General features: G+C 34.7%; 62 protein-coding genes (1 of these 62 cut by a window edge). 13 read left to right on the forward strand and 49 right to left on the reverse strand.

The window, feature by feature from the left end:
* Positions 1-482 carry the 3' portion of a VOC family protein gene (locus ACFSRZ_RS07780; RefSeq protein ID WP_379665976.1) on the forward strand. Its footprint begins 235 nt before the window's first position, so the window shows 482 of its 717 coding nt (coding positions 236-717); its start codon lies off the left edge, out of view; the stop codon is at positions 480-482.
* A 33-nt stretch (positions 483-515) separates the two neighbouring features.
* On the opposite strand, the gene ACFSRZ_RS07785 is transcribed toward ACFSRZ_RS07780, so the two are convergent.
* Positions 516-1745, reverse strand: coding sequence for a M28 family peptidase (locus ACFSRZ_RS07785; RefSeq protein WP_379665977.1), 1230 nt, complete (start codon positions 1743-1745; stop codon positions 516-518).
* 60 nt (positions 1746-1805) lie between these two features.
* On the opposite strand from ACFSRZ_RS07785, the gene ACFSRZ_RS07790 reads away from it, so the two are divergent.
* Entirely contained in the window at positions 1806-2909 is a 1104-nt protein-coding gene (locus tag ACFSRZ_RS07790) for a TolB family protein (protein WP_379665978.1), read from the forward strand.
* A gap of 112 nt (positions 2910-3021) precedes the next feature.
* On the opposite strand, the gene ACFSRZ_RS07795 is transcribed toward ACFSRZ_RS07790, so the two are convergent.
* Both ACFSRZ_RS07795 and ACFSRZ_RS07800 read right to left on the reverse strand, forming a co-directional pair.
* Positions 3022-3270, reverse strand: a complete 249-nt coding sequence (locus ACFSRZ_RS07795) for a hypothetical protein (protein ID WP_379665979.1) — start codon at positions 3268-3270, stop codon at positions 3022-3024.
* A 71-nt stretch (positions 3271-3341) separates the two neighbouring features.
* On the reverse strand, positions 3342-3593 hold the full coding sequence (locus ACFSRZ_RS07800) for a hypothetical protein (RefSeq protein ID WP_379665980.1): 252 nt from the start codon (positions 3591-3593) through the stop codon (positions 3342-3344).
* Positions 3594-3757: 164 nt separating this feature from the next.
* Between ACFSRZ_RS07800 and lepA the strand changes: the two genes are divergently transcribed.
* Positions 3758-5554 carry a translation elongation factor 4 gene (lepA, locus tag ACFSRZ_RS07805; RefSeq protein ID WP_379665981.1) on the forward strand — a complete coding sequence of 599 codons (1797 nt, stop codon included), beginning with the start codon at positions 3758-3760 and terminating at the stop codon, positions 5552-5554.
* Positions 5555-5598: 44 nt separating this feature from the next.
* On the opposite strand, the gene ACFSRZ_RS07810 is transcribed toward lepA, so the two are convergent.
* From ACFSRZ_RS07810 to ACFSRZ_RS07835, 6 genes are all read right to left on the reverse strand, one after another.
* Positions 5599-6096 carry a hypothetical protein gene (locus tag ACFSRZ_RS07810; protein ID WP_379665982.1) on the reverse strand — a complete coding sequence of 166 codons (498 nt, stop codon included), beginning with the start codon at positions 6094-6096 and terminating at the stop codon, positions 5599-5601.
* A gap of 41 nt (positions 6097-6137) precedes the next feature.
* Entirely contained in the window at positions 6138-6596 is a 459-nt protein-coding gene (locus ACFSRZ_RS07815) for a hypothetical protein (protein WP_379665983.1), read from the reverse strand.
* A 61-nt stretch (positions 6597-6657) separates the two neighbouring features.
* Complete coding sequence (locus tag ACFSRZ_RS07820) at positions 6658-7422, reverse strand: LytR/AlgR family response regulator transcription factor (RefSeq protein ID WP_379665984.1); 765 nt, start codon at positions 7420-7422, stop codon at positions 6658-6660.
* A 5-nt stretch (positions 7423-7427) separates the two neighbouring features.
* Positions 7428-8435 (reverse strand): sensor histidine kinase, encoded by a 1008-nt coding sequence (locus tag ACFSRZ_RS07825; RefSeq protein WP_379665985.1) that lies wholly within the window; start codon positions 8433-8435, stop codon positions 7428-7430.
* An 18-nt stretch (positions 8436-8453) separates the two neighbouring features.
* Positions 8454-10829, reverse strand: a complete 2376-nt coding sequence (locus ACFSRZ_RS07830; RefSeq protein WP_379665986.1) for an outer membrane beta-barrel protein — start codon at positions 10827-10829, stop codon at positions 8454-8456.
* A gap of 200 nt (positions 10830-11029) precedes the next feature.
* Positions 11030-11728, reverse strand: a complete 699-nt coding sequence (locus tag ACFSRZ_RS07835; RefSeq protein WP_379665987.1) for a zinc metallopeptidase — start codon at positions 11726-11728, stop codon at positions 11030-11032.
* Between the two features lie 96 nt (positions 11729-11824).
* On the opposite strand from ACFSRZ_RS07835, the gene ACFSRZ_RS07840 reads away from it, so the two are divergent.
* From ACFSRZ_RS07840 to ACFSRZ_RS07865, 6 genes are all read left to right on the forward strand, one after another.
* Positions 11825-12856 (forward strand): asparaginase, encoded by a 1032-nt coding sequence (locus ACFSRZ_RS07840; protein ID WP_379665988.1) that lies wholly within the window; start codon positions 11825-11827, stop codon positions 12854-12856.
* Between the two features lie 221 nt (positions 12857-13077).
* Positions 13078-13794 carry a MotA/TolQ/ExbB proton channel family protein gene (locus ACFSRZ_RS07845; protein ID WP_379665989.1) on the forward strand — a complete coding sequence of 239 codons (717 nt, stop codon included), beginning with the start codon at positions 13078-13080 and terminating at the stop codon, positions 13792-13794.
* 18 nt (positions 13795-13812) lie between these two features.
* A complete protein-coding gene (locus ACFSRZ_RS07850) occupies positions 13813-14283 on the forward strand; it encodes a hypothetical protein (RefSeq protein ID WP_379665990.1) in 471 nt (156 codons plus the stop codon).
* 4 nt (positions 14284-14287) lie between these two features.
* The gene (locus ACFSRZ_RS07855) at positions 14288-14920 is read left to right on the forward strand and encodes an ExbD/TolR family protein (RefSeq protein WP_379665991.1); all 633 of its coding nucleotides are present in this window, start codon (positions 14288-14290) and stop codon (positions 14918-14920) included.
* An 18-nt stretch (positions 14921-14938) separates the two neighbouring features.
* Positions 14939-15400, forward strand: a complete 462-nt coding sequence (locus tag ACFSRZ_RS07860) for an ExbD/TolR family protein (RefSeq protein WP_379665992.1) — start codon at positions 14939-14941, stop codon at positions 15398-15400.
* Positions 15401-15528: 128 nt separating this feature from the next.
* Complete coding sequence (locus ACFSRZ_RS07865; protein WP_379665993.1) at positions 15529-16200, forward strand: porin family protein; 672 nt, start codon at positions 15529-15531, stop codon at positions 16198-16200.
* Between the two features lie 53 nt (positions 16201-16253).
* Here ACFSRZ_RS07865 and ACFSRZ_RS07870 read toward each other — a convergent pair whose 3' ends face one another.
* The 11 genes from ACFSRZ_RS07870 to rplM all read right to left on the reverse strand — a co-directional run bounded on the left by ACFSRZ_RS07870 (position 16254) and on the right by rplM (position 26697).
* Positions 16254-16469 carry a hypothetical protein gene (locus tag ACFSRZ_RS07870; RefSeq protein ID WP_379665994.1) on the reverse strand — a complete coding sequence of 72 codons (216 nt, stop codon included), beginning with the start codon at positions 16467-16469 and terminating at the stop codon, positions 16254-16256.
* Between the two features lie 127 nt (positions 16470-16596).
* Positions 16597-17196, reverse strand: a complete 600-nt coding sequence (locus ACFSRZ_RS07875; RefSeq protein WP_379665995.1) for a hypothetical protein — start codon at positions 17194-17196, stop codon at positions 16597-16599.
* Positions 17196-18653, reverse strand: coding sequence for an RNA polymerase factor sigma-54 (rpoN, locus tag ACFSRZ_RS07880; protein ID WP_379665996.1), 1458 nt, complete (start codon positions 18651-18653; stop codon positions 17196-17198). The genes ACFSRZ_RS07875 and rpoN overlap by 1 nt, the downstream gene beginning before the upstream one ends.
* A gap of 30 nt (positions 18654-18683) precedes the next feature.
* Complete coding sequence (gene asnS / locus ACFSRZ_RS07885) at positions 18684-20117, reverse strand: asparagine--tRNA ligase (protein ID WP_379665997.1); 1434 nt, start codon at positions 20115-20117, stop codon at positions 18684-18686.
* 145 nt (positions 20118-20262) lie between these two features.
* Positions 20263-22632, reverse strand: coding sequence for an efflux RND transporter permease subunit (locus ACFSRZ_RS07890; protein WP_379665998.1), 2370 nt, complete (start codon positions 22630-22632; stop codon positions 20263-20265).
* A gap of 97 nt (positions 22633-22729) precedes the next feature.
* The gene (gene frr, locus ACFSRZ_RS07895) at positions 22730-23284 is read right to left on the reverse strand and encodes a ribosome recycling factor (protein WP_379665999.1); all 555 of its coding nucleotides are present in this window, start codon (positions 23282-23284) and stop codon (positions 22730-22732) included.
* A gap of 14 nt (positions 23285-23298) precedes the next feature.
* Positions 23299-24006 carry a UMP kinase gene (pyrH, locus tag ACFSRZ_RS07900; protein ID WP_379666000.1) on the reverse strand — a complete coding sequence of 236 codons (708 nt, stop codon included), beginning with the start codon at positions 24004-24006 and terminating at the stop codon, positions 23299-23301.
* A gap of 110 nt (positions 24007-24116) precedes the next feature.
* Entirely contained in the window at positions 24117-24941 is an 825-nt protein-coding gene (tsf, locus tag ACFSRZ_RS07905; protein WP_379666001.1) for a translation elongation factor Ts, read from the reverse strand.
* Positions 24942-24972: 31 nt separating this feature from the next.
* On the reverse strand, positions 24973-25743 hold the full coding sequence (gene rpsB, locus ACFSRZ_RS07910; RefSeq protein ID WP_379666002.1) for a 30S ribosomal protein S2: 771 nt from the start codon (positions 25741-25743) through the stop codon (positions 24973-24975).
* A gap of 112 nt (positions 25744-25855) precedes the next feature.
* The gene (gene rpsI, locus ACFSRZ_RS07915; protein ID WP_379666003.1) at positions 25856-26242 is read right to left on the reverse strand and encodes a 30S ribosomal protein S9; all 387 of its coding nucleotides are present in this window, start codon (positions 26240-26242) and stop codon (positions 25856-25858) included.
* Positions 26242-26697 (reverse strand): 50S ribosomal protein L13, encoded by a 456-nt coding sequence (gene rplM, locus ACFSRZ_RS07920; protein WP_379666004.1) that lies wholly within the window; start codon positions 26695-26697, stop codon positions 26242-26244. The genes rpsI and rplM overlap by 1 nt, the downstream gene beginning before the upstream one ends.
* Positions 26698-26915: 218 nt before the next feature.
* Here rplM and ACFSRZ_RS07925 point away from each other — a divergent pair, with 218 nt between their 5' ends.
* A complete protein-coding gene (locus ACFSRZ_RS07925) occupies positions 26916-27338 on the forward strand; it encodes a DUF1348 family protein (protein WP_379666005.1) in 423 nt (140 codons plus the stop codon).
* A 179-nt stretch (positions 27339-27517) separates the two neighbouring features.
* Positions 27518-30142: a DUF5916 domain-containing protein gene (locus ACFSRZ_RS07930; RefSeq protein WP_379666006.1), complete on the forward strand. Its 2625-nt coding sequence runs from the start codon at positions 27518-27520 to the stop codon at positions 30140-30142.
* A gap of 40 nt (positions 30143-30182) precedes the next feature.
* On the opposite strand, the gene ACFSRZ_RS07935 is transcribed toward ACFSRZ_RS07930, so the two are convergent.
* The 6 genes from ACFSRZ_RS07935 to ACFSRZ_RS07960 form a co-directional block, all read right to left on the reverse strand.
* Complete coding sequence (locus ACFSRZ_RS07935; protein ID WP_379666007.1) at positions 30183-30659, reverse strand: hypothetical protein; 477 nt, start codon at positions 30657-30659, stop codon at positions 30183-30185.
* 54 nt (positions 30660-30713) lie between these two features.
* Positions 30714-31457, reverse strand: a complete 744-nt coding sequence (locus tag ACFSRZ_RS07940; protein WP_379666008.1) for a glycosyltransferase family 2 protein — start codon at positions 31455-31457, stop codon at positions 30714-30716.
* A 76-nt stretch (positions 31458-31533) separates the two neighbouring features.
* Positions 31534-32934 carry a TlpA family protein disulfide reductase gene (locus ACFSRZ_RS07945; RefSeq protein ID WP_379666009.1) on the reverse strand — a complete coding sequence of 467 codons (1401 nt, stop codon included), beginning with the start codon at positions 32932-32934 and terminating at the stop codon, positions 31534-31536.
* A gap of 44 nt (positions 32935-32978) precedes the next feature.
* A complete protein-coding gene (locus ACFSRZ_RS07950; protein WP_379666010.1) occupies positions 32979-33755 on the reverse strand; it encodes an enhanced serine sensitivity protein SseB C-terminal domain-containing protein in 777 nt (258 codons plus the stop codon).
* A 219-nt stretch (positions 33756-33974) separates the two neighbouring features.
* Entirely contained in the window at positions 33975-34124 is a 150-nt protein-coding gene (locus ACFSRZ_RS07955; RefSeq protein ID WP_379666011.1) for a PspC domain-containing protein, read from the reverse strand.
* A gap of 68 nt (positions 34125-34192) precedes the next feature.
* A complete protein-coding gene (locus tag ACFSRZ_RS07960) occupies positions 34193-34984 on the reverse strand; it encodes a DUF3050 domain-containing protein (RefSeq protein ID WP_379666012.1) in 792 nt (263 codons plus the stop codon).
* A 138-nt stretch (positions 34985-35122) separates the two neighbouring features.
* On the opposite strand from ACFSRZ_RS07960, the gene ACFSRZ_RS07965 reads away from it, so the two are divergent.
* Positions 35123-35875, forward strand: coding sequence for a DUF5995 family protein (locus ACFSRZ_RS07965; protein ID WP_379666013.1), 753 nt, complete (start codon positions 35123-35125; stop codon positions 35873-35875).
* A gap of 3 nt (positions 35876-35878) precedes the next feature.
* Here ACFSRZ_RS07965 and ACFSRZ_RS07970 read toward each other — a convergent pair whose 3' ends face one another.
* The 13 genes from ACFSRZ_RS07970 to ACFSRZ_RS08030 all read right to left on the reverse strand — a co-directional run bounded on the left by ACFSRZ_RS07970 (position 35879) and on the right by ACFSRZ_RS08030 (position 48522).
* On the reverse strand, positions 35879-36502 hold the full coding sequence (locus ACFSRZ_RS07970) for a DoxX family protein (RefSeq protein WP_379666014.1): 624 nt from the start codon (positions 36500-36502) through the stop codon (positions 35879-35881).
* A gap of 124 nt (positions 36503-36626) precedes the next feature.
* Entirely contained in the window at positions 36627-37826 is a 1200-nt protein-coding gene (locus tag ACFSRZ_RS07975; protein WP_379666015.1) for an alpha/beta hydrolase-fold protein, read from the reverse strand.
* A gap of 24 nt (positions 37827-37850) precedes the next feature.
* Positions 37851-38183, reverse strand: coding sequence for a DUF3291 domain-containing protein (locus ACFSRZ_RS07980; protein ID WP_379666016.1), 333 nt, complete (start codon positions 38181-38183; stop codon positions 37851-37853).
* A 66-nt stretch (positions 38184-38249) separates the two neighbouring features.
* A complete protein-coding gene (locus ACFSRZ_RS07985; RefSeq protein ID WP_379666017.1) occupies positions 38250-38780 on the reverse strand; it encodes a DUF1572 family protein in 531 nt (176 codons plus the stop codon).
* A 70-nt stretch (positions 38781-38850) separates the two neighbouring features.
* Complete coding sequence (locus ACFSRZ_RS07990; RefSeq protein ID WP_379666018.1) at positions 38851-39354, reverse strand: hypothetical protein; 504 nt, start codon at positions 39352-39354, stop codon at positions 38851-38853.
* Positions 39355-39472: 118 nt separating this feature from the next.
* Complete coding sequence (locus tag ACFSRZ_RS07995) at positions 39473-40186, reverse strand: hypothetical protein (protein WP_379666019.1); 714 nt, start codon at positions 40184-40186, stop codon at positions 39473-39475.
* A gap of 7 nt (positions 40187-40193) precedes the next feature.
* The gene (locus ACFSRZ_RS08000; RefSeq protein ID WP_379666020.1) at positions 40194-41057 is read right to left on the reverse strand and encodes an alpha/beta hydrolase; all 864 of its coding nucleotides are present in this window, start codon (positions 41055-41057) and stop codon (positions 40194-40196) included.
* 206 nt (positions 41058-41263) lie between these two features.
* The gene (locus ACFSRZ_RS08005; RefSeq protein WP_379666021.1) at positions 41264-41956 is read right to left on the reverse strand and encodes a LytR/AlgR family response regulator transcription factor; all 693 of its coding nucleotides are present in this window, start codon (positions 41954-41956) and stop codon (positions 41264-41266) included.
* Positions 41953-43683 carry a histidine kinase gene (locus ACFSRZ_RS08010; protein ID WP_379666022.1) on the reverse strand — a complete coding sequence of 577 codons (1731 nt, stop codon included), beginning with the start codon at positions 43681-43683 and terminating at the stop codon, positions 41953-41955. The genes ACFSRZ_RS08005 and ACFSRZ_RS08010 overlap by 4 nt, the downstream gene beginning before the upstream one ends.
* Positions 43684-43746: 63 nt before the next feature.
* Entirely contained in the window at positions 43747-45180 is a 1434-nt protein-coding gene (locus ACFSRZ_RS08015; protein ID WP_379666023.1) for an SBBP repeat-containing protein, read from the reverse strand.
* A 160-nt stretch (positions 45181-45340) separates the two neighbouring features.
* Positions 45341-46789 carry a serine hydrolase gene (locus tag ACFSRZ_RS08020; protein ID WP_379666024.1) on the reverse strand — a complete coding sequence of 483 codons (1449 nt, stop codon included), beginning with the start codon at positions 46787-46789 and terminating at the stop codon, positions 45341-45343.
* 78 nt (positions 46790-46867) lie between these two features.
* Entirely contained in the window at positions 46868-47569 is a 702-nt protein-coding gene (locus tag ACFSRZ_RS08025; protein WP_379666025.1) for a LytR/AlgR family response regulator transcription factor, read from the reverse strand.
* The gene (locus ACFSRZ_RS08030; RefSeq protein WP_379666026.1) at positions 47566-48522 is read right to left on the reverse strand and encodes a sensor histidine kinase; all 957 of its coding nucleotides are present in this window, start codon (positions 48520-48522) and stop codon (positions 47566-47568) included. The genes ACFSRZ_RS08025 and ACFSRZ_RS08030 overlap by 4 nt, the downstream gene beginning before the upstream one ends.
* A 375-nt stretch (positions 48523-48897) precedes the next feature.
* On the opposite strand from ACFSRZ_RS08030, the gene ACFSRZ_RS08035 reads away from it, so the two are divergent.
* Entirely contained in the window at positions 48898-51042 is a 2145-nt protein-coding gene (locus tag ACFSRZ_RS08035; protein ID WP_379666027.1) for a DUF5916 domain-containing protein, read from the forward strand.
* Positions 51043-51069: 27 nt separating this feature from the next.
* Here ACFSRZ_RS08035 and ACFSRZ_RS08040 read toward each other — a convergent pair whose 3' ends face one another.
* The 10 genes from ACFSRZ_RS08040 to ACFSRZ_RS08085 form a co-directional block, all read right to left on the reverse strand.
* The gene (locus tag ACFSRZ_RS08040) at positions 51070-51411 is read right to left on the reverse strand and encodes a hypothetical protein (protein ID WP_379666028.1); all 342 of its coding nucleotides are present in this window, start codon (positions 51409-51411) and stop codon (positions 51070-51072) included.
* A gap of 58 nt (positions 51412-51469) precedes the next feature.
* Positions 51470-52030 (reverse strand): hypothetical protein, encoded by a 561-nt coding sequence (locus ACFSRZ_RS08045; RefSeq protein WP_379666029.1) that lies wholly within the window; start codon positions 52028-52030, stop codon positions 51470-51472.
* Positions 52027-52362: a hypothetical protein gene (locus tag ACFSRZ_RS08050; protein WP_379666030.1), complete on the reverse strand. Its 336-nt coding sequence runs from the start codon at positions 52360-52362 to the stop codon at positions 52027-52029. The genes ACFSRZ_RS08045 and ACFSRZ_RS08050 overlap by 4 nt, the downstream gene beginning before the upstream one ends.
* A 51-nt stretch (positions 52363-52413) precedes the next feature.
* Complete coding sequence (locus ACFSRZ_RS08055; protein ID WP_379666031.1) at positions 52414-52812, reverse strand: VOC family protein; 399 nt, start codon at positions 52810-52812, stop codon at positions 52414-52416.
* A 154-nt stretch (positions 52813-52966) separates the two neighbouring features.
* Entirely contained in the window at positions 52967-53731 is a 765-nt protein-coding gene (locus tag ACFSRZ_RS08060; RefSeq protein WP_379666032.1) for a hypothetical protein, read from the reverse strand.
* Positions 53732-53837: 106 nt separating this feature from the next.
* On the reverse strand, positions 53838-54944 hold the full coding sequence (locus tag ACFSRZ_RS08065) for a serine hydrolase domain-containing protein (protein WP_379666033.1): 1107 nt from the start codon (positions 54942-54944) through the stop codon (positions 53838-53840).
* A gap of 39 nt (positions 54945-54983) precedes the next feature.
* Entirely contained in the window at positions 54984-55520 is a 537-nt protein-coding gene (locus ACFSRZ_RS08070; RefSeq protein WP_379666034.1) for a hypothetical protein, read from the reverse strand.
* A 95-nt stretch (positions 55521-55615) separates the two neighbouring features.
* Positions 55616-55960: a hypothetical protein gene (locus ACFSRZ_RS08075; protein ID WP_379666035.1), complete on the reverse strand. Its 345-nt coding sequence runs from the start codon at positions 55958-55960 to the stop codon at positions 55616-55618.
* Positions 55961-56052: 92 nt separating this feature from the next.
* The gene (locus tag ACFSRZ_RS08080) at positions 56053-56703 is read right to left on the reverse strand and encodes a CPBP family intramembrane glutamic endopeptidase (RefSeq protein ID WP_379666036.1); all 651 of its coding nucleotides are present in this window, start codon (positions 56701-56703) and stop codon (positions 56053-56055) included.
* Positions 56704-56819: 116 nt separating this feature from the next.
* On the reverse strand, positions 56820-57647 hold the full coding sequence (locus ACFSRZ_RS08085; RefSeq protein WP_379666037.1) for a LytR/AlgR family response regulator transcription factor: 828 nt from the start codon (positions 57645-57647) through the stop codon (positions 56820-56822).
* Between the last annotated feature and the right edge of the window lie 24 nt (positions 57648-57671).

A 57671-nucleotide genomic window follows, 5' to 3' on the forward strand; every position in this document is an offset into this window, starting at 1 on the left:
TAGAAAAAGCAAGAGCATTGGGAGGGATTATAGAACTAGTGGATTTAGAAAATCCTATTGGAGGAGTGGCTTTGATTCGCGATACCTTGGGAGCAGGATTTACAGTATATGAAGGAAGTAGTTTGCATTCAAGAACCGTATCAGAGGAAAACACCTTGATTTATAATGAGCTTCAGGTTTCAGATGTTCAAAAAGTAGTAGAGTTCTATCAAGAACTGTTTGATTGGTCTTTTGATTGGCTCGACAATTTTTCTGTAGATGTGTATTGCAATTCTTCTGAAGAAAAAGTAGCAAGCATTCATCAGTTGGACAGTTCTATCCGAGGAAAGTATGAATATTGGGTTTGTACTTTTGGAGTTAAGGACTTACAAAAATCTGTAGACAAGGTTAAGAAAAACAATGGTATCATTGTTTTTAATGAAGGCAATAGAGTCATGTGTTCTGATGGCTCAGAAGCATTTTTCTATATACAGCAAGTATAGTTCTGTTAGGTTTTAGTTGATATTTACAGGGTATTAAAACTGAATTTCAGCATTCACTTTTTTACCCTCTCTGTTTACCACAACTTTTGCTTTGTCACCTTTATCAAATATAGATAAAGCTCTCATATAGCTCATCATATTAGTAATGGTACTATCACCTAACTGAATAACTACATCTCCTTTTTTAAGCCCTGCTTTTTGAGCCGGTTTTCCTTCAGAAACACCGTCTATTCTCATTCCTTTTCCTTCGTATAAGTAATCAGGAATCACACCCAAACCAACTTTAAAACGAGGAGTACTCTCGCTTTCATTCTTAGTTTTTCTAAAAGCTAATTTTCCATTGTCATTCAAATCAGTGATCACATCAAAAATGTAAGAAGAGATCTTTTCCATTCCTTCGTAATTCAATTTATCTGAATCATCACCCGGCTTGTGATAATCGGAATGCTGCCCTGTGAAGAAATGCAATACCGGAATGTCTGCCAAGTAAAAACTTGTATGATCGCTAGGTCCAACTCCTGATTCATTTTCGATCAATTTGAACTTGTTGTTATGTGCTTTCAACACCTGTTTGAACATAGGAGATGTTCCTGTACCGTAAACAGCTAAAGTGCTATCTTGTTTCAAACGACCTACCATGTCCATGTTGATCATATAACTCACAGCTTTGGTATTGATTGTAGGGTTTTTTACAAAATAGTTAGAACCTAATAACCCCATTTCTTCACCGGAAAAAGCCATGAACAAATAATTATTATTTGTGTTTTTGCCTTTTAGCTTTCTGGCAAGATCCAACATTACAGCTGTTCCACTAGCATTATCATCCGCCCCGTTATGAATGGCTTTGATAGAATCTCTGTGAAGAGAACCTTCCCCGCCGTAACCTAAATGATCATAGTGTGCACCAATGATTACCGTATTCTCAGCGTTGTTGTTAATGAATCCGATTACATTTCTACCTGTAATGGTTCCGTCTTGGTTTTTAACAAACTCTACTTCTTTGTGTGGATCAGTTTTCGGTAAAAACGAAAACTCTTGATAAAAACCATGGGTTCCTTTAGGACTTACTCCTATCTCTTCGAATCTTTTTACAATATAGTCGGCTGCTTTTTTCTCACCTTCTGTTCCGGTTTGTCTACCTTCCAAAGCGTCGTCTGCTAAAAAGGAAACGTCATTTTTTATGTTGCTTTGATTTGTAGGTTTATTTTGGCAAGAGAATGATACTGCAGCAATGAAAAAGAATAGGAATGCACGGATTTTCATGAGATTAAATATTATTTTTACTCAAAATTAGGGAATATCAAGCATATTAAAAATTACCATATGAAATTTAGGATCTTATTATTACTTCTCGTTTCAACCATTGCTTTTGGATGTAAAGGAGAAGCGGTTAAAAAAGAGGAAAAGAAAAAAGAATTAGTTGCAGGAAAAGACTCATTGATCTATCCTGAAGAAGTTCACTTTAAAAGCATTCGTCAAATCACTTTCGGAGGAGACAACGCAGAAGCATATTGGAGTTTTGATGATAAGCAACTGATCTTTCAATCGAACAACGCAAAATGGAATGTAGGTTGTGATCAAATGTTTTTGATGAATGTAGATGAAAATTTCAAAGAGAAAATGCCACCTATGATCAGTACAGGAAAAGGACGTACAACATGTGCTTACTTTTTACCGGATAATAAGCATTTTGTATATGGATCAACTCATTTAGGAGGAGATGAATGTCCGCCTGCTCCATTGCGTAAAAATGGAAAATATGTATGGCCTATTTATGAGAGCTACGACATTTTTGTGGCTGACTTGGAAGGAAATATTACAAAGCAATTAACTAATGAACCGGGATATGATGCAGAAGCTACCGTATCGCCAAAAGGAGATAAGATCGTGTTCACCTCTATGAGAAGCGGTGATTTAGAATTGTATACCATGAATATTGATGGGACTGATGTAAAGCAAATTACTAACGAACTTGGATATGATGGAGGGGCTTTCTTTTCGCCAGACGGAACAAAATTGATCTTTAGATCTTCTCGCCCAAAAACAGAAGAAGAGATCAAGAATTACAAAGATTTATTAGCGCAAGGATTGGTAGAACCCACAGAAATGGAATTGTATATCTGTAATGCAGATGGTTCTGATCTACGTCAGTTAACCAATTTAGGAAATGCCAATTGGAGTCCGTTTTTCCATCCATCTGGAGAGAAGATCTTATTCTCTTCCAACTTTGAAGCAGAAAGAGGATTCCCATTCAATTTATATATGATCGATATTGATGGAAAGAACTTAAAGAGAATTACACACGGTGAAACCTTTGATGCATTTCCGGTATTCTCTAATGATGGAAAATGGTTGACTTTTTCTTCCAACAGAAATAATGGTGGAGGTAGAGATACCAATCTGTTTATTGCGGAGTGGCAAGAATAACAGAATGTCACCTCGAGCGTAGTCGAGAGGTCTCCAAAAATTTATAGTTTAGACAACAAAACCAACAGAAATTTTTCTGTTGGTTTTCTATTTTATAGTTAGAATATATTTATCATTTTATAACAATAGCAGGGGCCTTGTCACCTACATCTGGATGATACCATGAAGCAGTATCACAACTTTCACAACACCAGTGATCACTAGCGTTAGCAAGCATTCCTTGTGCTTGAGAGCTTGATAAATTATAAGTTATTTGCCCTGTTTCACCATTATAATAAGCGCAAGTTCCAGTACCACCGTTAATTTTTTGTAGTTCAGCTCTAGATAAAGTTTCCCCAAAGTTTAAGATTTGTTTTTTCATAGAATTATATTTTAAAAGTTTATGTAAGCTTCTTAGAGGTGTGAAATTTTAAAAATAGTGTGAATTACTTTTTAATCTTGTACAGTAACAGTTCCCTGTTCAACATTAGGGTTTGGGCTATACCATGAAGCAGTTTTACAAGTTGTACAGCACCAATGATCGCTAGCATTAGTAAGCATTCCTTGTGCTTGAGAGCTTGATAAATTGTAAGTTATTTTACCAGTTTCCCCATTGTAATAAGCACATGTTCCGGTACCACCGTTAATTTTTTGAAGTTCAGCTCTGGATAAAGTTCTTCCGAAGTTTAAGATTTGTTTTTTCATAAGTATGCAATTTTTAAATGTTAGAAATCTAAAAGTACAAAAAATATGTACTCCTTTTTGTATAGGGCTGATAAAGCTTTGTTAAGCTTTTTAAGTAAAATGATCTTTAGTTTTTATTACGCCTTGAAATAAAGTATCTTTGCTCGCTTGAAGATAGTTAGAGAATGAAGAATATTAGAAACTTTTGCATCATCGCTCATATCGACCATGGTAAAAGTACGTTGGCAGATAGATTGTTAGATTATACAGGATCTGTTACTGAACGTGAGAAACAAGATCAGTTGTTAGATAATATGGATCTTGAGCGTGAAAGAGGAATTACCATTAAGTCGCACGCGATTCAAATGGAATACAAACACGGAGGTGAAGAGTATATCTTAAACTTAATCGATACTCCGGGTCACGTAGATTTCTCTTATGAAGTTTCTCGTTCTATTGCCGCTTGTGAAGGTGCATTGTTGATTGTAGACGCAGCACAAAGTATTCAGGCACAAACCATTTCTAACCTATACTTAGCCTTAGAAAATGATCTAGAGATCATTCCGGTATTAAACAAAGTAGATCTACCTTCTGCAAACCCGGAAGAAGTAACCGATGATATTGTAGATTTATTAGGATGTGATCCGGAAGAAGTAATTCCTGCCAGTGGAAAAACTGGATTTGGAGTAGATAAGATCTTAGAAGCGATCATCGAAAGAATTCCGGCGCCGGAAGGAAATCCTGAAGCACCGTTAAAAGCATTGATCTTTGATTCTGTATACAATTCTTATAGAGGAATTGAAACTTACTTTAGAGTGATTGATGGTTCTATTAAAAAGAATCAGCAGATCAAGTTCATGGCTACAGATAAGCAATATGGAGCCGATGAGGTTGGAACTTTAAAGTTAAATCAGGTGGTAAAGCAAGAGATCAAGACAGGAGATGTAGGATACTTGATTACCGGAATTAAAACAGCCAAAGAAGTAAAAGTAGGAGACACCATTACAGATGCAAAGGATCCTACCACAGATATTATTGAAGGATTTGAAGATGTAAAACCAATGGTATTTGCGGGAATTTACCCTGTAGATACAGAAGATTATGAAGAATTAAGAGCTTCTATGGAGAAGTTGCAATTGAACGATGCATCTTTAGTTTTCCAACCGGAAAGTTCAGCAGCTTTAGGATTTGGTTTCCGATGTGGATTCTTAGGAATGTTACACATGGAGATCATCCAAGAACGTTTGGAGCGTGAGTTTAATATGACAGTGATCACAACGGTTCCTAACGTATCGTATCATGCTTTTACCAAAAAGAATCCGGACGATATCATTATCGTAAATAACCCTTCGGATTTACCGGATCCATCTAAGTTAGATCGAGTAGAAGAGCCATATATCAAAGCCTCTATTATTACCAAAGCCGATTTTGTAGGGCAAGTAATGAGCTTGTGTATCGAAAAACGTGGACAGATCGTAAATCAAACCTATTTAACTCCGCAAAGAGTTGAATTGATCTTTGATATGCCATTGGCAGAGATTGTATTTGATTTTTACGACAGATTAAAAACAGTATCTAAAGGATATGCTTCTTTTGATTACCACCCAATTGGAATGCGTAAATCAAAACTGGTTCGTGTAGATATGTTATTGAATGGGCAACCTGTAGACGCACTTTCAGCATTATTACACGCAGACAATGCATACACTATTGGAAAGCGTATTTGTGAGAAACTAAAAGAACTGATTCCTAGACAACAGTTTGATATTCCTATTCAGGCAGCAATTGGAGCAAAGATTATTGCCAGAGAAACTGTAAAAGCACTACGTAAAGATGTAACAGCAAAATGTTACGGAGGAGATATTTCTCGTAAGCGTAAACTATTGGAAAAGCAGAAAAAAGGTAAGAAACGTATGCGTCAGGTTGGAAATGTTGAGATTCCACAGCAGGCATTTATGGCAGTACTGAAATTAAATGATTAAGAAGCAAAGAGTAAGGAGAAAGGAGTAAAGATCCTTTGCAACTCCTAATACTCTTTCTTTAACAATTTTTTCTCTTTTTTTTCTTCTTTCTTCTGACTTCCCGGAAAGACCAAAGGCGTACTTGAAAAAGTGGTTCCAAACGTTACGTTAGCGCTATATACCTGACTGATGGCATCTTTTACCTGAGCTTCTGTTAACTCTTTTAAAGGATGAATGAAAACAGACCACAACACATCATCAGCAATTGCATATTTAGCATCCAACACACTATGGAAGTTGGCTACTAATGCTGCACTTTTCAACTTTTCATCCAAACGCTTTGCCTCTGTAATAGGAGAAATAATTCGCATTCGGTTGTGATTGGTGTCTGTGATACAGATGAAGACAACATCTTTGATCTTGAACTGCCAACGACCGTTATTTCCTTGAATAGAATCGGCAACACTTTCTATGATGGTACCCATTTTTTCGGCATTCATATTTTGAGAATAACCGGTATACAAACCAAAAGTAATAGCGAGAAGTAGAAAGACTTTTTTCATCTGTTAGGAATTTATAAGTACCTATTTAGACGAAGCGAATTTTAATTCTTTACTCTCTTGATTAAATTGACAATGCTTGGAATTGAAGCTAAAAAAGAAGAGATTCCTAAAATCACACCGTAGTTTATGCTATTATGGTTTATTCTTCGTATTCCATCTTGACATGCAGTACATGAAACAACAAGTCTATTGGCATCCAAAGCTGAGATTGATATGAGTGCTATCGAAAAAATAGATAGATACAAGATGCAGTTCATTGCAATTCTTCCGAGTTTTTGATTGATAATTGCAAATCCTAGAAGCATAATAGAAAAGGTGAAAGACAAAATAAACGTAGGTGAAGGAAAAAGATGAAATCCTTTACCCAAAAATACAATTTTATCATTGGTAGACCATCTGTATAAATCGAAGATCGTTATTCTTAAAAACGAATCTAGTAAAAGCGACAAACCAATGCCGATACTGATAAATAATATTCCGACAAGAAGATACTTTTTCATAACAGATCATTGTCAAATTTTCATATTAACTCATTGAATCATTTTCTCATCAATTCATTGATCATTGTTCTAACCACTTTCTAAATTCAGCAGTAGTAGATGAGCTGGTCATTACTTTTTCTTCGGCACCCCTAATGGTAATCAGTAAACGATTCTTAAAATGACTCTCAATATTTTCGATAAAATCAATATGAATGATCTCACTTCTATTGATCTTAAAGAACTTATTAGGGTTTAATTGTTCGTAGATAGATCCTAAACTTTGAGAAATAGGATGACGTTTCCCGTACATATCTGTAGCCAAGCAAAAATCTCCTGAGGCAGAGATCATGCTAATATCCGTAACATTCAATAGTTGAATTCCCTTAGGCTTTTTTACAACAAACCTCTTTTTGTAATTCGCATGTTCGTCTTGCAAAGCCGATTTTAATTCAGAAAGTGTATTTGTGTTTAAAGGATTGTAATCTCCTTGTTGAAAAAGAGCTTCGTATTTCTTGATTGCCTTAGAAAAATCAGATTGAGAAAACGGTTTTAGTATGTAAGCAATTCCATTGGTGTTAAATGCTTGAAAGAGGTACTCATCATGAGCAGAACAAAAGATAATCGGACAATTGGGATCGCTTTTGTCGAAGAGATCAAAAGAAGCACCGTCTAACAGCTGAATGTCCGATAAGATGAAATCGTAAGTATTCTTGTGCAAAAGATCTTGACCATCCTTTATGGATCGTGCCCAATCATGTGTATATGGGCTGCTGTAATGCTCATTCAATGAAGAGATGAGTTTTTGGTATGCAGGTATTTCGTCTTCCAGAATTAAAATATGCATGTTACTTATTCACTTAATTTTATGATGGGGATAGTCACGATAAACTCTTTTTCTGAATTCTCTACGAGTACTTTCTTGTCTGAAAGTAACTGATAACGAGTTTTCAGGTTTTCTAGTCCGGTTCCAAAAGATTCATTCTTTGCAATAGCTGTAGATCTTGTGTTGCTGATCTTTAACCAACTATCTTCAATGTAGATTTTTGTATTGATGGTTTGCCCTTTTTCAGGTTTGTTGTGCTTTACCACATTTTCCAACAAAGCCTGTACCGCTCCGGTAGGAATAAACTTATCTTGCACAGCGCTCAGAATCTTCAAATCAAAATCATAATCACTGCCAAAGCGAGTTTTGATCAAAAAGATATAATTCTCTGCCAATTGGATTTCCTCTGAAAGTTCCATCACCTCAGAATCTTTGGTTTGTATCAGATAACGGTAGATTAGTGACAGTCGGTTAATGTATTCTTTTGCTTTTTCAGAATCACTGTCAATCAATGAGTCTAATGTATTCAGGTTATTAAATAAGAAATGAGGGTCTATCTGAGAGCGTAGTAGTTTTAGCTCATTTTCTTTTTGCTGTTTTTCTATGGTGATTAGCTCGGTTCTACCTTCATAGAACTTTTTAGTAAGCAAGATTCCCAAAGGAAAAGCAACCAATTCTCCACCAATATCAACAGAAATTAAAAAGAATTTTAACCCTCTTGGAAACTTAGCCCAGTCATTTTCTCCGGTCCAAAAACCACTAGTATAATCAATAGCCCCGGTAATGAATAATGCCAACAATCCGTATATAATAAAGGATACATATCTTTTTTGCTCTACGATGTATTTTGGAATCAACCAAAACGTAAAAAAATAAATGAGGGTTATAGAGAATATGAGGCTAATGGGAATGTCTATCAGGAATTCCAGTAAAACATTCCCAGCTGAATAATAATCATAGATCTCCAAAACAGTTGATACGCCAAAAAAGGCTGCAAGTAGTAAAATATCTGATCTGTTGAGCTTGCTATTCATGATTCGGAGCTAAAGATACTAGTTATTATCATTAATACGATCCTCTTCTTCTCTTGAAGAATTTCTACGACTCTTCTTCTTTTTCCCAAACTGAGAACCAAAGCTGTAGGTTAATCGTAATTGAATGTTTTGTCTTGATCCATTGCTTTCTACACTAGCATTTCCATTTCCGTAATCGATGGTTCCTACAAAACCTCTGTTTAGCATTTTGTTGAATCCTAAGTTTGCTCGTAGCTTATCATCCATAAATTTCTTACCGAAAGAGAAATCTAAATTAGCTAACCAATCTACATCTATTTGTCCTTCCAAAGCACCGGTTCCGTAGCTACCGCTTAATTCAAAATTGATATCCCAAGGCAATTGGTAACTAGCTTGTACAAACCAAACCAGATTCCATTTGTTCAAATCTAAATTGTAAGTGGATGATTGGAAATCTGTATTGGTTACAATAACTCCTGTGTATCCTTCCAATCCTTTGATCAAGTTTAACGGAGCAAATAATCGGAAATTCCAGTTTGTATTGTCTTCAACATTTACCTCTCTCTGACGAATTTGCGCAGTTGCATTGTCTTGTTGAATCAATTGAAAGATCACATTGTTTGTTTTGCTATACCCAACGGTAAAGAAAGGTTGACCATCAAAAGTTAAATTGAATTGATAGTTGTTGGTGAAAGCAGGTCTCAAATTAGGGTTTCCTTGCCCAGCAGAAAATGGATCTAAGAATGTTTCAAATGAGTTTAAACTGTTGTAAGAAGGTCTTTGAATACGGTAGCTATACGATAAGCTAGCACCTAAATTCTCGGTTAGCTTTCTACTGATAGAGGCACTTGGAAATAATTTTTGAATTGGTCTCTTTTGTACTTCTTCAACCAACATGTTGTTGTCCATAAATCTTGAAGTCCCTTCAGTATTACTATCTTCATAACGCAATCCTCCTGAGAAAGACCATTTTCCAAAAGTAGCATTAACCTTAGAGTAGAGAGCAAAGATGGTTTCATCGATTAAGAAACGACTGCTTTGGTCTTCCAAGAAATCAAAACCACCTGAAATATTCTCTACAAAAGATTGTAGATCGTTATCTGTACTTACAGAAGCATATTTACTACCTAAGCTTAACTTAAAGTTTTCCGATATTGTTTTTGAGTAATCTGCTCTATAAGTTCTGATGGTATACTTACCATCTTGGATATAACGTCTGTTATCAAAAGGAACTGTACTTCCAACTACATCAGAAAGTACATTGGTGTTGTCATTTCTAAAGTTGATATAATTAAAGTCGGCAATCAATCTTTCGCTATCCGTGTTGTACTCATAATAAGGATTAATGTTGTAGTCTACACGCTCTCTATCAAAACTGTTTTCAGAAAGCAAAACTTCTCTATTGGTTGCATCAGAAATAAATGTAGTACTGGCAGATGTTCTTTGAGAATTTCTGTTGTTCAACCTTCCTCCAATACCAAAAGAGTGTTTATCATTAATATAGTAGTCTACATTTCCTGAGAAACTGTAGTTGACAGGATCATAAGGTTCACGAGTTACTTGATCATAGGTTTCTGCCCCTACAGTTCTTACTAAGAAAAGATCATCTCTCCAAGTAGGTCGTGAATGGTTGATACTGGTTTGCCAGTTTAATTTGTTCTTATAGCTGGCAATAGAAGCTCCGGTTCCGTACTCGAATCCTTCATCTTCTCCAACCCACGCGTTTACACTTCCGTGAGTTCCCAATCGAACGTTTTTCTTTAAGATAATGTTAATGATAGCTCCAGTACCCGAAGCATCATACTCGGCTCCCGGCTGTTCAACAACTTCGATCTTAGCGATATTATCGGCAGGAAAATCTCTTAACAAAGTCTGAATATCCATGTATTCAGTAGTCTTATTGTTAATCAAGATTCGTACTCCTGAGTTTCCGGCTATGGTAATTCCGTTATTGGTAACCAAAACACCAGGGATTTTTCTCATAACATCTTGCAAATTGGTATTGATCATTTCAGATTTTTCCAGATCAACGATCAATTTTTCAGCAGTTTGTTTGATTACCGGGCGTTTGCTTTTAACAACAACCTCATTCAAAGTTTGACTTTCTTCTTTTAAAACAACATTTAATGTTTTGTTATTGGCAAGCGTAAACTCTTTGATCTTTTCTGTAGCAAAACCTAACATGGAAATTTCTATTCTGTAGGTTCCGGCGGCAATGTTTTCAAAAGAGTACTCTCCTTCATCATTAGAAACAGTTCCCTTAGGATCTGCATCACTACCCACTTTGTACAATATAATATTTGCATAAGGCAGTGCTAGATTTTCTGAGTCGGTGATTTTTCCTTTGATGCTATGCTGTGCAAAAGCAGATAAAAAGGTAAAGAATAAAAGTAAGGTTGTTGTTAAAAGTCTCATAGATTCATTTATTTTGATAGGACAAAAGTGATTTATTGAATGGTGTGGAAAAATCAAAATCTGATCAAATGGGGTAAAATTCCGGTGAATTGATATTGTTTTTCCTCAAAGGATAGACGCAGTTTTTAAGAAATAGTTGTCTGAACAAAAAAAGGACTGCCTTATCAGACAGTCCTTTGTGTTTTCTATGAGTGTTTTTTTTAGTCTCTGCTACCTAGTATTTGCAGTCCCCAATATACCAGTGTTGCTAAAGACCCAATGGCAGCTACCAAATACGTTCTGGCTGCCCATTTTAAAGCATCTTTAGATCCTTCATATTCTTGTTGACTCACCATGTTTTTATTCTTAAGCCATGCCAAAGCTCTGTTGCTGGCATCATATTCTACCGGAAGCGTAATAAAGCTAAAGATGGTTGCCAATGCCATCATTCCTAGACCTATTAAAGCAATGATAAATCCAATTCCATTGTTTCCCGAAGCTGCTCCAAAACCAATTCCAATAATTACCAACCAGAATGAAAAATTAGAAGAAATGCTAACTACAGGAACAAGCTTTGATCTCATGGTTAACCAATCGTAAGCTTGAGCATGCTGTACTGCATGACCAACTTCGTGAGCGGCAACAGCTGCCGCAGCGGCATTACGTTGGTTGTATACCCCCGCACTTAGATTTACAGTTTTGTTCTTTGGATTGTAGTGATCCGTTAACATCCCGGGAGTAGAAATAACCTTTACGTCAGAAATTCCGTGATCTGCCAACATTTTCTCTGCAATTTCGGCACCACTCATCCCATTTCTCAAGTGTACTTTAGAGTATTTTTTGAATTTACTTTTTAATTGATTACTAACAGCTGCACTTACCAATGCAATAGCTCCTAGAAGTATGTAAAAACCTAACATTTGTATTTATATTTTTATAATTGATAATCGATTTTTGTTTGATACTTTTACATCACAAAGTATTCCATTTGAATTTACCATCAAATTAATGACAAAATGGCAAAAAAACGAAATATCTTATTGATCTATACAGGAGGAACGATTGGAATGATAAAAGATTATGGTTCCAATGCGTTAAAAGCGTTCAACTTCTCACAAATCTTAGACAATATCCCCGAATTAAATCAACTGGATTGTAATATAGAATCGATTTCTTTTGATGAGCCCATGGACTCCTCAAATATGAATACAGATTTTTATATTCAGATTGCTGAAACTATTGAAGAGAACTATGAGCAATTTGATGGATTTGTTGTGCTAACCGGATCGGATACCATGTCGTATATTTCTTCGGCCATTAGTTTTATGCTTGAAAATTTACAGAAGCCAGTAATTTTTACCGGTTCTCAGTTGCCTATAGGATATTTAAGAACAGATGCCAAAGAAAATCTGATCACTTCTATAGAGATTGCTAGTGCATACAATAATGATAAGCCTATTATTAGCGAAGTGTGTTTGTATTTTGAATATAAATTATATAGAGCTAACAGAACAACGAAGTTGAGTGCCGAGCAATTTGAAGCTTTTACCTCAATGAATTACCCGCCATTGGCAGAAAGTGGAGTGCATTTGCATTTTAATGAGAATTTGTTGTTAAAATCTAAAGGAGATCAATTGATCGTTCGAAAGAACTTAGTAACAGATATTGCTATCTTAAAATTATTTCCGGGAATATCTGCCAATGTGATTAGTAGTATTTTAAATATTCCCAATTTAAAAGGAGTAGTTTTAGAAACTTATGGAGCTGGAAATGCACCTACAGAAGATTGGTTTATAGAATTGCTTTCAGAGGCAATAGAAAAAGGAATACATATTATTAATGTAACCCAATGCTCAGGAGGATCTGTAATTATGGGGCATTATGAGACAAGTACTCAATTAAAACAAATAGGAGTTATTGGCGGTAAAGATATTACTACAGAATCGGCAGTAGCCAAATTGATGTATCTGTTAGGTATAGGGCTGGAAAAAGAAGAGTTTGCACACTATTTTCAGGAATCTTTACGTGGAGAAATTTCAAATTTATAATGAAATTGTTAAATCTTTTTGTTTTTGATACCTCTGTATATAAATACTTTTTAAATTTTTTTAAGAAACCAACTATTTTTTGTTACTTGCTCTCCGCAATCTAAGAAAATCTCATATTGGCGCGATTTTTGAACGATTTGAACGTCATAAGGGGGGAGACTTTTTGCAAGTAAAATTTATATCTTTAACCCGTTAACTATTAAAAATTAATTATAACAACGATGAAAAAAGTAGTAAATGTCCTAACAATTACAGGATTTATGTTTTTTGGAGCTATTCAGTCAACTTTTGCTCAAGAGGCAGCTGAACAAACTTTTCACCAAATCTTAAAACAACGTTTTATTGAGGGTGGACCTTCCTTCATGGGGATTGTACTAGTTGCTCTAATTTTAGGTTTAGCAATCGCTATTGAAAGAATTATTTATTTGAACATGGCTACAACTAACACTAAGAAATTAGTTGCTAGTGTAGATGATGCATTAAGCTCTGGAGGAGTAGAAGCTGCAAAAGAAGTTTGTAGAAATTCAAAAGGACCAGTTGCATCTATCTTTTACCAAGGTTTAGATAGAGTAGATGAAGGAGTAGAAGCTGCAGAAAAAGCTGTAATCGGATACGGTGGAGTACAAATGGGATTATTAGAGAAAAACGTTTCTTGGTTATCTTTATTTATCGCATTAGCACCGATGTTAGGGTTCATGGGAACTGTAATTGGTATGATTGAGGCATTCGATAAGATCGCTGTAGCAAATGATATCTCTCCTGCAGTAGTAGCAGATGGTATTAAAATTGCATTATTAACAACAGTATTCGGTCTGATTGTTGCGATTATTCTTCAAATTTTCTACAATTACATAGTATCTAAAGTAGACAGCATCGTAAACAGTATGGAAGATGCATCTATCACATTAATCGACTTATTAGTGAAATACAAAAAATAGTTAAAATAGTTAGTAATTATGAATAATAATAAATTATCAAAAGTACTTACTATTGTAGCTGTTATTATAGCGTTAATAGGTGCTTTTTTCTACATCAGAATATTAGGCGCTGGTGATGAGGCTATAGAAACAACTGCCGATCTTCAAAACTCGATTATCTCACCGTTTGTAACGATAACGGTTGTAGTTCTTGGGATCACAATTTTGGCAGCTGTAATTTCATCTATATCCAGCTTAGTTAAAAAGCCGGAGCAATTAAAAAAGACCCTTTTAAGTATTGGAGCTTTAGGTGTTGTTTTGGTGATTTCTTACTTCTTACACGATTCTGCTGAAGTAGTAGATGCTTCAGGGAAAGTATTAGATGGAGGAGCTGCTGGGGAAACTTCTAATGTTTGGTCAAGCACAGGAATTTGGTTTAGTATCATTCTTGGAGCTGTTGGACTAGCATTATTCCTAGTAGATATGGTAAAAAGTTTAGTAAAATCTTAAGATTATGGCAAGAAGAGATATTCCAGAAATTAATGCCGGTTCGATGGCCGATATTGCTTTTCTGTTATTGATTTTCTTCTTAGTAACCACAACAATGAATGTTGATTCAGGAATTTCTAAGAAGTTATCAGAAAAGCCACCACCAGATTATAAGCCACCAATTATCAAAGAAAAGAACATCTTTGAGGTAAACATCAACAGAAACAATGAACTGTTGGTAGAAGGTGACTTGATGGACATTAAAGATCTAAGACAAGCTGCTATCGATTTTATTGATAACGGTGGAGGTATTGGAAAACCAGGAGAAGATGGTACGCCAGGTCAACCATGTGATTATTGCGAGGGAGATAGAAGCGAGTCTTCTTCAGATCACCCGAACAAAGCAATTATTTCGGTGCAAAGTGACCGTGGTACAGAATATGGCACGTATATTGAGGTACAAAATGAGTTGTTAAGAGCTTATACGGTCCTTAGAAACAGATTAGCTCAAAAACGTTATGGTATGTCATACCAAGAGTTGGAAAAAGCTTACAAAGACAGTCAACGTCAAGATGAGGATCTGAAGAAAAAAGTTGAAGATATCAAAACAAGTTATCCTCAAATTATTTCTGATGCCGAACCAACTTCTGCTAATTAATTTAAAAACGTAAACAGTATGTCTAAATTTAAAAAGAAGAAGAAAGGTGTACCAGCAGTAAACACGGCAGCTTTACCGGATATTGTTTTCATGTTGTTATTCTTCTTCATGGTAACAACTACCATGAGAGAGACCAACCTTTTGATTGATAACCCTAGACTTCCTAGTGCAACTGAGATCAAAAAGTTAGAACACAAGAGTTTGGTAAGTACCATTTATGTTGGAAAAGCTAAAGACGCTAAGTATGGAACTGGATATAACGTAATCCAATTGAACGACAAGATCGCTTCACCGGATGATGTTCCAGCATTCATCTTCAGAGAAAGAGAAACTGTTTCTGAAGGAGAAATTCCATTCATGACTACATCGATCAAAGCAGACAGAGAAGCAAGTGTTGGTATTATTACTGACATTAGATTGAAGCTTAGAGATGTAAATGCATTGAAACTAAGTTACTCTACCAATACGGGTGTAGAATAACTAAGAAATAATACATCATGTTATAAAAAAGGGGACTCCATTACGAGTTCCCTTTTTATTTTTTACTAGATTGAACAATATTATACGTCAACACAAAGTTGTACTTTTGAGTGAATTGTTATTTTCAAATGAAGAAAATCCTTTTTTCCCTTTTTCTAGCAATAGCTAGTTTTGGCTTTGCACAAAAAGATTCTTTACAATTGGGCGATCGCTATGCAGAAGATCAGCTCTATTTTCTTATTTCTTACAATCAATTATTCAATCAACCAAGCCAGGTAAAAGGAAGTGGATTCTCTTACGGACTCTCCTCAGGTTTTATTAAGGATATTATCTTGAACAAAGAAGGTAGCATTGCCCTAGGATTAGGAGTTGGATATGATTTTGATTCTTTTAATCATGGATTAAAGGTTTCTCAAGTAAATAATGAAGTAACCTTTGAAATAGACAATACGCTTACCTCTAACAAACTTTCAATTCATAGTTTAGAATTCCCTTTAGAACTTCGTTGGAGGAACTCTAATGCCAACAAATACCGTTTCTGGAGAGTATATGCAGGGATGAAAGTAAGTTATAACCTGTCGAATACTTTTAAGTACAATAACGGAACACAGTCCTTTTCTTTTCGAAATGTTTCCAGATTCAACAAGTGGCAATACGGTCTTACTTTATCTGTGGGATATGATGCTTTTACAGCTCATATGTATTATGGATTAACACCTATATTAAAAGACTCATCAATAGGAACTACAGACATCTCTACAAAGATTATCAGAATAGGACTGATCTTTTACTTACTGTAAATAAAAAACCACCAAAGCAGGCTTTGGTGGATCAATTAATTTATCAATTTAGATTAATGACAATGTGGTCCTTCTGGATCAGGGATTTCATCATAATGACTGTAACATTGATAACAATAGCATGAATGGTGTGGCCCACACTGGGTTCCATCAGAAGCATCAGCACAAACACTTGGGTCAACTCCTCCTTCCCATCCTCCGGAAATAGATTGCAATTGTTGTTTTTGTAAGATAGAAGCACCTTCTATCTTTAGAAATTCTTTTTTCATAATAAAGATTTAAAATAGATTGATAAATCCTTACTTTTTTTAAAATGCTAAGGTGATACATTTATCTTCGCGAGAGATGCTTAAAGGTAAGAGAAAAAAAGAATCTCTCTATTTTTTTAACACTCTTTTACAAAAGAAGAAAAATTGCAAGCTGACTTAAGATTCCAATGGAAAAACCAAAAACAAGCTCTTTAGGAGTATGTGCCTTTAAATAGAGTCTGGAACTAGCCAACAACCCTGAAAGTAAAATGAGGACCATAACAATGGGCATGAGCGATGCATAGTAGAGATTGGAAATAATCAAAAAGAAACTTACCGCATTTCCCATAGAAACTAAATGAAGACTAGATTTTAACTGAAAGGAAAAAAGGAAGTAGATGATTATTAAGCTCAGTGAAGTTCCGTAAAAAAGGAAGCCCAAATCTCTAAGAGTTGGCAATTCTGCCAAAGTATTCCCTAATAAGTAAAATAACACGATCATAAAGATCACGGGAAACCTACGTTCTTTGATGGTCTTTACTTGAAAATCTTCAATAAATCCTAATGATTTTAAAACAATTAGTGCTAGTAATGGAATCACATAGGTAATTCCAAAGACCAGGGCCAATAAGAGAAGCTGTTGCTTTCTGTTGATGGACTGAGAAACAAAAGAGAAATACAATAAAACTCCTAAAGTAGGAACTACAATAGGGTGTAGTAAGGTAGATATGACCTTATGAAACCTCATTAGATCTCTTTTCTTAATCTAGCTACAGGAATGTCTAACTGCTCTCTGTATTTCGCAACAGTTCTTCTGGCAATAGGATACCCTTTTTCTTTAAGAAGTTGAGAAAGTTTTTCATCTGTTAGAGGCTTCTTTTTGTTTTCTTCACCAATAACAGTTTCTAAGATCTTTTTAATCTCTCTGGTAGACACATCTTCTCCCTGATCATTTTTCATTGATTCTGAGAAGAATTCTTTAATCAATTTTGTTCCGTATGGAGTAGAAACATACTTGCTGTTGGCAACTCTAGAAACGGTAGAAACATCCATGTCTATTTGATCTGCAATATCTTTTAAGATCATTGGTTTCAGCTTTCGCTCATCACCTGTCAGGAAATAGTCATACTGATAGTGCATGATGGAATTCATTGTTACCAAAAGTGTTTGTTGTCTTTGCTTAATAGCATCAATAAACCATTTGGCAGCATCTAGTTTTTGCTTGATAAAAAGAATAGCATCCTTTTGAGACTTGCTCTTTTCTGATGATTCTTGATACCCTTTTAGCATATTGTTGTACTCCTTAGAAACATGAAGTTCAGGAGCATTTCTTGCATTCAATGTAAGATCTAACTCACCATCTAAGATGCGAATAGTAAAATCCGGTACAATTTGTTCTGCGATTTTATTATTCCCCGCATACGAACTCCCTGGTTTAGGATTCAGTTTTGAGATCTCTGCTATTACAGCTTTCAACTGCTCTTCAGTAATATCAAACTTCTCCAACAATTTTCTATAATGCTTCTTCACAAAATGATCGAAAGCAGTTTCTAAAATGTCAATAGCAAGATTACGAGATACGTCTTCTTTTTTAACTTTTAACTGAATGATCAAACACTCTTTTAGATCTCTGGCTCCAACACCAATAGGGTCTAAAGTTTGTACCACTTTGGTTAAAAGAGTTTCAACTTTTTCTTCAGTTGTAAAGATGTTTTGAGTGAACGCCAGATCATCTACAAGATCGATAAGGCTTCTTCTGATATAACCGCTATCATCTATGCTTCCCACCAAGAACTCAGCGATCATGCGCTCTTCTTCATTAATTCTGAAGGTGTTCAGTTGATTCTTTAATGATTGATGGAAGGTAGTTCCGGCAGCATAAGGAATATGCTTTTCATCATCATCAGATGAATAGTTGTTGGTTTGAGTCTTGTAATTAGGAATCTCATCATCACTCAAGTACTCATCAATATTGATGTCTTCTGCATCTATTTTTTCAGTTCCTTCATCATCATACTCATTGCTTAATGTATCATCAAAGTTATCAGGTTCTTCTTTACCGGTATCCAACGCGGGATTCTCCTCAATTTCCTGTTTTAGACGTTCTTCAAAAGCCTGAGTTGGCAATTGAATTAATTTCATCAACTGAATTTGTTGAGGAGATAATTTTTGTAAAAGTTTTTGTTGTAAACTTTGTTTAAGCATATGATTAAAGATACAAAAAGAAGACCAAGATTAAAACTCGGCGTTCTGTGGTGTTCTTGGGAATGGAATCACGTCTCTGATATTACCCATTCCGGTTGCAAACTGTACCAGACGTTCAAAACCAAGACCAAATCCTGAGTGAACAGCTGTTCCAAATTTACGTAGGTCTAAGTACCACCAAAGTTCCTTTTCTTCAATTCCCATAGCGTTAATTTTTTCTTTTAAAACATCTAAACGCTCTTCTCTCTGACTTCCTCCAACGATCTCTCCAATACCCGGGAACAAAACATCCATGGCTCTTACCGTTTTTCCATCATCATTCAAACGCATATAAAATGCTTTGATAGATGCCGGGTAATCAAACAAGATCACAGGACATTTAAAATGCTTTTCTACTAAAAATCTTTCGTGCTCAGATTGTAGATCAGCACCCCATTCGTTAATTGGGAATTGGAATTTCTTCTTCTTATTAGGTTTAGAGTTTCTTAAAATATCAATGGCTTCTGTATAGCTAACTCTCTTAAAGTTGTTGTCTACTACAAAACGTAGTTTTTCTAACAATCCCATCTCGCTTCTTTGAGCTTGTGGTTTCTGACTTTCCTCTTTTGCAAATCGTTGATCTAAAAAGGCAAGGTCGTCTTTACAGTTTTCTAAAACATAAGCCAATACAGACTTAATAAAATCTTCAGATAGATCCATATTTCCGTCAAGATCCATAAAAGCTACCTCTGGTTCAATCATCCAAAACTCTGCCAAATGACGAGTAGTGTTAGAGTTTTCTGCTCTAAATGTAGGACCAAACGTATATACCTTTCCTAAAGCCATAGCATAGGTTTCAGCTTCTAACTGACCCGATACGGTTAGGTTGGTTTCTTTTCCAAAGAAATCTTGAGAATAATCTATTTCACCTTCTTCAGTTAATGGAGCTTTGTTAGCTTCAAAAGTGCTTACACGAAACATCTCTCCGGCACCTTCTGCATCAGACCCTGTAATAATAGGTGTATTTACATAGTTAAATCCATTTTCCTGGAAATACTTGTGTACAGCAAAAGAAAGTGCAGAGCGCACTCTCATTACAGCGCTAAATGTGTTTGTTCTTACACGTAAATGTGCATTTTCACGTAAGAACTCCATACTGTGTTTTTTAGGTTGAATAGGATATTCGTCAGGATTTGAATCACCTAAGATCTCAAGTTCAGAAACCTGAATTTCTACAGATTGTCCTTTTCCTTGGCTTTCTACCAAAGTTCCTTTGATACTTACAGCAGCTCCCGTAGTGATTCTTCTTAATAGTTCTTCGTCTGTATTTTCAAAATCGACAACACATTGAATATTATTGATAGTAGATCCGTCATTCAAAGCAATAAAACGATTGCTTCTAAATGTTCTTACCCATCCTTTCACCGCTACTTCCTGTAAAAATAAATCCGATTTCAATAATTCGGCAACGCTACTAACTGTCATTTTTTTATGATTCAAATATTGATGTTGCAATTCCTTTTGATCCTAAACTCAATTCAGGATCTTATACAAAGGCACAAAGATACTTTTTTGACACAAAATGAGCAATGAAAGCAGGAAGTAATAAAGTTAAGATGTTGTTAGAAAACTATTTGTTCTGTTCTTCTTGCGGTATGATCTTAATAGCCGGCTCTTTAAATACTTTCTTATTGGCAATCTTGTCTTCAAAAGTCAATAATAAAGAAGGCAATAATAAAAGATTAGACACCATAGCAAAAAGCAAGGTAATAGAAACCAATCCTCCTAACGCAATGGTTCCTCCAAAACTAGAAACAGTAAAGATCAAGAATCCAAAGAACAATACAATAGACGTATAGAACATACTAACTCCGGTCTCTCTTAAAGCGGCGTATACAGATTTTCTAATAGCCCAGTTGTTGGCAATTAACTCCTGTCTGTATTTTGCTAAGAAGTGAATGGTGTCATCTACAGAAATACCAAAGGCTATACTAAATACCAGAATAGTAGATGGTTTGATAGGAATGTCAAAGAATCCCATTAACCCTGCAGTAATTAAAAGAGGCAACATGTTAGGAATAATAGATATCAAGATCATTCGGAACGAACGGAACATCCATGCCATAAATAAAGAAATTAAGACAATGGCTAATGATAATGAGAAAACCAAATTACTAATCAGGTAGTTTGTTCCCTTTAAGAAAACCAATGCTTTTCCGGTAAGAGAAACGGCATATCTTTTTTCTGGAAACTCTTTATCTATAACTTGCTGTAAACGCTCTTGAATACCATCCATTTTATCGGTTCCAATATCCTTCATAAAAGTTGTAATTCTAGCGTACTGACCTGTAGAATCAACAAAGTTATTTAACATATTGGCATTTCCATCAGAGTTTCTCGTATAAGCAAAGATGTAACTCTGTTCTTGAGACGATGGAAGCTGGTAATATTTTGGATTTCCTTTGTAATAAGCTTGTTTTGAGTATTTGACCAAATTAACAATAGAGATCGGTTTGGAAAGCTCAGGGAAAGACTCAATTTCTTCATTGATCTTTTCCATACGCTTTAAGGTAGAAAGTTTCATTACACCTTTTTCTTTTTTGGTATCGATCAATATCTCTAAAGGCATAATTCCGCCAAACTCTTCTTCAAAGAACTTAATGTCTTTGTAAAAGGCTTTTCCTTTAGGCATATCTTCTATCAAACTTCCGGATACTCTAATTTGGTATAATCCTATAATCCCTAAAATAATTACGGCAACAGTGGTAATGTATACGGCAATTCGTTGCTCACGTACCATTTTTTCCATCCAATTCACTACATTTTCCATCCATCTTCTTTCCAAGTGGTTCAAATGTTTTGGCTTAGGTGGAGCCATAAAGCTATAAACAGTAGGGATGATCAATAATGCCAAAATGAAAATACTAATGATATTCAAAGAGGCTAGAATACCAAACTCACGAAGCAACTGACTTTTTACAAAAACGAAAGTAGCAAAACCTGATGCAGTAGTAATATTGGTCATCAATGTAGCATTTCCAATCTTGGTAATTACTCGTTGCAAAGCTTTGGCTTGTTGACCGTGTTTTTTAATTTCTTGCTGATATTTATTGATCAGGAATACGGCATTAGGCACACCGATAACAATGATTAACGGAGGGATTAATGCTGTTAATACTGTGATCTCATAACCTAGCCAGCCGATGAAACCAAAGGCCCAGGTTACCCCAATAGTTACTACTAAAAGTGTAATGAATGTAGCTCTGAATGAACGGAAAAAGAAGAAGAAGATCAAGGCAGTAATTAACAAAGCGCCTGCCACAAACAAACCAATTTCATCTACGATATTCTGAGAGTTTAAGGTTCTGATGTAAGGCATTCCAGAAACACGAACGTCTAATCCGGTTTCTTCTTCAAACTTCTTTATAGTAGGTTCTAGATATTCAAAAACAAAAGCTTTTCTCACAGGTGTGTTTACAATCTCTTTATTGATGTACACTGCTGTTTGAAGTGTTTCTGTTTCTTTATTATATAGTAGGTTATCGTAAAAAGGTAGTTTTTCGAAGAGTTGTTTTTTTACCTCATTTACCTCCTCTTCGGTCTTAGGCATATCTTCATAAAGAGGCTCAAGAACAAACTGTCTTTTCTTACGATCGGCTTTTAATTTTTTGACATCCGCAATAGATAGAGTAAAATCTACTTCATTTAAAGTGTCTAGAGATTTTGCTAACTGATTCCAAGCGTTAAACTTTTCCGGAGTAAAGACAGTAGAATCTTTTATTCCTAGAATGATTAAGTTTCCTTCTTCGCCAAAGATGTCCAGAAACTGATCGTACTGAACATTAACCTCATGGTTTTCCGGTAATAGATTAGCTTCTGTATATGAGAATCTCATATACTTCATTTGTGTAACTAAGAAAGCTGTAAAGGCAGCTATAAGTATGAGTACCAGATATCTATTTCGTAAAATAAGGCGCGATACTCTAGACCAGAAATCCATTCAAAAATTTTTTGCAAAGGTAGTTATTTGTAGCAAAAGCAAGGCATAAAAAAAGAGTGCATTTTGCACTCTTTTGCTATATTTTCTACAGACTATTTTAAACAGTCATGATCTCTTTTTCTTTTACAGAAAGCATTTCGTCTGCTTTTTTTACATAAGAATCTGTTAGATCTTGAATATCTGTTTCTGTATTTTTCTTCATATCGTCAGAAACATCCAATTTCTTTATCTCATTATTGGCATCTTTTCTGGCATTTCTAACCCCCACTTTAGCATGCTCAGCTTCAGCTTTTGCTTGCTTAGCAAGGTCTCTACGTCTTTCTTCAGTTAAAGGCGGTACGTTAATGATAATGCTTTCTCCGTTGTTCATAGGATTGAAACCAATATTAGCAATCATGATCGCTTTTTCAATTTCTTGAAGCATTTGCTTTTCCCAAGGTTGTACACTAATGGTTCTTGCATCTGGAGTGTTTACATTGGCAACTTGACTCAATGGTGTTTGAGAACCGTAATAATCAACCATAATGTTTGCTAACATTGATGGCGATGCTTTACCAGCTCTAATACTTCTTAACTCTTTTGCCAAATGATCTAATGCATTTTGCATTTGCTCTTTAGCTGAATCGACAATAAATTCTATTTCTTCATTCATGCTTGAAAATCTTTCTATTGATTAACGATTGTACCTATTGGTTCTCCAGAAACTAATTTAAGTAAGTTTCCTTGTTTGTTCATATCAAATACAATAATAGGCAATTTGTTCTCTTCACTCAAAGTAAAAGCGGTCATATCCATTACTTTTAACCCTTTGTTAAGAACATCTTTATAGGTAATTGTATCATATTTGACAGCGTTTTTATCTTTTTCAGGATCAGCATTGTAGATTCCATCTACACGAGTTCCTTTCAAAATTGCATCTGCATTGATCTCAATAGCTCTCAACACTGCCGCAGTATCTGTAGTGAAATACGGGTTTCCTGTTCCTGCTCCAAAAATAACAACTCGTCCTTTTTCTAGATGACGATTTGCTCTTCTTTTGATATAAGGCTCGGCCATTTCTTTGATCTCAATAGCAGTTTGTAAACGTGTATAAATTCCTTCGTCTTCCAAAGCACTTTGAAGTGCCAAACCGTTGATACAGGTTGCTAACATTCCCATGTGATCACCTTGAACACGATCCATACCATTGCTAGCTCCGGCAACTCCTCTAAAGATATTACCACCTCCAATTACAATGGCTAACTCGATTCCCAAGTCAACAACTTCTTTAATTTCTTTCGCGTATTCTTTAAGGCGTTGAGGGTCAATACCGTATTGTCTTTCGCCCATTAAGGCCTCTCCACTTAACTTTAAAAGGATTCGTTTGTACTGCATAGTTTTAAAAAGTTGAGCAAAACTAAGCATTTTTTTTGGTTTTTTAGGAAGGGCTGTAAATATAAAAACCCCGCTATATAGCGAGGTTTTTGTATTGAAAATCGTTTTGCTTATCCTAAAGCAACACGTTTAAATCCAGTTACTTCAACATCGTTTCCAATAGTTTTCACGTATTGAGAAACGCTTTGTTTACTGTCTTTGATGAATGCTTGATTCACTAAAGTATTGTCTTTAAAGAAACGTTTGATCTTTCCTTTAGCAATGTTATCTAACATAGCTTCTGGCTTACCTTCTGCTCTTAATTGATCTTTAGCGATCTCAATTTCTTTTTCGATTACAGATGCATCAACACCGTCTTCGTTTAAAGCAATTGGGTTCATTGCAGCAGCTTGCATAGCAACATCTTTTGCAACTACAGCAGCACCATCAGCATTAGAAGAAAGACCTACAATTGTAGCGATCTTGTTTCCTGCGTGAATGTAAGAACCAACAAACGGAGCTTCAACAACCTCAAATGCATTGATGTCTAATTTTTCTCCGATAACACCTGTTTGCTCAATTAATTTATCAGCAACAGTCATTCCTCCAAAGTCAGCAGCTAAAAACTCTTCTTTTGAAGCGTAGTTTAATGCAACATCAGCTAATTCGTGAGCTAAGCTTACGAAGCTTTCGTTCTTACCAACAAAGTCAGTTTCACATCCTAATACAATAGAAACACCTTTTGTATTGTTTGCGTTTACTTTAGCAATAGCAGCTCCTTCTGTAGATTCTCTATCAGCTCTTTTAGCAGCTACTTTTTGACCTTTCTTACGTAAGATCTCGATTGCTTTATCAAAATCTCCTTCTGCTTCAACCAATGCTTTTTTACAATCCATCATTCCGGCACCGGTTGTTTTTCTTAGTTTATTTACTTCTGCAGCGGTTACTTTAACCATTTTTTGTTTTCTTTAAAAGATTTATAATGAATTATTTTTCTTCTGTAGTTGCCTCAGCTTTTGGCTCTTGTTTAGCAGCCTTTTCTGCTTCAACTTTTGCTTTCTCTTTGTCTGCCTTTCTATCAGCTAAACCTTCAGCGATTGCACCAGTTACATAGCTTAATACTTTGTCGATAGACTTAGAAGCATCGTCATTAGCTGGGATTACAAAATCTACAGGTCTTGGATCTGAATTTGTATCTACCATTGCAAAAATTGGAATGTTCAATTTTTGAGCTTCAGCAACAGCAATGTGCTCTTTCTTGATATCTACAATAAAGATCGCTCCCGGTAAACGAGTCATATCAGCAATAGAACCTAAGTTCTTTTCTAATTTTTCTCTTTGACGGTTGATCTGTAATTTTTCTCTTTTAGACAAAGCGTCAAAAGATCCATCTTGCTTCATTCTATCAATAGAAGCCATTTTCTTTACAGCTTTTCTGATAGTTACAAAGTTTGTTAACATACCACCTGGCCATCTTTCAGTGATGTAAGGCATGTTTACAGCTCCTGCTTTTTCAGCAACGATATCTTTTGCTTGCTTTTTAGTTGCAACAAATAAAATCTTTCTTCCAGAGTTTGCAATTTTTTGCAAAGCTTTAGAAGCGTCTTCAATTTTTGCAGCTGTTTTATACAAATCGATGATGTGAACACCATTACGCTCTGTATAAATGTAAGGAGCCATGTTTGGGTTCCACTTTCTAGTTAAGTGACCAAAGTGTACTCCGTTGTCTAATAATTCTTTAATGTCTACGTTTGCCATTTTAATGTTGTTTACTTTCTGTTACTAGCAATACCTAAGTAGTCTTTCGAGTCTCAGATATTTAGATGCTAAACTGTTATTTAAAAATTGATAACAGCTCCAGAAACGAATATTAACGTTTCGAGAACTGGAATTTCTTACGAGCTTTCTTCTGACCAAATTTCTTACGCTCAACCATTCTTGGGTCACGAGTCAATAATCCTTCTGGTTTTAAGATTGCTTTGTGTTCTTCATTAATAGATACTAAAGCTCTTGTAATTGCCAAACGAATTGCTTCAGCCTGACCAGTTACACCACCACCGTATACATTTACTTTAATATCGTAAGCATTTACGTTATCAGTTAATAATAAAGGTTGTTGAACTTTGTATTGTAAAGTTGGAGTTGTAAAGTAGTTTTCAAACTCTCTTTTATTGATCGTAATGTTTCCTTTTCCTTCAGAAACATAAACACGGGCAACAGCCGTTTTTCTTCTACCTATTTTGTGTACTGTTTCCATTATTTAAGATCGTTTAAGTTAATAGCTTTTGGAGCTTGAGCATCTTGTTTGTGCTCTGCACCAGCATATACATATAAGTTTCTAAATAAAGCGCTACCTAATTTGTTTTTTGGTAACATTCCTTTTACTGCTTTCTCTACTAATCTAGTAGGGTCTTTTTCAAACATTTCTGTTGCAGTTAACGATCTTTGCCCACCTGGATAACCAGTGTGACGGATGTACGATTTATCAGTCCATTTCTTTCCTGATAAGTTAATTTTGTCTGCGTTGATAATAACCACGTTATCTCCACAATCTACGTGAGGAGTATAGTTTGGTTTGTATTTACCTCTAATTAGCTTTGCTACTTTAGAAGCTAGACGACCCAACGTTTGCCCGTCCGCATCAACTAAAACCCACTCCTTGTTTACGGTAGCTTTGTTAGCCGATACTGTTTTGTAACTTAATGTGCTCATAATTACACTTTTAGTTTTTGTTCAGATTAATAATAATTTATTTTCCTTTAAAAAGGAGTGCAAATGTACGACTAATTATTTGATTGACAAACTGTAATGCACTGTTTTTGTGCTTGTTTAAAGTAAGAACGAATAGCTTTTTGATTTTTTCGAAAAACAGGTAGGCTTGAGCAATTTTTTACGACCAATTCACTTCCAAAAAATAGACAAATAAACATATGAATACAAAAGAGATCAAATTACCTGTACCTCCTTTTTCGGAAGAAACGGCAAAACAAAAAATACAAATGGCTGAAGATGCATGGAATAGTCAAGACCCAATAAAAGTATCAAAAGCGTACACAGTAGATAGCGAGTGGAGAAATCGTTCTCAGTTTATTAGTGGGAGAGAAGAGATACAGCAATTTTTAGAAAACAAGTGGCAGAACGAGTTGAATTATCAACTGAAAAAAGAATACTGGGCGCATTCCGAAAATAGAATTGCAGTTCGTTTTGAGTATGAATATCAAACCAAAGAAGGAAACTGGTTTCGTGCTTATGGAAATGAAAACTGGGAGTTTGATGAGAATGGACTAATGAGAAAACGATTTGCCAGTATTAACGATGTAGCTATCGAAGAAAAGGATAGAAAACTGGTGTAAACCACTCTATTTTTATACAGAAAAGAAGAATTAACAATACCTTAAGAAAGATGTGTAGTAGATTTGGGTATTTCAATGAAACGAGAATGAGAAAAACAAGTCCCTAAGAAAGTTTTAAGACTATTTTAATTTTTAGCAAGTAAGAGACTGTTACTTTTGCAATCGTTTTAATTATAACAATGAAATCCAACCAAATCCAACTAATTGTTATTCTTTCTTTTCTGTCTGTTATGACAGGTAAGATATACGGACAAGATCTTGTTGTCCCTAAGAAGATATACACCACAAAACCTATTACAAACCCACCAACGATCGATGGAATTTTAGATGATGAAAGCTGGAATACTGTTGAATGGGGAACTGATTTTGTAGAGAAAGATCCTGATGAGGGAACTCCACCAACCTATCAAACACGCTTTAAAATTACCTACGATGCGAAGTACTTGTACGTTGCTATTAGGGCTTTTGATGACGAACCTGAGTTGATTCAGAAAAGATTGTCTAGAAGAGATGGATTTGCCGGAGATAGGGTAAATGTGATCATTGATAGTTACCACGATAAAAGAACAGCCTTTGTTTTTACAATAACAGCGGCAGGAGTAAAAGGCGATGAAATAGCCACAGATAACGGAAACAATTGGGATGCTAGTTGGAATCCGATCTGGTATACAAAAGCAGCTAGTGATGAAAAAGGATGGACCGCTGAAATGAAGATTCCTTTTAGTCAATTGCGCTTTGGTAAATCTAAGGAACAGATCTGGGGATTGAATGTAAATAGGAATTTTTTCAGAAAGAATGAGCGTTCTCTTTGGCAGAGAATTCCAAATACTTCAGCCGGATTTATTAGTGATATTGGAGAGTTGCACGGGTTGTTAAATCTAGAATCTCAAAAGCAATTGGAAATTCAACCTTTTTTGGTAAATCAAATAGATACCTATCAAAAAGAGCCAAACAATCCTTTCAGAGACGGAAATGATTTTACATTAAATGCAGGTTTGGATGCTAAAATTGGAATTACCAATGACCTTACTTTAGACCTTACAGTAAACCCGGATTTTGGACAAGTAGAAGCAGATCCGGGAGCAATTGCTTTGGATGGTTTTCAGATCTTCTTCAACGAACAAAGGCCCTTTTTTGTTGAGAACAAAAATATTTTTGATTTCCGTTTTGCGAATGGTCAAGACAATGTGTTTTACAGTAGAAGGATAGGGCGAAACCCACATGGAAGACCCAATCTATCAGCAGGAGAATTTGCTGACATTCCTTTGAATACTACGATTTTGGGTGCGGCAAAGTTTTCTGGAAAGACAAAGGACGGGTGGTCTATTGGAATCTTAGAAACTGTTACAGGAAATGAATATGCAGAAATTGATAACAACGGTCAAAGAAGAAAAGAGATCGTAGAGCCATTAACCAATTATTTTGTTACTCGAGCGCAAAAAGACTTTAACGATAGAAACAGTTTTATTGGTGGTATTTTTACAGCTACAAACAGAGATGTAAAAGACAATTTCAATTTTTTACACAAGGCAGCTTATACCGGAGGAATCGATTTTATGCATAATTGGAAAAATCGCGATTACTTTATAAGAGGTAATGTTGTAGCTAGCCATGTAACTGGAGATAAAGAAGCCATCTTAGCAACACAAAACTCTATCACCCACTTATTTCAAAGAGTAGACGCAAGCCATGTAGAAGTAGATCCTAATAGAACATCATTAACCGGAACCGGAGGGCGAATAGAAACCGGAAAAGCAGGAGGTGGAAATTGGCGTTATACCGGAGGTTTGATCTGGCGTTCGCCGGAATTAGAACTAAATGATGTTGGGTTTTTACGACAAGCAGATGAAATCCGACAATACTTAAATGTTAGATACTTATGGCAAGTTCCTACAAAAACATACAGAAGAGTAAGTGTTGGAGTGTCTCAAACTTCTACCTACGATTTTGAAGGAAACTACAACCGTATGCAATACGAGTTTAACGGAGATGTGAATTGGGCTAACAATTGGTGGACTGAAGTTGGAGCAGCACACAAACCAAGAATTTATATCAATACTTTTTTACGAGGTGGTCCAAGATGGAGATATTCCGAAGAGAATTTCTTCTTTGTTTTTTCCGGAACTGATCAAAGTAAGAAGTTTAGTGCAGTAGTAGGATACGTAGATAGCAGGGCCAAACAAAACAACTTCCAGTTTAAGAAATATGAAGTTCGATTCAATTATCAGCCGATCAATGCATTAAGTATGTCTTTGTCTACGGAGTTTGAAAAGAATCCGAACAAAACCCAATATGTTACTCAGAGAGGTTTTGGAAATACAACACGATATATCTTAGGAAATATAGATCAGCAAACTTGGAGCACAACTTTGCGTTTTAATTATAGCATCAATCCTAATTTGTCGATTCAATACTACGGGCAGCCTTTTATTTCTAGAGGGCGTTATACAGACTTCAATTTCGTAAACAATCCTACAGCCAAAGATTTAAGTGAGCGAGTTACCTTGTACAATGCAAATCAAATTGCAATGAACAATGGAGTGTATGATATTGATGAAGATATAGATGGAAATACAGATTATAGTTTTAGAAATCCGGATTTTTCATTTGTACAGTTTCGTTCTAATTTGGTTGCACGTTGGGAGTATATTCCGGGGTCAGAGATCTTTTTAGTATGGTCGCAAGGAATTACCGGATTGGATGATCCAAGAAATAGTCTTTCAGAAGCCTTAGAAAATCAAATCTTGAATCAGAAAAAAGAGAATACCTTTTTGATAAAAGTAACTTATCGATTTGTGAAGTAATGCATAAAAAAAAAGACCATTTAAATGGTCTTTTTTTACTTTAAAATTGATATCTGATACCAAGAGCAATATCAAAATCGAGATCATCCCTAAAATCACCAAACCCTAATTCTGGACGTACGTCTAAAGAAATGAGTAATGGGATTTCAAAATTATATTCTATTCCTAGTGTTCCTGCGGCAAATAAAAAAGTTTCGTCTTCAATTGTATTGTTATCAAAACTATAAGAGCCTAAACCTCCTCCAGCTCCAGCAAACCAATTAAATCTTCCATCGAGTTGCCATATCCATTGGTACAAACCGGTAGCTTTGAAGCCGTCAAAATTATTGCCATTTCTCCATCCAAGGTCAATTTCTAAACGATTTGTGTCACCCAAAGATCTTTGATAAGATATCTCTGCACCTAATCCATCACTGTCACCTAATCTAAGCCCTAAAGCATTTTTAGAAATCTGCTGAGCGTTTGAAGTCATTGCAAAACCAAAGATAGCTACTACTACTAAAACTATTTTTTTCATAAAATTTAAATTTGTATTTACAGTTTTAGACACAAATTTTTTTAAGAGGTCACATCAAACAACTTTAATTAGGTAATTGATCTTTTCATATTTTTCGTTAATATGATCTTTTCCATCTAAGTATTCGGCACCCCATTTATTGTTTTTGTTGATTGTACTCAACCTTTGTGAATACATTTCGTGACGGTTGTATAAGTACTCTTTGTCTAGATATTTGTAATGAAGAAGTTTAAATTCTACCAAAGCATCTAAAACAGGAGCTTCATGAAATTTGGGGTTGCATAAGTGTGAACCCGGACGAAAGTTGATTTCTTTTACCTGCTTGGGATCAAAAATAATATTCTTGTCAAATCGGCGGTCTTTATAACCTACTTGTACTTGCTCTGTGATTAGTTTGCTATGGTCTTCAGGAAAAGAGTCGGCAATCATATTGTATCCTACTACAACAGGGATGGCAACTCCTTTTTCTTTGGCTGTCTTCAATTGATTTACCAAAGAAGGGTGATACAAAAACTCGTCCATGTCACAAACAATCACATAATCTGCAGTACTTTCTTTCCAGCAAGTATTTCGAGTGTCTCGTAATATATCTTCGCGGTGTTCTCCTCCTGTATCAAGTCGTTTGATCTGAATTCTTGAATCAAAATTTCGGATGAGTTCTTTGGATTTGTCCGTACTATCGTTATCAAAGATGGTGATCTTACTGCAAAATTGTGCATAGTAATTCAGCGTATGCAGAATCATTTTTTGTTCATTAAAGCAAAGCAAAAACAATTCAATGTTGAGATCTTTTATCATTTGAGATAGATATTGCTCTCAAATGTAATCAGCTCAATTCAGAAAAACACGGGTAGAATTGCGGGGTTTTTAGAATTTATTGCTTCAATAGTTCATTGATCTTTTCTTTAAAAGTATCACTATTGGGTCCCGGAGCTCTTTCTGTAATCAATTTACCTGAAGCATCAAATATTAAATATCTAGGAAAGCTACTTAATTTTAAATCTTGATAGAATTTAGCAGTTGGGTAATTTGTAGCTAAGAAACTATTTACCAAACCTTCTTTCTTTTCTGCGATTTCCCATTTTTCAGGATCTGTGTCTCCGGAAATGAAAACAAAAGCAATCTCTTTATCCTTATAAGTTTCTTTTATTTTCCTGTAAGCTGGAAAAGCTTGTCTGCAAGGACCACACCAGCTAGCCCAAAAATCGATATACACGATCTTTCCTTTATTATTATCTAAAATCTCTTTGAGTGTTGTTAGATCTCCTCTAGAATTTGTGAGAGTAACATCGTGAGTGATCTTGCTAATTTCCTTCAATCGTTTTGTATTGCTATCATCTACACGTTTTATTTTTTCGTGAGTTAAAGCTTCGTATTTTTTCAACCTAGAAGAGTAGGTAGATTTAGAGAAATCTATCTTGATTGTTTTTAGGTAACTCTTTAGAAGAAAGTTTTTATTGTTGGTAGAAAAATTAGAACTTTTATAAGTAAAATCGAAAGACTCTAAAGAGTTTCGAGCCATACCATTTCCTAGAGAAATGATTTTTTTCTTGAGGTTTTGAAATACGTAATTATTTAATAATTCCTCATAACTATGAATATGTAAATCAGGTTTTTTTAATAGCTCAAGATCTAACTCCTTATCATATTGACGTATTTTATAAAAAGCAGATTTTCTATAAAAATCATATTCAGCCTCACCCAATAGATCATCCTTATATAGGGAATCGATCATGGCAACCTGTTGGGTATAGATTTTGGCATATTGTTTTTTCTCTTCTTCTTTCTCTTGTTTTGTTCTAAATCGTCGGTTTGAATTAAAAAACTCAATGTTTTTCATAGGAAACGTAAATTTATCGATAACAGAAGCTACATCCCAATCATGCTTTTTGGTCTCTCTGTTTCTAACTTCGATATAGGGCTTTCCTTCAGAATATTCAATAATGGCAGAATCACCTCTTTGCAAGACATATGTTTGATATTTCCCCGGATTGTATCGTAGTTTTAGATACACGATATCATGATCAAAAACCTGTGTAATGCTTTTGTTTAGAGCTTTGTTTTTTACAGAGTATTTCTCAGGGTCATTTTTGAGCTTATAAGTTACTGTTGGACTTTTGTCTGTCTTATAAGAATATTTTCCGGTAGATACTTTGTGTTGAATCTTAGGGATGTTTTGAATGTCAACATAAATTTTTTCTTTTTGTTGAGAAAAGCAAGTAGAGATAAATAGCAAGAAAGCTAACACAATAAAGGATTGGGTAGTGTTTTTCATTTTCATATTTTTTAGTAATTCGTAGCTTTTTTAAGAGATATAAATTAAGCTCTGTAAAAGGGTTCTGTCTCGTTTACAAAATAATCTGAAACTCCATTTTCGGGTTCTATAATGATAAAATCTATAAACTCTTTTGGACCAAGAAACTTCTCTGCCAAAGGCCCGGCTTCATCGGTAATTGATGAGATCTCTTCTTTTGAATCTATGGCAATAATCAAATTAGGAGGGTTGTTAGAGCTCTTGAACTCTATGAGTCCTAAATAAGCAACTTTTACCGACTTTTTTTTCTCGAACAATTCGCAAAGAGCTTCAATCAAGCCTTCAGGATAGGTAGCCGGTTGACCTAATCTAACTTCTGTATCTTCTTTGATCTCTACCTTGTTTGGGTGGTCAAAAATAGATCCGTTAAGCATACTCTCTATTTCACCGGGAATTAATTCCTTTCCGTAATCAGAATAAGGGTTTAGAATTAAAGTAGCACCTTTAACAATTCCAAAAAGATCTTGACCTTTCATTGCCATAAAGGGAACTTCTTCTTTAATTACGCCCTTATCAAAGATTCTATTGGTAGAGGTAAACACAGGAATCTCACCATTTGGAAACGTAACAAATTCAACAGTTGTATCTTTCTTTAAAACTGTCCTTCCTTCATCAGTATTTCTACCGCTTGTAAGTACATAAAGATCATTCCATAAGAGTTTCATGTAAAAGTTGTTCCTCTGAGATACATCTTTAGATGCTTTCATTAAACTTACCTCTAATTCATTTTCGGGAAATGTAGAGCGTGTGTCTTTTCGTTTAAAAAAGTCAAATAAACCCATGGCGATGAGATTAAAATTTTTGTTTTAGTAAATGAAATGTATTTCGTGTTCAATTTTTTTGAATTGATTTGTACTGATCTTTCTAAAAAGAAAGCCTCAAAAACCAAACCAACGTGCCCTAAAGATACCTTAAAAAATTGATAAACGGGCAATTAAATGTAGTAGAAGAGTTCAACTAAAGGAATACATAAACGGGGGAGTTTAGGTTGTTGGGATGTTTTATTTCGATAAAACTTTAACCAACCACAAAATAAGATATAAACCAACTCCAACTCCTGCAAGAAGAACGAGTAGAACAAATCCCACTCTTACATGAGATGCCTGCATACCTATTTTTGCACCTAACCATTCAGATACTCCTAAAATCATGTTAGATTGCTTTTAAGTTAAACATTCCACAAACATAAGAATATTCAGCCTGTTTTAAAAAAGCTATTTTAAGCACTAAAGATGTTGTTGTGAATCAGTTTTTCTTTTTCTATTGCCTCTGCAATAGCATCCCATAATAGAATGCGCTGTTCTAGAGATTGCTTAGCTACTTCTTGAGCTTGTTGCCATTTTAAAGAGTCAGTTCCGCATAATTCGGAGATCATTTCAAGCGATAAAGGACCGTGCTCGTCTCCATCTAATTCAATATGCCTCTCCAAATAATAATACAGTTTGTTGTATTTGGTGTTTTCTGCATCTGATCTTTTTAGGATCTCGATAAACATATCCGGAATAATATCTTCTCGCCCAAAAGTAAAAGCAGAAGCAATCAAGTGTGCTTGCCCTGTTTGGATGATCTCAAAAGTAAATCGAACAAAATTGGCTGTCTGCTGAGGTATTTGCACTTGATTTAAAGCATAATCAACAGAATTTCCTGCTTGCAAGCATTCAATAAAGGTTTGAATCGTTTGAGTGCTGGCCCCTATTTGTTGCATTGCCTCAACATACATTTCGAAATGACTCTTGGGTTCACCTAATTCGTTGATGTCGCTTTCTTCTCCGTGTACGATCTCATTAATGAATCGAGAAAGTCTTGGATTGGCTTTTGGAGTCCAAGGTATCTCTACACAAGTCAGTTGAATTTGCAAAGCTTTCAGCAAAGACATAAAATCCCAAACGGCAAACACATGGTTTTCCATAAAGATTTTTACATCATCCAAGCTTTGTAAACGCTCATAAACTCTGTGTTGTTGTAGTTGATCTTGTAGTTCTTTGATCTCTGATTCGATATGCTCGATCATACTTCGGGGTGATTTAATGAATAGGTATGCAAATTTAGAGCTTTTCATGATTTGTAAAAGTCTTAAAAACACGTATTTCTACCTTTTAAAAAATCATAGAATCTTTGTAATTTTCGTTGAGACTTTTCATACTGAATTTTGAAACCTATCCATACCATAGAAGAAGTAATAGCTGCTTTAGATGAGATCATAGAAGTATCTCAGGTAAACAATGATCCTTTGGGATATTTTGCAGCTTTGTATCGTAAGGTTACCATCAAAGTAAAGGAAGGAATTGCTGAAGGTTTCTTTGATAACGGACCTAGAATGGAACGGTTGGATGTAATCTTTGCCAGTCGGTATATAGATGCTTACCACGCTTATCAGAAAAGTAAACCGGTAACCTTATCTTGGATGAAAGCATTTGAATTGTCTAAAAAGTTTTGGCCTATAGTTTTGCAGCATTTACTCATTGGAATGAATGCACACATCAACCTAGATCTAGGAATTGCTGCTGCTGAAGTGATGAAGGGCAAAGACATTCAGAAATTAAAAGGCGATTTTGATAAGATCAACGAAATACTTTCTTCATTGGTACATCAAGTAGAAACCGATCTTTCTGAGATTTGGCCAACGTTAAGAAAGATCTTGAAATGGACAGGTAAGGTTGATGACTTTTTGATCAACTTTAGTATGGAAATTGCTCGAGATGGAGCTTGGGATTTTGCCGTACAACTATCCAATACACCTGAAAACGATCAAGCGGCATTAATTCATTCCAGAGATGAAAGTGTAGCCAAAATTGGGAATTTGATCACCAATCCCGGGTTTATTGCAGGAACAATTTTTAAGATCATCCGATTGGGTGAACGAGGAACTGTAGCTCAAAAGATCGAAGATTTGAAAAATTAAACTTTAGTTCTTCGTGTTTTTAAATTTCTCTAAACATTCTTCGAGACTTTTTCCTTGTTGATGAATGCATTCGCAAAACTGAATTCCTTCAATTTCATTCTCTGAACCTATAAATTGCTTCTTACATTCTGATAATGAATTCTTAGGCATCACTTGATGGCCATAAATGAAAAAGAGTATGACAACTCCAATAGTGGCAATAACCCCGGCGGCAAACCGAAAAGGAAATTTGCTGCTGTACTTTTGAGGTTTTTCTACCAGATGTAGTGAGTTCCTTTTGAAAGGAAGAATGAACTTTAATCGATCATAATTCCAAAAAAGAACATATCCGTTTGCTAAAACCATTAAAGGAGCGGTAACAAACGAGCCGTCAAAGCGAACAGCAAAAGACAGAATACAAATGTTTAAGATGATCGGAAAATACAGAACGGCACCTAAAGTAACGGTACGCGGAATTAGTAAAAGAAGTCCGGACAATATTTGTAGTACACCAATAAATGTATAGTAATAACCTGTGTGATGCAATGCTTCTAAATACTGTCCCATAGGATGATAAACGGACAAGCCACTGGCAAATCGCTCACCGGCAACCTTTGTAATTCCCGCAGGAATAAAACCTATAGCCAAAACAATTCTGCAGAAAATAGAGAAGAGCCAAAGCCATCTGTTTTGCCGAATATCTAAATGAATTCTATCAAGTTTAGAAGAAAAACCCAAGTCAAAGAATTAAATAATTTCCATTTAAAGGTACTTATTTTTTTTTGGCATATTCAATAGCCTTTTTTAAATGGACATCGGCAAGTTGCTGGTTTCCTTTGTTTTTGTAGTAGGTGCCTAAAGCCTTATGAATGGAGGAAGAGGTTGGGAATTTTCGCAATCCGGCATTATATGTTTCAATAGCTTGTTTGTCTTTGTTGTGTTTGGCAAAAAAATCTCCAAATCGAACAGCCCACACTTCCAATCGTGGGTGCTGAAAGTACTCAGGAAATTCTTGAGCATACATTTCAAATCGTTTTAAATTTTCCTCTTTCATAGCATTGTATATCAAGAAGTGTTTTGTGGTTCTATGAACATCCGGAGAAATTCCATAACGTTCTCCTCTGTGTTTATAGTAACGTTTGATCGTTTCCAAATCACCAAAATCATCATACTCTTTTAAAGTATAAAAACGTAAGGTGTTGTAATCATTGAAATGAATATGCAAGCCGTTGTTCAAAGTTTTTAAGGAAGTACTGTAATGATCTTCACCAGCTAAGTTCTCAATCTTCCAATCAAGAGAGGTCGATTTATGTTTGTTTAGTAGACTATCCATTTTTAGAAGAGATTTTTCTAAATAAATTTCTTCCGGTGCTTTGGTTACGTACATAAAAGCCTTTGGTAAACGGTTATTCTTTGCTGATTCGTTTAAAGCAACCATTCTTTTTTGGGTAAAATGCGTAGGGCTAGACAAAAGAAAAGCGTTAAATGTATTTGGGTGCTCTGTATAGATCTCTAGTCCCAATCCAGCAGCCATTTCCCATCCTAAAAAACTACGCTCTTTTTCTTTGAGTGTTCTGTATTTTTGATCGACCTGAGGAATGAGTTCTTCCTTAAGAAATCCAATGAACTTTTGAGCATCTTCATAATATAGCTTTCGCCGTTTTCTTCTGTCGGATGAAATACCTACTACAATAAACTCAGGCGTTTTGTCTTTAAAACGCAGCATTCTTTGGTAGGTAACCGGGTGTAGAAAGTATTCTTGCCCGTCTAAAACATACATGACAGGGTAACTCTTTTCTTTGGTAGTTTCATAGCTGGGAGGCAGATATACTTCTATATTTCGTTGCTCGCCTAAATGGTTAGAGTTGAGTGAAAAGTTTTGAATTACTCCTACTTTTTCGGAGGTTGTTTGAGCGTAAGAATAGGCTAGAGAAAAACAGAAAAAGAATAGGAGAACAATAGAATGGCGCATAGTTGATCTTTGATTTATGTGATTTTAATACACAAAAACTTTGCCGTTTTTCAATAACTCTTTAGCTTCTTTCCAAGAAGGAAGTGTCTCGGTTTCTATAGTAATGGTTCGGATCTCTTTTGCAATTTGCTTGCTCTTTTTCATGGCTTCTAGATGAGCCCCACTTCTGGCAAATTCTTGCAGGTCATTTTCGTTTTCCCACAAGGTCATAGTATAATGAGTTGTCCAAAAGCCTTTCTTTTTAAAATCTTTGTAATTGCTTGTTTTCAATTGCTTGATGATCTGTAAAGCACTAGCTGATAAAGCAAAGAATTTTAGAGGGTTTTTGAGTTCTATGGAGGTGATGGTTGCTTTCATAAGATCAATTGACTTTTATTTGATATTTGTATTTTCTAATTCTCCTTTCCCTTCTTTTATAATTGATTATTTTGAGTTTCTTTCAAACTCCAACCGAATATATTCATCCGATTTTCCTTTTGGGATTGAAGGAGATTTCCATGTGGCATTTAAAATCATTTTCCCAATAAAAGCAATTTGACCAATATGATAAGGATAATGGGCAATTTGTCGAGTGATGCTTTCAATCAACTTGACTTTTTTATTCCGAATAAGAATAGGCGTATTAAAGTTGGTTTCGTCAATAGTATTTATAGCATTAAAAAGACATTTCCATCCTTTCTCCCACCTTTCAATAAGTTCAGAATAGCTTAAATGTTGTACTGCAAATTCACTTTCTCGATCTCTCCATTCTTTTTCTCCATCGCTTTCAAAAAAATCTGTCCATCTAGACAACATGTTTTCTGATAGATGGATCATGATACTAGCAATAGTATTACTTTCTTCATTGTATTTCCAATAGAGATCTTCCTCAGTTAATTGAGCTAGAGTTTTATCAGCTACACCTTTATAAGACTCAAATTGTTTTATTATGTTTTTTAGATATTCTTCTACCACGATACTTTGATGAATTAGTGCAGTTTTTCTTTGTTAAAAATAAGAAATAATTTTGCGAAAGCACACTGTTTTAACGCTTCATGCGTTCTAGATACTTTTTAGTTTCTTCGGGCTTTTCCAAAGCATCATGAGCTAAGTCAGAAGTCCATTTAAAATCGTAGATCGTAAATCCGTTAAAGCATTCTGTAGGCATCAATTCAAAAGATTTAAGTACCATAAGAAAACGATCCATTCCACCATAAGGAAAGTTTCCGGTAGAAAATTCAACCAAACCATGAGTTTCGCCAAGCTGTAGAAGATTGTTCATATCCACCTCAAATTCATGCTCTAAATAACTCATGATCTCACTTTCGTTATAACCATACACACCCATAGCATTTATTTTTTGTAAAAAATTATGAGCATATTCCGGAATAAAGGTGTTGTATCTTTTTATAATAGGAGAATCTTGATTCGAAAACTGATTTAATTCTTCAATGGCTGCATCTATTTCTTCAGAAGTCATAGTATCCCAGTCAAACTCAGGAGACTCTTCTTCTTCAAATTCAAACCCGGGTTGCCTTACAAGAACCATATGATCATACAGCTTTTGAAAGGTGTTATACTTTGAACTGTTTTGTATGTTGAATTTGATATAGAGCACGTGTGTAAATTAGATCTTGTTAGGTCATTCAAGTTTTTGGTGATAAAAATTACTTTTCTTTTTGCTTCCTTTTTAAAGTAGCCAAATACATTCTTGCGATGTCTCCCATACCGCTTAACTCTTGCTTCTGATCTAAAAGCTTTTCATAAAAGGCAATCGCTTTTTCGTAATCTTCTTCTAAGTGATATGACCAAGCCATAAAAAATAAAGCAGGAGGGTAGTTGGCATTTTTCTCTAAACAGATATTGAAATCTAATCTGGCAGCTTTGTGCTGATCAAGACTCATCTTATGAGTTCCTCTTTCCCATATTAAAGATATTTTTTGAGGATTCTTCTTAATTAGATTTGAAAGAGAATCTATTTTTTGTTGATTGCTATTTGCATCTTTCTTAAAATTCTGTTGCATTAATGAGCTTAACTCTAATGTAAATTGATAATAAGAATCACATTTATAAACTAATGTTTCTTGCATACTGCTAAACATTTCTTTCCCTATATCATATCCTAATTTATAGGCAAGAGGATCTTCAATTTTTGTAGTGTCTACTTTTTTTGCGAAATATTCTTTAAACTCTTTTTGATTGATCTTTAATGTGTATTCCATACACTTTTCCAGAAGATCTAGATCGAGCTTTGCTTGGTTCTCTTTTTTGTTATCTCCAAAACATTCACAAAAGCTAGAAGCCATCTTCTCATTTAAATTTTGAGCATTGATAGCCAAGGAAAACAATAATAAAAAGAGAAAGACAGGTTTGTTATACATCTGATATCTATTTGTCAATCATTTTTAAAAATTCACCCACATATTTTTCCTCATAATCATAAATCCCCATAATGTGTTTGCTGTTTATATCCCAAAATCGGGTATTGTCTTTATTAGCAGATTTAAATAACTTTCTTCCTAATTCATAAGGAACTTGTTCATCTGATTTACTATGCAATATAAGGGTTGGAATACTTAATTTTTTAATTTGATCCTCCGCGGCAAAGTCATTGTTCATAAGTATAGGAACTAGCCATTTAAAATTTTCTAAATTGAGTACCTGTGCATAAACTTTTCCTATATCTGGAAAAGAACTAAAAGTACCTTCTAATAACAAACCTTTTACTTGTTTTTGACGTTCATTAGCGTTCATGGTAGCAAAGGCACCTCCTAGAGATTGCCCCCATATAATTATAGGTTTGTTTGAAATACTTTCAAGTTGAGTTACTTGATCAAAAACAAATAAGGCATCTTTTTTTAAGGTTAAAGAATTATTGGCTTCTCCGTTAGACTTCCCAAAGTTTCTACGCTCGAAACAGAAAATCTGAAATCCTTTTTTTAGAAGGGGTTTGTAGGAGTCTTGTATAGAAGACATCAAGTGCATTCCTTTTCCTGAATAATGAAAAATGGTGCCTATAGGCAAAATAGAGTCTGGCTTAAAAAGAACTCCATGTAGCTTTACATCATCTTCTACATCAAAATAAAATTCTTGGTGGTTCAAGTCAGATTTAAATTCGGCATAATCAGTACCGTTCATTTGATAAATCATCTTATCGGAAAACCGTGAAAAACGAAGATATAAAATAGATAAAATAACGATTGAAAAGAGGGCTATAGCTAGCCATTTTAGAACTTTTAAAATTTTTTTCATAAGAGCTTTTAGAGTAATTCCTTACAGTTGGAATCTAAATTTTGGTTGATGTTGTAATGATTGTTTGTTGCAATTTTTGTTCGCTAAAAATAATAAATTAACTCATCACTTATCAATTTTATATTGGCAGATAATATTTTTACCTGTCTTTAGAGGGTTTGCCAAAATGGCTTTGGGAAAAATTAACACTAATAACAGTCTTAATTTTAAGAGCTATCTGAAAAGAATTCTTTATACATTGTACGACTCAATGATACTTTTTCCTTACTCATTAACTCTATACTATATTTTCCACCACCATGCTTAAAAACCTTATTGATCTTAACCTTGTTTACTATATAAGATCGATGTATTCTTATGAAGCTGTCTGGTAATATTTTTGTTAGCTTTTCTAAATTTTTATCGTGTAAGAAAGACTGATTCTCAATAGTATGTATTTCTGAATAATTCCCTGAAGCTTTTATGAACTCAATCTCTTGGATTTTAATCAATCGAATGACTCCTTTGGACTTGATGGTAAGATATTTTAGTTGTTCGCGATGTGAGCTATGACCGTTTAAGAACCTCTCAATGGAAAGTTTGAAGCGTTCCTCGACAATAGGTTTGCTTATAAAATCTAAAACACCAAAATCAAAAGCAATAGATGCCTTTTCCCTGTTTGCGGTAATTATAATGGTTTGAAAAGATTCTGCTGCTGCCGATTTAAGAAGCTCAAAACCATTTTCTCCATTTAGGTTGAGGTCTAAAAACAGTAAATCATAGATCTCTTCAGTTATACAATACCGAGCATCTTCTAAAGTATGAGATACTTTAATTATGCAATTATCTAAGTATTTTTTTGCTAGATCAGAAATACGATCAGCTACAAGGGTAACATCTTCTACGATTAAAACTTTCATAAATTATGTTTGATTTCAATGATGGATTCCCAACCGTTGTCAACTCTATTTGAATGTAACCTCCATTTCCCGGGATAACATTCTTCAAGCCTGGTTTCTACATATTTCTGACCAGTACCAGAAGCATGTGACAGATTTGATATTTTTATATTACTATTGTTAAAAAGACGATATATTATGGAGTTAACTGTTTCTTTCTTGCCTAGTACAAAACGAGCATTTTGATCACCTGAATAACCATGGGTAATTCCATTTTCTACTAGTGTGTGAAAAATTGTGGGAGGTATCATTTCATTTCCAAGAATTCCATGTACTTCCATTTTGTAATTTGCCTTTTGCTGGATGCTCATAATTTTAAGATGAGTTTCACACATTTCAATTTCCTGAGATATCGGAATAAATTTCTTTTGACTCATCTTAGATAATAAATGAAACTCTTCAGATAGAGCTTCAATCATTTTGCTTGCAGTTTCAGGTTCTTTTGACACCAATTGCTGTAAAGACATTAATGTATTAACCATAAAGTGTGGTAATATCAGTTTTTTTAAAAATTGATATTCGAGACGTTCTAGCTTAAGATTTGCTTCGTTAAGTGATTTTGTTTTTGACAATATACCTTTTGCAGAAATGAAGATCATAACTAAAGCAAAGATGATCATACCAAGATTGTCGAGTTTATAAACGAGAGAAGTAACGATAAAATTGCTATGGACAAAATCATAACCTTCAATGGTATTCTGATCATCTAAATAGTTCAATATAAATAGTGTAAACAATGCAATTGTAATCTTAATTGCGTTTTTCTTCCTTTTAAACAAAGCAAACAAACTTAGGGCAAGAGGAAAGATACTAAGTGTAATGGCAATATTAATATCAGTTAAAAAGGCAAGGATATAAGCAAGGAAAAAAGTCAGAATTGAAAGTGAGACGATTTTCTTTTCATATTCGTATTCAAAAAATAAGATGATGGATAATATGAAATAAGAGAGGTGTTCCAGTCCACTTCGAAATGGGTAACTAAAGACAAAAGATGAGGATGAAGCAAAACCGTTCCAGTAAAGAACTTCATAAGCAACCAATAAACTATTAACAAAGAATAATAAAGCCAACAGAAGAAACACCTTTTTTCTGTTGAGAGAAAAATACAAAACAAAGTTGATGAGCAGGAAAAAAGCGAACACCCCAAAAAACAAAATGGGTGCTGTTGTCATGATAAGTGTGTCTTTTTGAAAACTTTCTAAATGACCAATAGATATATCTCTGAAAATAGCACCTGTTTGTTTTTTATAATTGGTAAACTCAATTTCAATTTTGTTGAGTCCATCGACTAAATACTCTTTTGGAATTCGCTTTCGCACTAAACTTTTACCATCTACGTTTGTTTTGGAAAAGCCATTAACCTCTCCATTGTTAAAAAGCAGTTTGTTGTTCAAATAGAAATTGGCAGCATTGATATTAGTCCGGAACTGTAACCAGATATCCTCATTATTGATACGTTGTTGTCTGATATTAAAACTAAGTGTTAAATACCATAAGCCTTTTTCCTTACTTACAATTTTATAAACACCTTCAGCATTTAGTTGATCTTCGATAAAATCTTTTGTGCTTCCTTTGGATAAAGTAGCAATATTTAGTGTGCTCAGATCAATAGTTTTTCCTGAATACTCAGGGATGTTATTGACAGACTGTAGATTGAAAAGAAGACTTATAAAGAGAAATAATTTCAATGGTAAATAACGTTAGATTTGCAATAAATATACTCCTTCTCTTGTGATTTTTCACTTTTTAGCTTAATCTGTAAATATTGATATACGGGTAACAATCATGTCAAATCGACCACCTGAAAAAACATTCTGTATTGGATTGGTTGTTGGAAAATCAGTAGAGTTTGAGGCTCCTGACAAGGTAAGTGTTCCATCGAGTCCTAATGTGACTCCCTCGAATACATCGGTACCATTTCCTCCAAACAGAGTGGAAAAATGAAGAAATGAGCCATGAACGTCAAGCATTGTTATGAATGCATCTTGTTTTCTGGGAAAATGATTTTTTTGAATATTGTTAACTAAAGGGAAATCATGAGAGCTTGTTTCTCCTACAATAAAAGAATTGCCTTTGTTGTCAATCACAAGATTTCTGGGGTCATCATCTTTACTTCCTCCTAAATAAGTTGAATATAGAACTTCTTTCTTTTGTAAGTTTAGTTTGGTAATAAATGCATCTCTAGCTCCTCCAAAATTAGTTTGAAAAGAGCCTTTTGTTGTAGGGTAGTTGAGTGAATTTGTTACCCCCATAACAAATACATTCCCTAAAGAATCAAGATCAATGCTGTAAAGCCTTTCAGTTCCTGCTCCTCCTAAATAGCTGGAAAAGCTAATTTGAGATCCAATTTGGTCAATGATTGCTAAAAACACATCATCACTACCGTTATGTTTACTTTGAATAGCATTTTTTATGGGAAAATCAATAGAATTGGTGGTACCTGCAACATAAAGTTGACCCAAATCATCTGATTTTATTGAAAAACCAATGTCATCGCCAGACCCACCTAAATAAGTTGAGGATAGTAAATTACCATCAGGATTAAAAGTGCAAATGAATGCGTCTATTCCTCCAGATGATTTTGATTGCAACGCACCACTTGAGGTAGGGAAATCTTTTGAAGCAGTTCGTCCAATAACATGAATATTACCTTGTGACCCTATAATGATATCTCTGCCATCCTCGTCTTTGCTGCCACCGAGAAGAGTAGACCAAATTACTTTGCCTTGTGGATTGATCTTAACAACAAAAGCATCACTCTTTCCTCCAAAGTTAGATTGAAACCCACTTTGATTTACAGGGAAATCAGATGAATATGTAGTGCCAACAGCGTAGATATTCCCAGTCGAGTCTGATACGAGACCTTGAATGGCATCCCATTTTGAACCACCAAGTTTTGTTAAATAGGAAACCTTGGAGCCTTTGTTGTTGAGTTTTATCACAAAAGCATCCATTCCGCCACTAAGCTTGTATGGAAACTGATCAGCTCCGGGCAAATATCTAGAACTAGAATGACAACCCAAGTATGTATTTCCGTCAGTATCAATTGTGAGAACATCTGCATCGTCAGTTCCAATACCCCCGTAATATGTTGAATAAATGACAGAGGGAGATGGTTTTTGGCCATGTAATTGGCTGTTAAAAAAAGTAAGAAAGATTGTTAATGTAATAAGTAGCTGTTTCATAAAATGATTGTATTTGATAACAAGATTATTTTAAAAAACAGTAATGAGTTATGTAAATATGACCAAAAGCACAAGCTCAATGTGAATACCACAAGAGACTGTAATATTGTTGATTTTCTCTAGATCAATTGGGAAAAAGATAAAAATTTATCAGATTTTTCTAATTCTTTAAGAGGGCATCTAATTTACTTTGTGAGTTCTGATAACCTAGCTTAATCGCTTTCTGATAACTCTTTATAGCATCTTCCTTTAGCTTATTAGCTCTGTATCCATCACCTAAAGAATCCCATAAGTTTCCATCTTCCGGATACAATCGAACATTCTGTTTAAAAAGCTCTAAAGCCCAGTTCAAATGCTTGTCCAATTGCAACAGAAGGTTCCCCAAAGTGTTTAAAAGACTTGAGCTGTCAAAGTTGTCAGGATAATTTTCTTTGAGTAAGCTAAGAAGTTCATTTGATGTGTCTGTTGAGTGTTGTTCTATGTAGTTCATTGTATATGCATATACATTGTTTTGTATAGGTTCCGGAGTGTATTCCTTATCGAAGATCATTTTTGCAACAGTATAAGCAATGTGCTCAACCTTTTCGCTGTTGGCGTTGGTAACATATACGATATAGATATCCTCATCAGGAAACCAAATTAAAGAGTGAGAATAGGCTCCGTTAGAACCATTGTGAGCTATTCTTTTAACATCGTTTTTTAGTATTCTTACAACCCATCCATAGGCATAAGCATACTTGTACTTTCCGCTGGAGTAATGAGCGTGCGAAGCAGTTAGCTTATCAAAAGATGCTTTTGATATAACTGTATTTGATTTTAATGCTTTGAACCAAAGAAGCATGTCGTTTTGAGTAGAATAGATTCCACCATTGGCTTTTAAATGCCATGTAACGCCTCCGTCTTTTTGATAACGAATAATGCCTGATTCGCTGTCCAAAACCCCTCTATTATAACTGCGTGATAGTTGCTTTGTATTCCATTTTGGTAAAAGATATCCGGTTTGTTTCATTCCGGCTGGAGTGAAAAGGTATTCTTGTAAGAAGGCTTCATAAGTTTGACCGGAAGCCAATTCGATGATTCGCCCCAATACACTATATCCTGCGTTGGAATAGGAATACTTTTCTCCGGGTTTGGATTGTAGCTTACTAGCAAAAAGTTGTTTAAAAAAAGCTTCCGTAGAGATTTTATCAAAGTCTTTTCCAATAGATTCAACAAATCCGGCAGTATGCGTTAGTAATTGATGAACAGTAATGTTCTCTTTGTCTTTCGGTAGATTCTTAAAAAAGTTGCTTAGAGGGTTTTCTAATTTTAGTTTTCCTAGCTCCGCCAGTTTTAAAATAGCAGTTGCTGTAAACTGTTTGGTGTTGGAACCAATGTCAAAAATAGTATTAGGATTGTTAAGCGTTTGAGTATTCTTGTTGGCTATTCCGTAACCTTTGTTAATAACGATATTTCCTTTTTTTACAACAGAAATAGCTCCGGAAAAACCATTATTTGTTCCCGCACTTAAATAGTTATCTATCCTAGAATATAAGTTTGTAGTTTGTTGGGCATTTACCTTGGGCTGTATGCATGCAAAAGCCATACATATAAAGAATAATTTCTTCATGTTGATTTTTAAATTTGATGTTAAGACGAATGATAAACTCGATAGGTTACAGTGTTTTCGAGTTATTTTCGATGGCTTTTATGAGGTCAAAAAAGAGCTGAGGTTGTTTCGAAAATTTTCACCAATTGGAATCTCAATTTTTCCAATCTCAATATCGTTTTTTGTGTATGCGGTAATTTGATCTTTGTTGATGATATAAGAGCGATGAACTCTAACAAACCGATCATCTAATTTTTCTTCAAAAGCAGAAATGCTGGATTTGGTCATATGACTTTCTCCCTTCAAATGGATTTTCACATAATCTTTTAAACTTTCTATATACAGAATAGAACTGAAAAAAACCTTTACTTGTTTCCTGTCTTTTCTGATAAACATAAAAGCATCTTTCTTTTCGGGGATTGAAATAAGTTCAGAATTGCTTCCTTTTTGAAGCGTTCTAAACTTTTCTATAGCGTGAAAGAATCGTTGAAAAGTGATGGGTTTTAGGATATAATCAACAGCATTTAGTTCAAACCCCTCAATTGCATAATCTCTGTAGGCAGTTGTAAAAATGACTTTGGGTTTGTGTATTAGATTCTTGAAAAAATCCGTGCCTTTTAAAACAGGCATTTCAATGTCTAAGAACAGTAGATCTATAGTTTCTTCTTGAAGTATTTTACTTGCTTCAATAGCGCTATTGCATGAAGCTACCAATTCAAAATCATCTAATTGAGACAGATGTGTTTGAATCAAACCTCTGGCTAACTTTTCATCATCAATGATCAAGCATTTGTATCTCATTTTACAGGCAATTTTAATTGCACGCTAAAGCAATTGGTTTCTTCTTGAATATCCAAAGAATAACTATCTAAATATAGCAAATCCAATTGCTTTTGCACGTTGGTTAGTCCAATAGTTTCTTTGTTTACAGATACTTTGTTTTTTGCTGTTGAGTTTGTGATGTTAAACAGAATCAAGCCTTCTTCTACAGAAATCTGCATATGAATATAGGCCTTCTTTAATTCCTGAGACACACCATGTTTAAAGGCGTTTTCTATAAAGGTTAAGAGAAGCAAGGGAGCAATTCTAACATCACCCTCTATATGTTTGGTAAAGCTGATCTCTACACGTTCATCATACCGAACCTTTTCCAAGGCAAGGTAGTTGTCTATAAGCTCAATCTCTTTTTTTAGGGGGACATATTTATCGTCACACCCGTATAACATATAATCCAACATTTCAGAAAGCTTTGCAATGACCTCCGGAGCTTCGTCAGATTTGTTGATAGACAGGGCGTATAAATTATTGAGCGTATTGAACAAAAAATGAGGGTTTAATTGATGTTTTAAAGCAGATAATTCTGCTGTTTTCTTTTGTTCGTTCAGTTGCAAATAGGCTTGTTGTTCTTTGTAGAATTTGGCAATAACCAATAAGATGGTTGGCGATAAAATAGTGATGAACTTTCCTAAGAAAACACGAAGGTCAAATATTTTTTCTAAAAAGACCTTAGTAGAATCGTAAGGCATACCAAAACTCATATATTTTGGAATGTGATAGTATTCGTGACACCCAACAAAGATGATAAATACAGCAATTAATAATCCCAACAAACTCAATACAAAAAGAAAATATTTTTTGGGAGTTAAAAAACGAGGAATTAAAACGTATATAGTTGTATATGCTACTGCCATCTGGCAGAAAACATGAATAGAAAAGTGCTCTATAACTTCTGTGTATCCACTATAAGATTGCATGTTTACAGTGCCAATAAAATAAGCAAATACACCAAGCCAAAACAATACATGCCTAAGAACTGGACTACTAAAAAATGTCGATATTTTTTTGAGGCTGCTCATCTCAAGGCTAAAATACAATCTTTCATGAGCACGGATGTGAAAAGTAGCTTAAAACCTATTTTTAATCGCTAAAAACAGCAAAACAGAAGACAAAACTTGGTTTCTACCAAATACGGCTTTCTAAACGCGAAAAAACCTTCTTTGTCTACTTTTTAAAATACCAATCTGCAAGTGCCATAGTTTCGCAAGCGTGTTGTAAATACAACATCTTATTCAACTTTTTAATATCAATATATGAAGAGAATCGTATTTCTTGTGTTAACTGTTTTTACAATGATTTCTATACAGGCACAATCTGAATCTAAACAGGGGAAGATCGTTTACAGTAACAGCAAAATTCAGCTGGATGGAAAATTGAATGAGCCTATTTGGAATGAGTTGATCCCTGAAGGAGGGTTTTTAAACTATATGCCCAACAATGGTGTAACTGCCTCCAATACTACGGAAGTAAAAATGTTTCATAATGGAAAAAACTTATATATAAGTGCGGTATATCACGATAGTATTCCACGTGTGCAAATAGGGTCTTTAAAGCGAGATCATATTGGTGTTACCGGAGCAGAGAGTGATTCGTTTGCCATTATGCTAGACACTTACAACCAGCAACAATCAGGTTTTTTCTTCATTGTAAATATGGGAGGTGCTTTAATAGATGCATTGCTTGCCAGACGAGGTGATGGTTTTAGAGTAAGTACGAGTTGGAATACAGTTTGGAATGCCAGAACTTCTGTACAAGGAAATCTAAAAATATACGAAGTAGAGATTCCGTTAAAAGCATTAGGATACAAAGCAGAATCATCGGAATGGGGAGTGATGTTTCATACACGAAACATCAAATTGAATGAATGGACTACTAGTACACCGATTGATCGTAATTACAGTTTGTTTGATCTGCGATTTGCCAAAACATTTCAGGTAGAAAACCTTTCAGAAAACAGATCTTCTCGATTTGCCGTGACACCTTCAATAACTATGAATCATGCCGAAGATGTGTTGAACAGTACCAAAGATGATATGGTAAAGCCTAGTTTGGATGTTCAAGTAAACGTAACTTCTTCATTAAAGTTGGATGCAACCATCAATCCAGATTTTTCACAGATAGATGTAGACAGGCAAGTTACCAACTTAAGCCGATTTTCAATATTCTTTCCGGAACGTAGAAACTTCTTTTTAGAGAACAGCGATCTGTTTAACAATTTAGGAGTTGGAGGAGTCAACCCTTTTTACTCAAGAAGAATTGGAGCCGACAGTGAAATATCTTTTGGGTTAAAACTTTCTGGAAATATTACCGAGAAAACACGATTGGGAGTATTGAATGTAGCGACAAAATCTAATGATGATATTGCTGCTCAGAATTACGGAGTTTTGGTAGTGCAGCAGCAACTCTCTAGATCGTTTACAGCTACCGGATTTATGATAAACAGGCAAGAGACAGACGGTTTTTCTTTTCTAAATGATTACAATAGAGTAGGTGGAGTGAACTTAAACTACCAATCGAAAAACAACAAATGGACAGGTCATGCAAATTTGGCTACCAGCGCTACCAATGATGTTTCCGGAGATAATAATTTTTACAACATAGGTGTATGGTATAACAACATCAATGCTTCGGGTTATCTAGGAGTTAAAAAAGTAGAAACAAATTATATTACTGATGTAGGTTTTGTGCCGCGTTTGTACAATTTTGATGCAACCTCAGGTACTGTTATCAGAGAGGGTTATACACAATCTAGAGGGCGTATTAGTTTAACTAAATTCTATAAGAACTCTAAAGTGATCGACAACCATCGTTATTTAAATTTATGGAATGATACATATTGGGATGATGAAGGGAACGTAATTCAATCTACCGTTGTATTAAATAATGATTTGGTGTTTAGAGATCAATCAGTGCTGTTTGGAGGAGTTCGATACGAATATGTAGACTTAAAATACGCCTTTGATCCCTTAAACAATGGTAATGCCATTGTGCCGGATGCCTACAAATATTTTGATGCCGGTTTCGGTTATTCTTCTGCGGAAAATAGAAAGTTGCAGTACGGAGGAAATATAAGTTATGGAAGCTATTACAGCGGATTTAAGAATCAGATCAGCCTAAATACTCAATATCGATTGATGCCTTTGGCTCGATTGCAATTGCGCTACGAGCGAAACGGAATTGATCTAAAAGAGCTAGGTAGCGAAACTTTTCATTTGGCTCGATTTACAGGAGAAGTTTTCTTTTCCAATCGATTGAACTGGACGACGTATGTTCAATACAATACACAGTTTGATAATTTTAATATCAATAGTCGTTTGCAATGGGAATACAAGCCTTTGTCGTATATCTATTTGGTTATTTCAGATAATTACAACCAAAACATAGCACGCAAAGATTGGGGAGTGGCGTTTAAAATGAACTATCGATTTGATTTTTAGTGCTTGCTATCGATATTTCTTAAAGAATCAATCTTCAGCCAATTCTTGATCATCGGTTTCTTCCGGTGAGAATTTGGTAATCAGCATCGGGGTTAGAATACATACAATTCCGATGACTGATTTTAACCCGAAATCACCTACAAAGTTCATCACGATAAGATAGAGTCCGCAAACGATAAAAATAAAGTTGATCAGTTTTTTGTCCCATACAAAACCACCTATCAAATAAGCAATTCCAATTAGGGCAAACATTCCGGTATTAAGCATGTCATTTACCTCATCGCTATAGTTCAGAAACCAATTCGAGATCTTTCCAATAAAAACAATGATGATTAATACAAGAAATACTTTATGCAATAGTTTTTTCATTGGATACAATTTTTATCCTTTAAAAATAAGAAATTAATACTTTGTCTTTCAATTGAGTTTATAAAGAATGAGACCTCGCGTTTATTTCATCTTTAAATCCATTTATGAGCTCATTCACTTTACTTCTATTGGCAAACCAGTGGATTGGAGAAGGCGTAGAATGTTTGCCAAAAGAAATGCAATTCACTAGAATGTCATTCTTGTCATATATAATAGTCATCTGTTTTCCCCAGTCTGTGAGTGTCTCTCTCCAAGAAAAATAAATAATTGTTGCTTGCTGATTATTTGACGAAATGTGCCAGTTATTGTTTTCCGCTATTTTTTTAACGATGTTAGAATTATTACTTCTTGATAGACCTTTTACTCGTTTTAGGGAAGTTATATTGATGATTGAATACACAAAAAAAGAACTTAGAACAAACGAAAAAATTAGAAACAGCAAAGAATTAGTAATCGGGTTATTATTATTCACATTGTGAATAAAATTCAAGATAGCCATGAAAGGAAAAAAAAATGCAAACATTGAGTATAAAAGATATTCGGAAACCTTTATAAAAGGACTTTCACAGATAACCAATTTTCCTTTTTCTTTTGATTTTTCTATGTCGATAGGAATCATATCAAATCATATCTTTCTAATGCCTCGTCCCAGATAAATTCTTTGTTGATATTTATGGCTTTTAAGATCAGTTTAGACATGGCATCTTCATTCAATTTTTCTTGCTCTATTTCTGAGATGAAGGATTGAGAGTCTGTAGCATCTAATGGGATAGGCTCTCCCTCAATATTGCAGCACCCAAGACCGTCAAAAGAGATTCTGATCAAAGAAATTTGATCGTTTTCAGAGCGATTAAAGTCAACAAACATAGAACTGTTAAGACAACCTAAATGATAGCCTGCTACTCGTGTTCTTGGCATGGATGTTCTATAGCAATCGAAAGTTTTTCTCATGAGTTACAATTTTTTCGCTCTAAAAGTAAGAAATAAATCTACTTCTATTTTTTATAAGTTTTCTACAAGCTGAATATAATTCCCGCAGGTGTCGTTAAATATGGCATACTTTACGGTATTGTCATAAACCTTAGGTTGCACACGAAACTCTACACCCAATTTTGTCAATCGGTCATATTCTGCGTCTACACTGTCTACATCAAACTGAGTATAGGGAACACCGGCTTCCTGTAAAGCGTCCTGAAATACTTTACAAGGCTCAAAATGGTTTGGGGCTGGTTCTAATAAGATTTCCAGTCCGTCAGGATCGTCTTTAGAAACTACAGTCAGCCATCTGTTACCGCCTCCTAATGGTTGATCTTTGTTTTTTAAAAATCCAAGCTTTTCAGTATAAAATTGCAATGCTTTTTCTTGATCTCGAACGGGAATGCTAATGATGGTAACTCTCATGACTACAGTTTTTGATCCTTAAAAATAAGGAATAATGGAATATCCCATCACAAAAGAGCTTAGGCATGGTTAGAAATCGCTTTTCTTTTTCAGCTGTATGTTTACTTCAATGTCTTAAAGTTACCAATTTTTCCATTCTTATAAATGAGGCGTGTTATTGTTGTACTTTCTTTTGTTGTTCAACAAAATCTTTGAGGTTTGCTTTAAAAGAAGAAGGAACCATCTCTTTAGCAATCATTTTTCCTTTGATGAACAGAGTGAATTTTGAATAACTTTTATCGGAAGGAAACATAAATACTTTTGAATTAGCACCCAATTTCAAGAAATTTTTCTCGTAATACTCAATAAACTCTTCGTCGGTCATGGTTTCTTTAGGGCCTTTAAAAATAATTAATCCCATTTGTTTGCCGTCTAAAGAAGCTTCTCGTGCACGAATTTCCATGGCTTGAACTTTCATTTTTTGAGCCATTTCAAGAATAGCATCTTTTAGTTCATAAACCGAAACCGACTCGGCGTAATAATCTTTCCAAGCATCAGTTCCGGCTCCAACAATCTTATCTAAATTTTCATCAAAACCTTTGGCGTTTAACAATCCTAAAAAAGGCTTTCCTGCTACGTATACTTGGATCTTTGTTTCCTGATACGATGGTGATTTTTTGATAAAGGCTCTGCTATTTATAGAGAAATTAGCTAATTGCATTTCATACTTTCTGTGCAAAGTATAATCACTGGTCTTCTCATCTTTACCGGTGTAAATAGCTAGAGTAATATATTCGCCAGTTATAGAATATTTTGCAATTTCTGCTTTCGAATATTCATAGAGTTCTTGAGAAACTAGCTTGGTTGGAATAACCGAGATCAACAAAAGAATCAGTAAATACTTTTTCGGAATGTTATTAAAAAGGTTGGCTATGTTCATGGTTTTCAATTTTTTGCTGAAAGATACTAAATAAAAGGTTACTCGTTTTTTTGACTTAAGACTATTTTTAATAACACGTTAACCTATAACTGATAAGCGTTGTTTTCTAAGATGCTAAAAAATAAGGCAAAATGTATTTATAAAGCATATCAAAAGGCTGCTTGTTTAAAATGGGCTTTCCATAATTACTTCCGGTAAATACAACCACCAAGTTGTTAAGTTCTGGAACAAGTATGATATAGTTTCCTCCATTTCCAAAAGTGAATTTCAGAGTGATTTCTCGCCCGTCTATCTTTGCCTTTTCGGTATACCAATAGTAGCCATAGGTAGCAGCTTCTTGTCCTTCCCAGGAGTTTCCGGCAGTATCAAAAAACGAATAGTTTTGCGGCAAGCGAACTATTTCGCTTGTAATCTCATCAATCATTTTTTCTGAGATCACCTGTTGCCCGTTGTACTTTCCTTTGTTGATTACCATAGTACCAATGGTGAGCATATTTCTTGGAGATATTCTCAAGCTACCTGCGGTAAAATAGCGTCCTGTCATTCTGTTTTGTAACCACCAGTAATTGTCTGTAATATTCAATGGGGTAAACAAATGCTTGGCAGCAAAATCGGGAATACTGGTTTGAGAAGATTCACTAATCACAGCTCCCATGATCATAGGTGCCGTTCCGGTATAGAGCCATTTTTCTTTTGGATTGTATGCCATTACTTGATCAAGGCCGTATTTTACCCAGTCTTTTTGATCAAACATTTTGTCTTCACAATCGGGAAATCCCATATCTCCAAAAAACTGTTCGCAGCCAATTCCTGTTCGCATGGTTAGCAGATCTTGAATGGTAATCTGTGATTTTCTGGGATCCCATTGTTGAATGTTCTCTTTTGTGTATTGAGGGAGATGTGTGAGTACAGGATCGTTTACGGTAAACAATCCTTTATCTACAGCAATTCCTGCTAGCAAAGCAGTAATAGATTTGGTAGTAGACCGTACATCTTGCAAGCTGTCTTTACCGTAGCCATTAAAGTATTTTTCGAAAACAAGCGAGTCGTTTTGAGAAATGAGAATGGCATTGGTAGCAGGATAATCTCCATTTTCTATTTTCGAAAATAGTGTGGTAATTAGGTTGGTTTCTTCTGAAGTTTTCTTCTTACAGGCAGAAAAAAATAACAGAATACTAAAGAGTGATAAAACAGTGTTGGTAAGCTTTTTCATGTTGTACAATTTTTTAACTCCCTAAAAATAAGAAATAATTTAAGGCTTCCAATTTTCATCTATAAGTTCAGCTTTTCCAATATTTCCAAAATTAAATTGTAGAGAGTTGTCATTTTTCTCTCCAAAGTTTAAGCAAAAGAATAGAGTAAAAATTTCAATAATATTTTCAGGGCTATTAGTAATAATATGACCTTTGCTTTCTCCAAAAACGCTAACAAAAGATTCATCTATTGATGCGATTTGGACGCCATTTTTAAAGACAGATTTTTTTCGTTTTTTGTGGATTTTTATTTCAAAAATATTCTCTTTTATAACTGACTGATAAATTGTGTGGCTTTTGTTTTTTCCTTCAACTAAAAATATTTCTCCTGAAGGACTTTTAACAATAAAAGACATCTTCCATTTCCAAAAAGAAAATTTACGTGAAATAGTATAGATCAAATTATCATTATTATCTAAAATTTCAGATTTATACTTGCCCCAAGTTATCCACCAAACACCACTAACTATTTTTCGATTATCACTCTTTTTGGAGAGTTCAAGATGGTCGCCCGAATTATGAATTAGATATTGCAATTTTTTAAATATTTCTTCCTAGAATCAACTTGTAAACCTATATACACTTCAACGTATAAACATATAACCCCATCAACTCATAAACCTACAACCTCCTACTTAGACGTTGTCATTAAGTGCGTTAAAACAGCCATAGGAATAATTACCCCAAGCAATTGAAAAGCAAAAGTGAAACTTCCGGTATAGATATATGCTACAACAGATAGCAACAACCACAAACATAAGATAATGAGTCCGGTCTTTTTTAAATAAGTAGCATGCTCATCCTTGTCTTTATTTCTTTCCAGCACAATGTTTTTAGCCACTTCTTTAGCAAGACCTATAGGGATTCCTTTCTTTTCTAACTTGGCATAAATGATTTCCTCACCAAGAGTTGAATTTTGAAATTTTAAACCTTCGTGGTAAGCTTTGCGTTTGAGCTGTTCGTAGATGTTTTTCATAAGGCTACAATTTTTGACTTCTTAAAAATAAGAAATAAACGCCACACTTTTAAACTTTTATCTACGATTACTCATGTAGAGCACAATAGATATTACAGCCACCCGGTATACATGAAAAACAAAGCAGCTGTGTCTATAAAACCATGCAAAGCAATGTTAAGCCATAAATCGTTTTTACGAAGATGAAAAACAATGGCAAGCAACATTCCTGTAACGCCAGATACAATTTGTCCGGTGAGTCCTTGGTATGCGTGCAACCAACCAAAAAGAAACCCAAAGAGTAGAATATTAATAACAAGACTTACCTTGCCAGACCCAAAAAACTTTGTAAACTGCCTCATTAAATAGCCTCTAAATACAATCTCTTCTGCAAAGGCAGCAGATACCCAAATAAGCACAAGTAAACTTAGGGTTGCCGGTAAGTTACCTTCGTAAGGTTCAAACACAGAAAAATCTATGGGTTGTCTTGTAAGATACGTAGCACCCGGAATCATTACATAGTAGTAGAATAAGAAAAAAACCAAACCTACTATTGGTACTATGATGAATAAACGTTTTACCTGTATTTTTTTGCGCTGAAATCCTAAAGAACGAAAAAGATCTTTCTTGTATTCTATGGCACTTGCTATAATCATTAATATAGCGGCAAAGGTCATTTGAAAATACCCGAATAGGTATAGTAAACAGCAAAGAATAATAGTAATTACAGGTATTAATGTTGCTTTTAAAGAGATTTTGTTCATGTTGTATCGTTTTAAAATTTGAAACGAAGTAACAACGATAAGGCGAGTAAAATAGGGAGGAGACCACTCGTTTTTACTGAATGGTATGAAAATAACACCTGAATAATCAGTAGAAATTATAGTTTGTTTTCAAACCAATTCATAAATGCTTGTTTTTTGTATCTACTAATATTGATTTGAAACGCTTCTTTATCAGAAATTGTAGGTTTTAACTGCACCGTTAATTTCCCATTTTCTATAAGTTGCACTTGTTCTACAGAACGAGAGTGAAGAATGATTTGTCTGTTGGCTCTGAAAAAACTGTGGATATTGATTTTGTTTTCAATTTCATTTAAAGTGAAATCTGTACTTGTAGTAGTTCCGTCTGTTTTTACAAGATACACTACTTTGTTTTCGCTGTAAAAAAAAGCTATTTCATCATAGCCTATCAAAGAAATTTTTCCGGCGTGCTCTACTTTTAATTTTCCTTTTATAGAAGTAAATTTATGAAGCTTATATACATCGTGGGCAAACAAAATAGTGATTCCTATAGAGCATATTAAAAGCGAAACAGACAGTCCTGTTAAGAAGTGATAAAAGTTATACGATTCTATACCGTTTATCCATCCATTTAAAGTAAAATAAAATAAAGCGTAGGCAATTGAAATATATCCCAAAGTAGAGAATAAATAGCGCAACAATATGCGCAGATTAATCTCCTCGATGAAGTAGGTTTTCTTGTAATAGTTGAAATTGAAATTGGCAATGACTAAAACGATACTTCCAAGAAAAATGGAAGCTGTTACGGGAAACCAAGGAAAAGAATAGGATTCGTTTAATGGGAAGTTTTTTGGATCTCCAAGATGATTAACTAAAATAGAGACGAGTATAAGTATGAGAATATTTCTCACCCAAAAATTTGAAAAATGAAGATTCCGTTGTAAAAAACTAAGTAGTGTTTTCATTGAAAAATTACTCATTTACTCTTT

This window comes from Pseudotenacibaculum haliotis (assembly GCF_042684245.1).
GTDB classification, from domain to species: Bacteria; Bacteroidota; Bacteroidia; order Flavobacteriales; family Flavobacteriaceae; genus Polaribacter; species Polaribacter haliotis_A.

Excerpts from the sequence above, each read along its gene's own strand:
- ACFSRZ_RS07890 (WP_379665998.1), bottom strand. The coding sequence starts at position 22,632 with ATGGATTTCTGGTCTAGAGTATCGCGCCTTATTTTACGAAATAGATAT.
- lepA (WP_379665981.1), top strand. The coding sequence starts at position 3,758 with ATGAAGAATATTAGAAACTTTTGCATCATCGCTCATATCGACCATGGT.
- ACFSRZ_RS07870 (WP_379665994.1), bottom strand. The coding sequence starts at position 16,469 with ATGAAAAAAGAATTTCTAAAGATAGAAGGTGCTTCTATCTTACAAAAA.
- ACFSRZ_RS07940 (WP_379666008.1), bottom strand. The coding sequence starts at position 31,457 with ATGATAAAAGATCTCAACATTGAATTGTTTTTGCTTTGCTTTAATGAA.
- asnS (WP_379665997.1), bottom strand. The coding sequence starts at position 20,117 with ATGACAGTTAGTAGCGTTGCCGAATTATTGAAATCGGATTTATTTTTA.
- ACFSRZ_RS08040 (WP_379666028.1), bottom strand. The coding sequence starts at position 51,411 with ATGAAAAAACTATTGCATAAAGTATTTCTTGTATTAATCATCATTGTT.
- ACFSRZ_RS07840 (WP_379665988.1), top strand. The coding sequence starts at position 11,825 with ATGGCAAAAAAACGAAATATCTTATTGATCTATACAGGAGGAACGATT.
- ACFSRZ_RS07930 (WP_379666006.1), top strand. The coding sequence starts at position 27,518 with ATGAAATCCAACCAAATCCAACTAATTGTTATTCTTTCTTTTCTGTCT.
- ACFSRZ_RS08050 (WP_379666030.1), bottom strand. The coding sequence starts at position 52,362 with ATGAGAAAAACTTTCGATTGCTATAGAACATCCATGCCAAGAACACGA.
- ACFSRZ_RS07945 (WP_379666009.1), bottom strand. The coding sequence starts at position 32,934 with ATGAAAAACACTACCCAATCCTTTATTGTGTTAGCTTTCTTGCTATTT.
- ACFSRZ_RS08005 (WP_379666021.1), bottom strand. The coding sequence starts at position 41,956 with ATGAAAGTTTTAATCGTAGAAGATGTTACCCTTGTAGCTGATCGTATT.
- pyrH (WP_379666000.1), bottom strand. The coding sequence starts at position 24,006 with ATGCAGTACAAACGAATCCTTTTAAAGTTAAGTGGAGAGGCCTTAATG.
- ACFSRZ_RS08025 (WP_379666025.1), bottom strand. The coding sequence starts at position 47,569 with ATGAGATACAAATGCTTGATCATTGATGATGAAAAGTTAGCCAGAGGT.
- ACFSRZ_RS07855 (WP_379665991.1), top strand. The coding sequence starts at position 14,288 with ATGGCAAGAAGAGATATTCCAGAAATTAATGCCGGTTCGATGGCCGAT.
- rplM (WP_379666004.1), bottom strand. The coding sequence starts at position 26,697 with ATGAGCACATTAAGTTACAAAACAGTATCGGCTAACAAAGCTACCGTA.
- ACFSRZ_RS07950 (WP_379666010.1), bottom strand. The coding sequence starts at position 33,755 with ATGGGTTTATTTGACTTTTTTAAACGAAAAGACACACGCTCTACATTT.
- ACFSRZ_RS08035 (WP_379666027.1), top strand. The coding sequence starts at position 48,898 with ATGATTTCTATACAGGCACAATCTGAATCTAAACAGGGGAAGATCGTT.
- ACFSRZ_RS08080 (WP_379666036.1), bottom strand. The coding sequence starts at position 56,703 with ATGAACAAAATCTCTTTAAAAGCAACATTAATACCTGTAATTACTATT.
- ACFSRZ_RS08015 (WP_379666023.1), bottom strand. The coding sequence starts at position 45,180 with ATGAAACAGCTACTTATTACATTAACAATCTTTCTTACTTTTTTTAAC.
- ACFSRZ_RS07785 (WP_379665977.1), bottom strand. The coding sequence starts at position 1,745 with ATGAAAATCCGTGCATTCCTATTCTTTTTCATTGCTGCAGTATCATTC.
- ACFSRZ_RS08055 (WP_379666031.1), bottom strand. The coding sequence starts at position 52,812 with ATGAGAGTTACCATCATTAGCATTCCCGTTCGAGATCAAGAAAAAGCA.
- ACFSRZ_RS07845 (WP_379665989.1), top strand. The coding sequence starts at position 13,078 with ATGAAAAAAGTAGTAAATGTCCTAACAATTACAGGATTTATGTTTTTT.
- ACFSRZ_RS07825 (WP_379665985.1), bottom strand. The coding sequence starts at position 8,435 with ATGAATAGCAAGCTCAACAGATCAGATATTTTACTACTTGCAGCCTTT.
- ACFSRZ_RS07935 (WP_379666007.1), bottom strand. The coding sequence starts at position 30,659 with ATGAAAAAAATAGTTTTAGTAGTAGTAGCTATCTTTGGTTTTGCAATG.
- ACFSRZ_RS08020 (WP_379666024.1), bottom strand. The coding sequence starts at position 46,789 with ATGAAGAAATTATTCTTTATATGTATGGCTTTTGCATGCATACAGCCC.
- tsf (WP_379666001.1), bottom strand. The coding sequence starts at position 24,941 with ATGGTTAAAGTAACCGCTGCAGAAGTAAATAAACTAAGAAAAACAACC.
- ACFSRZ_RS08000 (WP_379666020.1), bottom strand. The coding sequence starts at position 41,057 with ATGAAAAAAATTTTAAAAGTTCTAAAATGGCTAGCTATAGCCCTCTTT.
- ACFSRZ_RS07860 (WP_379665992.1), top strand. The coding sequence starts at position 14,939 with ATGTCTAAATTTAAAAAGAAGAAGAAAGGTGTACCAGCAGTAAACACG.
- ACFSRZ_RS07790 (WP_379665978.1), top strand. The coding sequence starts at position 1,806 with ATGAAATTTAGGATCTTATTATTACTTCTCGTTTCAACCATTGCTTTT.
- ACFSRZ_RS07995 (WP_379666019.1), bottom strand. The coding sequence starts at position 40,186 with ATGTATAACAAACCTGTCTTTCTCTTTTTATTATTGTTTTCCTTGGCT.
- rpoN (WP_379665996.1), bottom strand. The coding sequence starts at position 18,653 with ATGCTTAAACAAAGTTTACAACAAAAACTTTTACAAAAATTATCTCCT.
- ACFSRZ_RS08030 (WP_379666026.1), bottom strand. The coding sequence starts at position 48,522 with ATGCAATCTTATAGTGGATACACAGAAGTTATAGAGCACTTTTCTATT.
- ACFSRZ_RS07955 (WP_379666011.1), bottom strand. The coding sequence starts at position 34,124 with ATGATTTTAGGAGTATCTGAATGGTTAGGTGCAAAAATAGGTATGCAG.
- ACFSRZ_RS07815 (WP_379665983.1), bottom strand. The coding sequence starts at position 6,596 with ATGAAAAAGTATCTTCTTGTCGGAATATTATTTATCAGTATCGGCATT.
- ACFSRZ_RS07990 (WP_379666018.1), bottom strand. The coding sequence starts at position 39,354 with ATGGTTCTTGTAAGGCAACCCGGGTTTGAATTTGAAGAAGAAGAGTCT.
- ACFSRZ_RS07830 (WP_379665986.1), bottom strand. The coding sequence starts at position 10,829 with ATGAGACTTTTAACAACAACCTTACTTTTATTCTTTACCTTTTTATCT.
- ACFSRZ_RS08060 (WP_379666032.1), bottom strand. The coding sequence starts at position 53,731 with ATGAACATAGCCAACCTTTTTAATAACATTCCGAAAAAGTATTTACTG.
- ACFSRZ_RS07925 (WP_379666005.1), top strand. The coding sequence starts at position 26,916 with ATGAATACAAAAGAGATCAAATTACCTGTACCTCCTTTTTCGGAAGAA.
- ACFSRZ_RS07835 (WP_379665987.1), bottom strand. The coding sequence starts at position 11,728 with ATGTTAGGTTTTTACATACTTCTAGGAGCTATTGCATTGGTAAGTGCA.
- rpsI (WP_379666003.1), bottom strand. The coding sequence starts at position 26,242 with ATGGAAACAGTACACAAAATAGGTAGAAGAAAAACGGCTGTTGCCCGT.
- ACFSRZ_RS07865 (WP_379665993.1), top strand. The coding sequence starts at position 15,529 with ATGAAGAAAATCCTTTTTTCCCTTTTTCTAGCAATAGCTAGTTTTGGC.
- ACFSRZ_RS07800 (WP_379665980.1), bottom strand. The coding sequence starts at position 3,593 with ATGAAAAAACAAATCTTAAACTTCGGAAGAACTTTATCCAGAGCTGAA.
- ACFSRZ_RS08045 (WP_379666029.1), bottom strand. The coding sequence starts at position 52,030 with ATGATTCCTATCGACATAGAAAAATCAAAAGAAAAAGGAAAATTGGTT.
- ACFSRZ_RS07820 (WP_379665984.1), bottom strand. The coding sequence starts at position 7,422 with ATGCATATTTTAATTCTGGAAGACGAAATACCTGCATACCAAAAACTC.
- ACFSRZ_RS08065 (WP_379666033.1), bottom strand. The coding sequence starts at position 54,944 with ATGAAAAAGCTTACCAACACTGTTTTATCACTCTTTAGTATTCTGTTA.
- ACFSRZ_RS07960 (WP_379666012.1), bottom strand. The coding sequence starts at position 34,984 with ATGATCGAGCATATCGAATCAGAGATCAAAGAACTACAAGATCAACTA.
- ACFSRZ_RS07795 (WP_379665979.1), bottom strand. The coding sequence starts at position 3,270 with ATGAAAAAACAAATCTTAAACTTTGGGGAAACTTTATCTAGAGCTGAA.
- ACFSRZ_RS07980 (WP_379666016.1), bottom strand. The coding sequence starts at position 38,183 with ATGAAAGCAACCATCACCTCCATAGAACTCAAAAACCCTCTAAAATTC.
- frr (WP_379665999.1), bottom strand. The coding sequence starts at position 23,284 with ATGAATGAAGAAATAGAATTTATTGTCGATTCAGCTAAAGAGCAAATG.
- ACFSRZ_RS07850 (WP_379665990.1), top strand. The coding sequence starts at position 13,813 with ATGAATAATAATAAATTATCAAAAGTACTTACTATTGTAGCTGTTATT.
- ACFSRZ_RS07810 (WP_379665982.1), bottom strand. The coding sequence starts at position 6,096 with ATGAAAAAAGTCTTTCTACTTCTCGCTATTACTTTTGGTTTGTATACC.
- ACFSRZ_RS08075 (WP_379666035.1), bottom strand. The coding sequence starts at position 55,960 with ATGAAAAACATCTACGAACAGCTCAAACGCAAAGCTTACCACGAAGGT.
- rpsB (WP_379666002.1), bottom strand. The coding sequence starts at position 25,743 with ATGGCAAACGTAGACATTAAAGAATTATTAGACAACGGAGTACACTTT.
- ACFSRZ_RS08085 (WP_379666037.1), bottom strand. The coding sequence starts at position 57,647 with ATGAAAACACTACTTAGTTTTTTACAACGGAATCTTCATTTTTCAAAT.
- ACFSRZ_RS07875 (WP_379665995.1), bottom strand. The coding sequence starts at position 17,196 with ATGAGGTTTCATAAGGTCATATCTACCTTACTACACCCTATTGTAGTT.
- ACFSRZ_RS07975 (WP_379666015.1), bottom strand. The coding sequence starts at position 37,826 with ATGCGCCATTCTATTGTTCTCCTATTCTTTTTCTGTTTTTCTCTAGCC.